The organism is Bacillus paranthracis, from assembly GCF_001883995.1.
GTDB lineage: Bacteria > Bacillota > Bacilli > Bacillales > Bacillaceae_G > Bacillus_A > Bacillus_A paranthracis.
This window is the reverse complement of the sequence record NZ_MACE01000086.1, coordinates 56,871-97,725: the sequence shown is the minus strand read 5'-3', so window position 1 is coordinate 97,725 and position 40,855 is coordinate 56,871. Positions and strand designations below refer to the sequence as shown.

42 protein-coding genes, 1 pseudogene, 1 riboswitch and 1 other annotated feature (1 of these 45 running past the window's edge) are annotated in these 40,855 nt (G+C 35.9%); of the genes and pseudogenes, 18 read left to right on the top strand and 25 right to left on the bottom strand.

Features of this window, described 5'->3' with window-relative positions; genetic code table 11:
- From BAQ46_RS29080 to BAQ46_RS29030, 11 genes are all read right to left on the bottom strand, one after another.
- Positions 1 to 735: hypothetical protein (locus BAQ46_RS29080; RefSeq protein WP_071743439.1), on the bottom strand; the 735-nt coding region annotated here is incomplete at its 3' end.
- Positions 736 to 938: 203 nt separating this feature from the next.
- On the bottom strand, positions 939 to 3,347 hold the full coding sequence (gene leuS / locus BAQ46_RS29075; RefSeq protein ID WP_000009457.1) for a leucine--tRNA ligase: 2,409 nt from the start codon (positions 3,345 to 3,347) through the stop codon (positions 939 to 941).
- A 65-nt stretch (positions 3,348 to 3,412) separates the two neighbouring features.
- Positions 3,413 to 3,632, bottom strand: a binding site (T-box leader).
- A 188-nt stretch (positions 3,633 to 3,820) separates the two neighbouring features.
- Positions 3,821 to 5,014 carry an MDR family MFS transporter gene (locus tag BAQ46_RS29070; RefSeq protein WP_001137564.1) on the bottom strand — a complete coding sequence of 398 codons (1,194 nt, stop codon included), beginning with the start codon at positions 5,012 to 5,014 and terminating at the stop codon, positions 3,821 to 3,823.
- A gap of 305 nt (positions 5,015 to 5,319) precedes the next feature.
- The gene (locus tag BAQ46_RS29065) at positions 5,320 to 6,543 is read right to left on the bottom strand and encodes a cation:proton antiporter (protein ID WP_000380205.1); all 1,224 of its coding nucleotides are present in this window, start codon (positions 6,541 to 6,543) and stop codon (positions 5,320 to 5,322) included.
- Positions 6,544 to 6,546: 3 nt separating this feature from the next.
- Positions 6,547 to 7,044: a cation:proton antiporter regulatory subunit gene (locus BAQ46_RS29060; RefSeq protein WP_001026041.1), complete on the bottom strand. Its 498-nt coding sequence runs from the start codon at positions 7,042 to 7,044 to the stop codon at positions 6,547 to 6,549.
- 33 nt (positions 7,045 to 7,077) lie between these two features.
- Complete coding sequence (locus tag BAQ46_RS29055) at positions 7,078 to 7,644, bottom strand: tyrosine-type recombinase/integrase (protein ID WP_000454218.1); 567 nt, start codon at positions 7,642 to 7,644, stop codon at positions 7,078 to 7,080.
- Between the two features lie 330 nt (positions 7,645 to 7,974).
- The gene (locus BAQ46_RS29050; protein ID WP_071743433.1) at positions 7,975 to 9,834 is read right to left on the bottom strand and encodes an FtsX-like permease family protein; all 1,860 of its coding nucleotides are present in this window, start codon (positions 9,832 to 9,834) and stop codon (positions 7,975 to 7,977) included.
- A gap of 18 nt (positions 9,835 to 9,852) precedes the next feature.
- Positions 9,853 to 10,614: an ABC transporter ATP-binding protein gene (locus tag BAQ46_RS29045; protein ID WP_000165846.1), complete on the bottom strand. Its 762-nt coding sequence runs from the start codon at positions 10,612 to 10,614 to the stop codon at positions 9,853 to 9,855.
- Between the two features lie 337 nt (positions 10,615 to 10,951).
- Complete coding sequence (locus BAQ46_RS29040; protein WP_071743431.1) at positions 10,952 to 11,974, bottom strand: DUF418 domain-containing protein; 1,023 nt, start codon at positions 11,972 to 11,974, stop codon at positions 10,952 to 10,954.
- A gap of 136 nt (positions 11,975 to 12,110) precedes the next feature.
- A complete protein-coding gene (locus BAQ46_RS29035) occupies positions 12,111 to 12,260 on the bottom strand; it encodes a hypothetical protein (RefSeq protein WP_001129345.1) in 150 nt (49 codons plus the stop codon).
- A gap of 15 nt (positions 12,261 to 12,275) precedes the next feature.
- Entirely contained in the window at positions 12,276 to 12,539 is a 264-nt protein-coding gene (locus tag BAQ46_RS29030; RefSeq protein WP_000840869.1) for a YtzC family protein, read from the bottom strand.
- Positions 12,540 to 12,650: 111 nt separating this feature from the next.
- Between BAQ46_RS29030 and mnmL the strand changes: the two genes are divergently transcribed.
- The 7 genes from mnmL (at position 12,651) to BAQ46_RS28995 (ending at position 18,545) form a co-directional block, all read left to right on the top strand.
- Positions 12,651 to 13,610, top strand: a complete 960-nt coding sequence (gene mnmL / locus BAQ46_RS29025; RefSeq protein WP_061536613.1) for a tRNA modification radical SAM protein MnmL/YtqA — start codon at positions 12,651 to 12,653, stop codon at positions 13,608 to 13,610.
- Positions 13,607 to 14,179, top strand: coding sequence for a tRNA 5-(aminomethyl)-2-thiouridylate-methyltransferase MnmM (mnmM, locus tag BAQ46_RS29020; RefSeq protein ID WP_000764489.1), 573 nt, complete (start codon positions 13,607 to 13,609; stop codon positions 14,177 to 14,179). The genes mnmL and mnmM overlap by 4 nt, the downstream gene beginning before the upstream one ends.
- A 198-nt stretch (positions 14,180 to 14,377) precedes the next feature.
- Positions 14,378 to 15,211: an ABC transporter ATP-binding protein gene (locus BAQ46_RS29015; RefSeq protein ID WP_000959708.1), complete on the top strand. Its 834-nt coding sequence runs from the start codon at positions 14,378 to 14,380 to the stop codon at positions 15,209 to 15,211.
- Positions 15,212 to 15,229: 18 nt separating this feature from the next.
- A complete protein-coding gene (locus BAQ46_RS29010) occupies positions 15,230 to 15,910 on the top strand; it encodes a hypothetical protein (RefSeq protein ID WP_044790851.1) in 681 nt (226 codons plus the stop codon).
- A gap of 24 nt (positions 15,911 to 15,934) precedes the next feature.
- Positions 15,935 to 16,609 (top strand): aspartate/glutamate racemase family protein, encoded by a 675-nt coding sequence (locus BAQ46_RS29005; RefSeq protein ID WP_071743429.1) that lies wholly within the window; start codon positions 15,935 to 15,937, stop codon positions 16,607 to 16,609.
- Complete coding sequence (locus BAQ46_RS29000) at positions 16,606 to 17,130, top strand: hypothetical protein (protein WP_071743428.1); 525 nt, start codon at positions 16,606 to 16,608, stop codon at positions 17,128 to 17,130. The genes BAQ46_RS29005 and BAQ46_RS29000 overlap by 4 nt, the downstream gene beginning before the upstream one ends.
- A gap of 113 nt (positions 17,131 to 17,243) precedes the next feature.
- Positions 17,244 to 18,545 carry a PepSY-associated TM helix domain-containing protein gene (locus BAQ46_RS28995; protein ID WP_071743426.1) on the top strand — a complete coding sequence of 434 codons (1,302 nt, stop codon included), beginning with the start codon at positions 17,244 to 17,246 and terminating at the stop codon, positions 18,543 to 18,545.
- A 36-nt stretch (positions 18,546 to 18,581) separates the two neighbouring features.
- Here BAQ46_RS28995 and BAQ46_RS28990 read toward each other — a convergent pair whose 3' ends face one another.
- The 3 genes from BAQ46_RS28990 to BAQ46_RS28980 are packed head-to-tail and all read right to left on the bottom strand — an operon-like array spanning position 18,582 to position 20,763.
- Positions 18,582 to 18,815, bottom strand: a complete 234-nt coding sequence (locus BAQ46_RS28990) for a hypothetical protein (RefSeq protein WP_001998481.1) — start codon at positions 18,813 to 18,815, stop codon at positions 18,582 to 18,584.
- A 42-nt stretch (positions 18,816 to 18,857) separates the two neighbouring features.
- Positions 18,858 to 19,922: a tetraprenyl-beta-curcumene synthase family protein gene (locus tag BAQ46_RS28985; protein ID WP_001102457.1), complete on the bottom strand. Its 1,065-nt coding sequence runs from the start codon at positions 19,920 to 19,922 to the stop codon at positions 18,858 to 18,860.
- Between the two features lie 37 nt (positions 19,923 to 19,959).
- Positions 19,960 to 20,763 (bottom strand): alpha/beta hydrolase, encoded by an 804-nt coding sequence (locus BAQ46_RS28980; protein WP_000267442.1) that lies wholly within the window; start codon positions 20,761 to 20,763, stop codon positions 19,960 to 19,962.
- A gap of 74 nt (positions 20,764 to 20,837) precedes the next feature.
- Here BAQ46_RS28980 and BAQ46_RS28975 point away from each other — a divergent pair, with 74 nt between their 5' ends.
- The 3 genes from BAQ46_RS28975 to BAQ46_RS28965 all read left to right on the top strand — a co-directional run bounded on the left by BAQ46_RS28975 (position 20,838) and on the right by BAQ46_RS28965 (position 23,182).
- The gene (locus tag BAQ46_RS28975) at positions 20,838 to 21,350 is read left to right on the top strand and encodes a gamma carbonic anhydrase (protein WP_000640211.1); all 513 of its coding nucleotides are present in this window, start codon (positions 20,838 to 20,840) and stop codon (positions 21,348 to 21,350) included.
- 143 nt (positions 21,351 to 21,493) lie between these two features.
- Positions 21,494 to 22,027, top strand: a complete 534-nt coding sequence (locus BAQ46_RS28970; RefSeq protein WP_000868600.1) for a phosphatase PAP2 family protein — start codon at positions 21,494 to 21,496, stop codon at positions 22,025 to 22,027.
- Positions 22,028 to 22,039: 12 nt separating this feature from the next.
- On the top strand, positions 22,040 to 23,182 hold the full coding sequence (locus BAQ46_RS28965) for a glycosyltransferase family 4 protein (protein WP_071743424.1): 1,143 nt from the start codon (positions 22,040 to 22,042) through the stop codon (positions 23,180 to 23,182).
- Between the two features lie 280 nt (positions 23,183 to 23,462).
- Here BAQ46_RS28965 and BAQ46_RS28960 read toward each other — a convergent pair whose 3' ends face one another.
- Together BAQ46_RS28960 and BAQ46_RS28955 are read right to left on the bottom strand one after the other, a co-directional pair.
- On the bottom strand, positions 23,463 to 24,065 hold the full coding sequence (locus tag BAQ46_RS28960; protein ID WP_071743423.1) for a molybdenum cofactor guanylyltransferase: 603 nt from the start codon (positions 24,063 to 24,065) through the stop codon (positions 23,463 to 23,465).
- On the bottom strand, positions 24,062 to 24,571 hold the full coding sequence (locus tag BAQ46_RS28955) for a MogA/MoaB family molybdenum cofactor biosynthesis protein (RefSeq protein WP_000117134.1): 510 nt from the start codon (positions 24,569 to 24,571) through the stop codon (positions 24,062 to 24,064). Before BAQ46_RS28955 ends, BAQ46_RS28960 begins: the two co-directional genes overlap by 4 nt.
- 239 nt (positions 24,572 to 24,810) lie before the next feature.
- Here BAQ46_RS28955 and BAQ46_RS28950 point away from each other — a divergent pair, with 239 nt between their 5' ends.
- From BAQ46_RS28950 to BAQ46_RS28940, 3 genes are read left to right on the top strand one after another with little or no spacing between them, the layout of a single operon-like run.
- Complete coding sequence (locus BAQ46_RS28950; protein ID WP_000424794.1) at positions 24,811 to 24,990, top strand: hypothetical protein; 180 nt, start codon at positions 24,811 to 24,813, stop codon at positions 24,988 to 24,990.
- A complete protein-coding gene (locus BAQ46_RS28945) occupies positions 24,990 to 25,172 on the top strand; it encodes a hypothetical protein (RefSeq protein ID WP_071743437.1) in 183 nt (60 codons plus the stop codon). The genes BAQ46_RS28950 and BAQ46_RS28945 overlap by 1 nt, the downstream gene beginning before the upstream one ends.
- A 23-nt stretch (positions 25,173 to 25,195) precedes the next feature.
- On the top strand, positions 25,196 to 25,720 hold the full coding sequence (locus tag BAQ46_RS28940) for a GNAT family N-acetyltransferase (RefSeq protein ID WP_000464127.1): 525 nt from the start codon (positions 25,196 to 25,198) through the stop codon (positions 25,718 to 25,720).
- Positions 25,721 to 25,762: 42 nt separating this feature from the next.
- Here BAQ46_RS28940 and metK read toward each other — a convergent pair whose 3' ends face one another.
- Positions 25,763 to 26,962 (bottom strand): methionine adenosyltransferase, encoded by a 1,200-nt coding sequence (gene metK, locus BAQ46_RS28935; RefSeq protein ID WP_000163125.1) that lies wholly within the window; start codon positions 26,960 to 26,962, stop codon positions 25,763 to 25,765.
- Positions 26,963 to 27,131: 169 nt separating this feature from the next.
- Positions 27,132 to 27,253, bottom strand: a riboswitch (SAM riboswitch).
- 228 nt (positions 27,254 to 27,481) lie between these two features.
- Between metK and pckA the strand changes: the two genes are divergently transcribed.
- Together pckA and BAQ46_RS28925 are read left to right on the top strand one after the other, a co-directional pair.
- The gene (gene pckA, locus BAQ46_RS28930; protein WP_000108804.1) at positions 27,482 to 29,068 is read left to right on the top strand and encodes a phosphoenolpyruvate carboxykinase (ATP); all 1,587 of its coding nucleotides are present in this window, start codon (positions 27,482 to 27,484) and stop codon (positions 29,066 to 29,068) included.
- 290 nt (positions 29,069 to 29,358) lie between these two features.
- Positions 29,359 to 29,556: a hypothetical protein gene (locus BAQ46_RS28925; RefSeq protein WP_000788116.1), complete on the top strand. Its 198-nt coding sequence runs from the start codon at positions 29,359 to 29,361 to the stop codon at positions 29,554 to 29,556.
- Between the two features lie 234 nt (positions 29,557 to 29,790).
- On the opposite strand, the gene BAQ46_RS28920 is transcribed toward BAQ46_RS28925, so the two are convergent.
- Positions 29,791 to 30,174, bottom strand: a complete 384-nt coding sequence (locus BAQ46_RS28920) for an ATP synthase subunit I (protein ID WP_071743421.1) — start codon at positions 30,172 to 30,174, stop codon at positions 29,791 to 29,793.
- A gap of 278 nt (positions 30,175 to 30,452) precedes the next feature.
- On the opposite strand from BAQ46_RS28920, the gene BAQ46_RS28915 reads away from it, so the two are divergent.
- Entirely contained in the window at positions 30,453 to 30,674 is a 222-nt protein-coding gene (locus BAQ46_RS28915; RefSeq protein ID WP_000639042.1) for a hypothetical protein, read from the top strand.
- A gap of 28 nt (positions 30,675 to 30,702) precedes the next feature.
- Here the strand turns inward: BAQ46_RS28915 and BAQ46_RS28910 are convergent, their stop codons facing one another.
- From BAQ46_RS28910 to BAQ46_RS28890, 4 genes are all read right to left on the bottom strand, one after another.
- A complete protein-coding gene (locus BAQ46_RS28910) occupies positions 30,703 to 31,608 on the bottom strand; it encodes a DMT family transporter (RefSeq protein ID WP_001255398.1) in 906 nt (301 codons plus the stop codon).
- Between the two features lie 298 nt (positions 31,609 to 31,906).
- Positions 31,907 to 32,230 (bottom strand): iron-sulfur cluster biosynthesis family protein, encoded by a 324-nt coding sequence (locus BAQ46_RS28900; RefSeq protein WP_000289565.1) that lies wholly within the window; start codon positions 32,228 to 32,230, stop codon positions 31,907 to 31,909.
- A gap of 214 nt (positions 32,231 to 32,444) precedes the next feature.
- The gene (locus BAQ46_RS28895) at positions 32,445 to 33,071 is read right to left on the bottom strand and encodes an HAD family hydrolase (RefSeq protein WP_000676034.1); all 627 of its coding nucleotides are present in this window, start codon (positions 33,069 to 33,071) and stop codon (positions 32,445 to 32,447) included.
- 14 nt (positions 33,072 to 33,085) lie between these two features.
- Positions 33,086 to 33,847 (bottom strand): DeoR/GlpR family DNA-binding transcription regulator, encoded by a 762-nt coding sequence (locus tag BAQ46_RS28890; RefSeq protein WP_071743435.1) that lies wholly within the window; start codon positions 33,845 to 33,847, stop codon positions 33,086 to 33,088.
- Positions 33,848 to 33,955: 108 nt separating this feature from the next.
- Here BAQ46_RS28890 and BAQ46_RS28885 point away from each other — a divergent pair, with 108 nt between their 5' ends.
- Positions 33,956 to 34,606: an HAD family hydrolase gene (locus BAQ46_RS28885; protein ID WP_000946538.1), complete on the top strand. Its 651-nt coding sequence runs from the start codon at positions 33,956 to 33,958 to the stop codon at positions 34,604 to 34,606.
- Positions 34,607 to 35,022: 416 nt separating this feature from the next.
- On the opposite strand, the gene BAQ46_RS28875 is transcribed toward BAQ46_RS28885, so the two are convergent.
- Together BAQ46_RS28875 and BAQ46_RS28870 are read right to left on the bottom strand one after the other, a co-directional pair.
- Entirely contained in the window at positions 35,023 to 36,243 is a 1,221-nt protein-coding gene (locus tag BAQ46_RS28875) for an ATP-binding protein (RefSeq protein WP_061132008.1), read from the bottom strand.
- Positions 36,240 to 37,493: an ATP-binding protein gene (locus tag BAQ46_RS28870; protein WP_061132007.1), complete on the bottom strand. Its 1,254-nt coding sequence runs from the start codon at positions 37,491 to 37,493 to the stop codon at positions 36,240 to 36,242. Before BAQ46_RS28870 ends, BAQ46_RS28875 begins: the two co-directional genes overlap by 4 nt.
- Positions 37,494 to 37,761: 268 nt before the next feature.
- Here BAQ46_RS28870 and BAQ46_RS28865 point away from each other — a divergent pair.
- A pseudogene (locus BAQ46_RS28865) lies at positions 37,762 to 38,552 on the top strand (alpha/beta fold hydrolase).
- 357 nt (positions 38,553 to 38,909) lie between these two features.
- Here the strand turns inward: BAQ46_RS28865 and BAQ46_RS28860 are convergent.
- Positions 38,910 to 40,855, bottom strand: the 3' portion of a protein-coding gene (locus tag BAQ46_RS28860; protein ID WP_071743419.1) for an LTA synthase family protein. The gene runs 124 nt beyond the window's last position; the window shows 1,946 of its 2,070 coding nt (coding positions 125–2,070); its start codon lies off the right edge, out of view — the gene reads right to left on this strand; the stop codon is at positions 38,910 to 38,912.

Sequence of the window (40,855 nt, the reverse complement as noted above, 5' to 3'; positions counted from 1 at the left end):
GTGGCCGTGATGGCCTTGATGGCCATGTTGACCTTGGTGGCCGTGGTGACCTTGATGGCCATGTTGACCTTGGTGACCGTGGTGACCTTGATGACCATGTTGACCTTGGTGGCCGTGGTGGCCATGGTGATCTTGATGAATTTGATAAAGAACAGCCTGCGGATGTATATGATGGTGTCCGTGGTGATGTACTTGTTGTTGATGATGTCCATGATGACCATGGTGACCTTGTTGTTGATGATGTCCATGATGACCATGGTGACCTTGGTGGTGATGGTGTCCATGATGGCCATGGTGACCTTGGTGGTGATGTCCATGATGGCCATGGTGACCTTGGTGGTGATGTCCATGATGGCCATGGTGACCTTGATGATGGTGTCCATGATGACCGTCGTGGTGGCCATGGTGACCATAAAAACCTTGTGGATAACCACCTACTCCGCCTGCCACAACACCTACTCCCGGTACCGGAAATCCTGTTTGTACTCCTCCAACGAAAGATGGGAATGTAGTTGGTACGCCCACTGGTACTCCTCCCGCTGCTCCGCCTACAAATGTTGGGATTCCTGTTTGTACGCCAGCTACTGATGTTGAAAAACCTCCAGGTGTTCCACCCATCCAGCTCGGAATTCCGCCATATCCTTGTTGTCCGCCTCCCATTAACATCATTTGTTCATAACTATCCGATCCACCTCCGAAAAAGCCATGTGGTGCATTATTGTCCATCCCTTTCATTCCTTTCACCTCTTCTACTCAATTTAGCCTACCTTTTTTATCATATTTCCTATAGGAAAATAGGTGTTTGTCTGTATTGGAATTCCGCTCTTTTATTTGTACGTAGTGGAATAATTGAAAGCTTAGACTAAGGTGATCCAGAAATTATTTTCTACACAAAAAAGCTCAGAGCATAAATACTCTGAGCTTTTATTTAGAATACATTAGTTTGCAACAACGTTAACAAGTTTTCCAGGAACTACAATTACTTTACGAACTGTTTTCCCTTCAATTTGGTCCTTAATTGCTTCAAGTGCAAGTTGTTCCATTTCTTCTTTTGATGCGTCTTTACTCATTGTTAGTTTTGCGCGAACTTTACCCATAACTTGAACAACGATTTCAACTTCATCTTCTACAAGTTTAGACTCATCAAATGTTGGCCAGCTTGCATATGTGATTGTTTCATTGTATCCAAGTTTGCTCCATAGCTCTTCCCCGATGTGAGGTGCAACTGGTGCAATCATTTTTACGAAACCTTCTACATATTCTTTCGGAAGCGTTTCAGCTTTGTATGCATCGTTGATGAATACCATCATTTGAGAAATCGCTGTGTTGAAGCGAAGCTCTGCATAGTCTTCTGTTACTTTCTTCACTGTTTGGTGGTAAGCTTTTTCAAGCTCTTTATTTGGTGCATCAGTAATTTTCTCACTTAATTCACCGTTATCTTGAACGAATAGGCGCCATACGCGGTCTAGGAAACGACGAGCTCCGTCAAGACCATTTTCAGACCAAGCGATTGAAGCATCTAATGGTCCCATGAACATTTCGTATAGACGAAGTGTATCTGCACCGTGGCTTGCTACGATATCATCAGGGTTTACAACGTTACCTTTTGATTTACTCATTTTCTCGTTGTTTTCACCTAGAATCATACCTTGGTTGAATAATTGTTGGAACGGCTCTTTCGTTGGAACTACACCGATATCGTATAATACTTTATGCCAGAAACGAGCATATAGTAAGTGAAGTACAGCGTGCTCTGCTCCGCCGATATAAATATCAACTGGAAGCCATTGTTTTACTTTTTCAGGATCTACAAGTGCTTCGCTATTGTTTGGATCGATGTAACGTAAGTAATACCAGCAGCTACCAGCCCATTGTGGCATTGTGTTCGTTTCACGACGACCTTTTTTACCAGTCTCAGGATCAACAACATTTACCCACTCGTCAATGTTAGCAAGTGGTGATTCACCTGTACCTGAAGGACGGATGTTGTCTGTTTTCGGAAGAACTAATGGTAATTCTTCTTCTTTTACAGCTGTCATTGTGCCATCTTCCCAGTGAATAACTGGAATTGGCTCACCCCAGTAACGTTGACGACTGAATAACCAGTCACGTAGACGGTATGTTACTTTTTGATTTCCTGCGCTCGTTACTTCAAGCCATTCAATCATTTTTGCGATTGCTTCTTCTTTATTTAAACCATCAAGGAATGCTGAGTTTACGTGTTCACCATCACCTGTGTATGCTTCTTTCGTAATGTCTCCGCCTTTTACAACTTCCTTCATTGGAAGATTGAACGTTGATGCGAATTCATAGTCACGCTCATCATGAGCTGGAACTGCCATTACAGCACCTGTTCCGTAAGTTGCAAGAACGTAATCAGCGATCCAGATTGGTAATTTCTCACCATTTACTGGGTTAACTGCGTAAGCACCAGTGAATACACCAGTTTTCTCTTTCGCAAGTTCTGTACGCTCTAAATCACTCTTCATTTTTACAGAATTAATGTAAGCTTCTACAGCTTCTTTTTGTTCAGCAGTTGTAATGTCAGCAACAAGTGCATGTTCTGGAGCAAGTACACAGTAGCTTGCACCAAATAATGTATCAGGACGCGTTGTGAAAACTGTGAACTTCTCGTCTGTACCATCGATGTTGAAGTGTACTTCGGCACCTTCAGAACGACCGATCCAGTTACGTTGCATATCTTTTAAGCTTTCTGGCCAATCAAGCTCATCTAGATCTTCTAATAGACGATCTCCGTAAGCTGTAATTTTTAACATCCACTGTCTCATCGGACGACGCTCAACTGGATGTCCACCGCGCTCACTCTTACCGTCAATGATTTCTTCGTTTGCAAGTACTGTACCAAGTGCTGGGCACCAGTTTACAGGTACTTCATCAACGTAAGCTAAGCCTTTTTCAAATAGTTTTAGGAAGATCCATTGTGTCCACTTGTAGTAGTTTGGATCTGTTGTATTTACTTCACGGTCCCAATCGTAAGAGAAACCTAATGATTTAATTTGGTTACGGAATGTATTAATATTATGCTCTGTAAATTCAGCTGGGCTGTTTCCAGTATCAAGTGCATATTGCTCTGCTGGAAGACCGAATGCATCCCATCCCATTGGATGAAGAACGTTATATCCTTGCATACGCTTCATACGAGATAAAATATCTGTTGCTGTATAACCTTCTGGATGTCCTACGTGTAAGCCTGCACCTGATGGATATGGGAACATATCTAGTGCATAAAATTTTGGTTTTTCTGTCTCATCTGGCGTACGGAATGTTTTATTCTCTTCCCAGTACCCTTGCCACTTCTTCTCAATTTCTTGATGATTAAAGCTCATGAGATACCCTCCTTGAAATTCTATTTATTTTCACCGCCCAAAATACAAAAAACCTCTCATCCCTAGAAAGGGACGAGAGGTTATAGATTCCCGCGGTACCACCCTAAATTAATGTACAAATATACATTCGCTTAGATCCGTAACGTGGATTAACGGCAATTGCTACTATTAGTTTCACAACTGCAACTCAAAGGCGAGTTCATAACGAAACGTGGATTGACTTGCACCGACCGTCAACTCTCTAAACCAGCTTCTATTACTACTACTCCTTCTCACTGTTATTACACATATGAGTTAATTTGAACTACCCTCCACTTCGTATCTCTAAAGAGCTTACTTAAAGCGGGGCTTCTCGGTTAATCGTTACTTTTAATAACTAACGAATTCGTCTTAAGACAGCCGAGCTATCTCCCTTGTTCTAAAGGTTGTTTTATTTAAATATATTCTAAAACATGTGAACATGTTCCGTCAAACTAAACTGCAATTTTTTCTTCAACTGTTTCTTCTACTTTTACTCGTTTATCATAAATACTCGTTGCGATAAGCGCTACTACAAGCATTACCATGATTGCTATAAACAATACTTCCATATTGTATAAATCCACAATTGCTCCGCCAACGACCGGCCCGAACATTTTCCCTACAGTCGCCGCACTATTTACAACACCTTGATAAAACCCTAACTTATCTTTTGGCGCAAGTATATTTGCAATCGTTGGAACTGCTGGCCATACGAATAACTCACCAATTGTTAATGTTACCATCGCAACGAGGAACATCGTAAATTGCTGCGCTTGACTTAATACAATGAATGACACTGCAAAAATAAGAATCCCAATCATAATTTGTTGTTTTAACGAACGCTTCATCCAGCGAATTAACATACTAACTAGTGGCTGTGCACAAACGATCATCGCTCCGTTTATCGTCCATAATAAACTATAGTGACGAAGACTAATATTTAACTCTTGCATATGTGTTGCAATTGCTCCTTGCCATTGTACGTATGTAACCCAGCATAAAGCATATGCTACACATACGATAAGAAGTGCTTTGAATCCAGGTGTAAGCGACCAACCTTTTTTCGTTTCCACTTCTTTTTGTACTCCTGGCTCTTTTTTGTCTTCCATACCACGGAATCCAATAAAAGCAATTAAGAAGAAAACAAAGTATAAAATAAAGTTTGCTAAGAAAATATAATCAAAACGATACGATGCAACTAATCCACCACACGCTGTTCCGATCGCAATACCAACGTTTTGTCCAACATACATCGCATTAAATGCTCGTCTTCCGCCCTCTGGCCAAACCGTACCAACCATCGCATACATCGATGGGAAGACCATTCCAGAACCAAAACCGATTAACGCTAGCCATACAACATATAATGGCCAACCGTGGAAGAACACAAGACCTAAAATCGATACGAGTGTAATGACAATCCCTACTAAAGTTGATTTATAACCGCCCCATTTATCAAATAAAACACCGCCGAGCAAGTTTCCGATTACACCAGTAAGCGAATTGATCATTAATACCATTCCGGCCACAGATAAAGATTTTCCTAGGTGATCATGCAAATAAATTGTATTAAAAGGCCATAAAAAAGAAGCACCTGTGACATTAATAATCATCCCAGCTACTAATAGCCATACTTTCCTTGGCATAGTCTCCCCTCCTATTCTATTTTTTCGTTCATCTATAACAGTAAAATTGTAGTCGTTTTTAAATAGGAAGGCAACTGATTAATAGTTGATGAAATTCAGATAATGGTTTGTCGGTAAATGAAATTATATTGATTGCTGTTTGAAAATATATCGGCGATTTTGGAAATATATCGACGATTATTAAGATATATCGACGATTCTCGAAATATATCAGCGATTATTAAAATATATCGACTTACCGACAAAAAACGACAACAGCAACACTATATAAAGAGGCTGCATGAAGTTCATGCAGCCTCTTTATACTATCCGACTTCCTTTTCTCGCTTTGCACGTTCTTTCGCACTCCATTTAAATACCTTATCTAGTAGAGAGTATATTCTCCCAGACTCTTTCGTTAATAACGGTCCTAACGATGCCAATATTAAAACATATAAAGCAGAGAACGGTTTAATCGCTGCCATTAAGCCACCCGCAATGCCGATATTAGCAACAATAATGGAGAACTCTCCACGCGATACAAGTGTTAAACCGATATTCGTAGAAGCCTTATGCGATAACCCGGCTTTACGTCCCGCCATCATTCCAGCTGTAAAATTACCGATGAGTGTAATGAGCACTGCTCCTAATGCCAACCACACTGCTCCTCCAAGGGAAAACGGATCTATGCTTAAACCGAAGCTGAAAAAGAATATGGCTCCAAAGAAATCACGGAATGGGACAACGAGTTTCTCAATTCGATCACTATGCTCTGTTTCAGAAAACACGAGTCCTAACAATAACGCTCCAATTGCCTCAGCGACATGAATCGTTTCTGAAAATCCTGCTACGAAGAATAAAATAGCGAATATTACGATAATAAAAATTTCATTTGAGGAAATATCTAATATTTTATTTAAAAACGGCGTAGCTTTTCTAGCGATTACAAAGAATAGTAGCATATACCCTACTGCGATTAACACCGATGTAAGTGCACCTACAAATGATGTTGCCCCACCGAGCACTAATCCTGAAACGACTGATAAATATACCGCTAAAAAGATATCATCAAACATAATGATTCCTAAAATCAGCTCCGTCTCTTTATTACCAGATCTTCTTAAATCAACAATGACTTTTGCAACAATTGCACTTGATGAAATTGTAATGATTCCAGCAATAATTAACGTCTCTAATAAGGGGAATCCCACCACATATCCATAAAGCAAACCTAATAAGAAATTAAGTGATATGTGAACAGTCCCCCCAAAAGCAATCGACTTTCCTGATTTAATTAATTTTTTTATTGAGAATTCTAAGCCTAAATAGAATAGGAGGAATATGACGCCAACACGGCCGAGGAAGGAAATAACTTCTCCGCTTTCAATAAACCTTAAATCGATAAGTCCTAGATCTGGGGCATGAGGCCCCACTAACATACCGAGTATAATGAGAAACGGAATAATCGAAAACTTTAACTTTGCAGCGAGGATAGCTGCAAAAGCTACTAATACTAACGCAGTTCCAACTTCAAAGATTAAAGTATCCATCGATTATGAATCACCTCCTGCTGAAAGCAATTCATTAATAATTCTTTTCACTTCATGTCTCGCGCCCGATAACACAAGCATATCGCCAGCTTCAATAATAGAGTCTGGTCCTGGATTAAAGAATTTCTTCATATTCTTTTTTAAAATAGCAATAATCGTTACGTTATATGTTTTTCTGACATGTAAGCTACCAATTGTTTTTTGTACGACTGGTGCGTTATTTTCCACCTTAAACCATTCAATTGATAGTCCTTCAAAAGCCATCTCAATTGTGTCTAAAGCTTGCGGTCTATATACCATTCCGCCTAATATAGCCGCAATTTGTCTCGCTTCAGAATCACGAAGAGAAATACTTGAAATACTTTCATCATGATCTGCATCAAAATGATACATTTCTCTTCGGCCATCATCGTGAATAACAATAACCAGCTTTTCATTACCTTTTGTAATTACTTCAAACTTACATCCAATGCCCGGTAATTCACTCTCTCGAATATTCATATTCCCGCCTCCTAAAGTTTTTAGTTACGGCTTTTACAAATCAACATCAATCTCGGTTTTAAATTCTTCATCTTTTGAGATTCCTAAATACTTGAGCGTCTCTGAAGGTGTCGCGTGATGAAAATGCTTTTGCAATAGTGCAATCGCTATCCCTCTTTTGTATGCATGAAATCCAAACGTTTTTCTCATTGAGTTTGTTCCGATTTTACCAACAATCCCAACCGCTTCAGCAGCATTATGAATGACACGATACGCTTGTTGACGTGTAATTGAATTTTTCGTTTTATTAGATTGAAATACGTAGTTTTCTCTTTTCACATCAATAGATTGTACGTACTCTAAAAGTGCTTCTTTTACTTTTGTATTTAAATAAATATCTTGTTTAAACTTTTCATCTTTCACAGGAAGAGAATAAAACTCTTTAACAGTTCCATCTTCATTTAATACCTCTTCAAATTTCATACTAAGTAGCTCAGTAATCTTTAATCCTGTGTTAATTCCAATAACAAATAAAAGATAATCTCGCTGTGAGTGCTCTTTTAAATACTTTTTCATCGCCTCAATTTGGCTTATATCTTTTAATGCCTCTACAACTTCCATACATGTATTCTCCTCATCTTATGAACGGTAATTTTCTCATCATGTTGTCCATTTTACCTTATCACGCTATGAGATTTCCATGTATTATCCATTATTTTTACAATATACTTTTAGGTTTGGAAATTTATAATTGTGCAAATACAGTAGGGGTAGGAATAATAGGGGGATACAAGTTCAGCCTCTTTCTACAGATCGGATTCCTCCTTTCCTTATCCAGCTGCTTCTACTTTTATATTATGTTACTTATTTGCATTATATTATATATTTCAGTAACATTAAAGTGTTTTTTTCTGAAAATAATAAAAACCGAGCAATTTCGCTCGGTTTTTATTAATCTTCTTTCGGAAGAACAATTCCTTTATACAATTGAACTGTAATGAAGTAATAAATCGCATAAATAACTACGAAAATTACGATTGGTACCCAAATACGGAAGTACGGATCGATTAAAATAAATCCGAAAATATTCATACCAACTAATACGTGAGCAATACCTACAATTGCTGGGAATAAGAAGACTAAGAATAACTCTTTATAAATGGATTTCGTTAATAATTCACGGCGCACCCCGATTTTACGAAGCATTTGATAACGTGTAATATCTTTTGATGCACCAGAAAGAATTTTGAACATTAAACAACTTGCCATCATTGCTAAGAAAGCAATTCCAAGGAAGAATCCCATAAACACTGTTCCGCTCGCAACGCCATAGAACATGTCGTAAGCTTGATATTTACTATCTAATCTTTCAGCTTTTACATTTTTATATTTATCTAGCTGCAACTCGTCAAGTTTTTTCCATTCTTTTTTATGTGCTTCAAAATCATCTGTTTTTCCAGTAAATACAATTCCTTCTTTACCATTTACAGTATCGTACATTTTTTGATCTACAATTTTAATTGCATGATCTTCATGTACGTAGAATGGCTCGATTGTTCTGAAAGCCTCGTCCCATTCTTGTGGAAGTTCTTTAGCACTCGCACCTTTTTCATTCATTTCTCTAGAAACTGCACCCACTGGTAGTTCCTCTGAAACTTTTTTCGTGTTCACTATATCCTTCATTGATTTGATATTTGACATATCTTTTACTAAAGGACGATTTTTCTCTAAATCTTCTTTTACATAGTAAACGTATTTATCATCGACTTTGTAACGATATTCGCTTTTCTCTTTAAATGTAATATCGTCTAAAATTTTCTTTTCTTCAGCAGTTGGATTATGAACTACTGAATCATATATTACGAAACCATCAACCATTTTTATAACGTTATTTTTAAACGCCATACCACCTGAAATGGCACCGGCTCCAAGCGCAACTAACATCGCTACTGTTGCAAGTACCTTTGTTAAGCTATTAATACGGAAGTTTAATTGTGCAAATGTAAAAGCGTTAAGCCCTTTTTCACTACGCTTTTTATTACTTTTTAACTTTTTAATAATAACAGGAAGAAGTGATCCAAATAACATGTAAGTACCAGCTGTTGTTGTCACTAATGCAATAAGGATTCCCATTTCTCTTAGTTTTTCCATGTAAATCATCGATGCATAGCCAATGCCTAATAAAATAACCGCTAGGAATGCAACTACACCTGTCATTTTTCCTTTTACCGCAACACGTTCTGTTTGTGCATCTGCATGTACAAGTTGCAGTACAGAAATACGTGATAACTTAATACTATTCATAATTGCTGATAATACAAATAGTGCTAAGAAGAAAATGCAAGTAACGGTCATTGATGGAAGGTAAAATGCTTTATAGCCTTCACCAGCAAACTCTAATTGTTTCATTAACAACTGTCCGATACCTTCTGCAAGTCCTACACCAACTGTAATACCGATCGCAAGAGACGCAGCGCCTAATACGATTGTTTCGATAAACATAAGTAATGTAACTTTATGCTTTTTTGCTCCTAACATCATATACATACCAAACTCTTTTTGACGAAGAGATAATAAGAAAGAGTTCGCATATAAAATATAGAAGAACGTTATAATAGCAAGTAAAAATGAACCTGCTTGGAATACAAATCCAATTGATTGAATAACTGAGTTGGATTCAATAAACGCCTTATTTAGTGCTAACGTTTGGAACATATAAAAAATTGAAATCGACATGACAAGACCAACAAGTAAGACGATATAATCTTTCAGCTTACTTTTTAGTCCTGACATGGAAAGTTTGAATAACATGCCTTAGAACCTCCTTTCTTACGCTTTTTGTGTGCCTAAGTCTGCTAGCACATCTAAAATCTCTTTATAAAACTCTTCACGTGTACCGCCTCGGTGAATTTCTTTATATAGCTCACCATCTTGAATGAATAAAATACGCTGACAGTAACTTGCACTGTAAGGATCATGTGTAACCATCATAATAGATACGCCTTGATCTTTATTTAAGTTTGTCATCGCATCAAGTAAACTCGTTGCATTTTTAGAATCAAGCGCCCCTGTTGGCTCGTCCCCTAAAATAATTGCAGGTTCATGCACTAATGCACGCGCCGCTGCTGAACGTTGCTTTTGTCCACCAGATACTTCAGATGGATACTTTTGAAGTATTGCCGAAATGCCTAACATATCTGCTACCTTTTCTACTTTTGGTCCAATATTTCGTGATGAGACACCTTGAAGAGATAATGGAAGTGCAATGTTTTCGTAAATAGATAAATTCTCTAATAAGTTAAAATCTTGGAAGATGAATCCTAACTTTTGTGAACGGAAATCTGAAAGCTCACCTTGCTTCATTTTTGTAATATCCGTTCCCGCAATTTCAACAACGCCGCCCGTTGCTTTATCTAGCGTTGAAATTACATTTAATAATGTCGTTTTACCAGAACCAGATGGTCCCATAATCCCAACAAACTCACCCTCTTGAATTGAGAATGATACACCTTTTAATGCGTGTGATTGATTCTCACCTTTTTTACCGTACACTTTTTGAACGTTTTTCACGTCTACAACTGGTTTCGTCATATATATCCTCCTACGCTTGTTTTTCCATTACCTATTTTGCGCCTTTTGGAGCTGAACTGCTATTTGTTAACATTACAATTACCTTACACTTTTGTAAGATAAAAAAGGTGTGTTTGTAAGCTTGGCTATTAATACTAGTGAAATAGTGAATCGGTAACTGAAATTATATCGGCGATTTTTCAAATATATCGACGATTCTCCTACTTTTATCAGCGATTTTTTTAATATATCGGCGATTCTCCCACTTTTATCAGCGATTTTCAAAATATATCGACTTATCGACAAAAGCTGACAATAAAATAAGCTGCTCCACAAAAGGAACAGCCCACTTCTCTCTTTATTTCTTTAAAGGTGTTACCGTCCAATACGTAATAACACGCCAAATCCATTCTAATGGACCCATTTTAAAGATTTTCATCCAAATCACACTAAACACAATTTGAATTGCATAAATTACAATACACACATATAACGTCTGCATGTAAGTTAAATTTCCCGCAAAGTTACATACACTTCCTGCGATTAAAATCATTGCAGTTTGTCCAATATAATTCGTTAAAGCCATACGACCATAATATTTCAGTGGCGCTAACAATGTTTGAACTAGTTTTAATTGAAGTAGTAAAATTAATGCTCCAACATAGAAAGCTGAAATAATTGGGCCAACTGTAACACCAATTTTTAAAAATTGGCTTGCAGCATCCATTGTTCCGTCCTCATTCATTAGTATCATATTTACAAATGGATCAGCAGGCACGTGCCCGTATTGATACCATACAGCTACGACACTTAAAACAAACATAACACCTGTAAAAATAGCGACTTTCTTTATATTTTGCGCAAGATTTTCAAATGCACGATATTGCCCTGCAGCAAGCCCTAATAAAATTAAGCCAAGTGGCAATAGTTCCTTAGCACCCATTACGCTAAAGGCAATTGTTAAAATAAGACCAATAACTAAGTTCACTTGTTTTTTCACTTTATAAAATGGTAAAGCGATCAACCCGCAAATTGCATATAACGTTAATGCTTCTCCAGATTGAAACATTTGATGAATCAAACCGAAAATAAATAGTGCAACTAAGCGGCGTAAAAATAAAACATATCCATTTTTGCCCTTTGCAATTGCTCTAGAGATAAAGATATAGAATCCCACTCCAAATAAGAATGAGAAGATTGAGAAGAAACGACCTTCTACAAATAAGTATAAAAACCTTTGATAACTAGCATCCACTGTATTAGGATCTGGGATTTTAATGTTAAGTAGTGCAAGAATATTTACTAAAATAATCCCCAGTAATGCGAAGCCACGAATGTAATCTAACTCATCAATTCGTTTGTTTGTCATATTGTTCCCCATAAAGCAACTCCTTGTATAAAATTTAATCCTCCCCTACTCTACTGGAAATGTATTCTTACAACTATCGACAAACCTTACAGTAATCTTACATTATTGTCATATAACAAAATAAAACCAGGTCATATTGCGACCTGGTCTACTCTGATTGTTTCGATCTTTGAGGTTGTCCTTTTTTACTGTTACGCTGTTTCACTTGAACAACTGGATCAAGCTCATTCGAAAACTCAGCGTTATGTCCATTTTGCGTTTTTTGCTCTGGGTTATTTTGATCTGAACGTTTCGCCATTACATTCACTCCTTATTAGTGCGGTGTAATAATCATTTGATGTTGCAATTGGCGAATTGCCATACGTGCTCTATTTAATTGCTCACGTTGCTCATCATTCGCATGTTGTTGCATCGTTTGTAAATCGTTATATGCTTGTTCTAATTGTAACTGCGCATCCGAATACTCCATCGTATTGTAATGCTCTTGTCTCATGCCTTGGTCTAATTGTTCTTTCGCATATTCCACCGCTTGTTCTGCTTGTGTAATATACGATTCAAGTGATTGACGCTCTGCCATAATTGTCCCTCCTTGCTTCAATTCCCCTTTAGTGTGTCCCTTCCATATGAACCTTATGAGTATGTTATAATGGATTTTGTTTCATTTTGACTCGGCTTAGGAGGGAAAGTAATGAAGGTTCAAAACCCTTTTCCATATACAAACGACAATAAACGTTATCATACATGGAATTACCATTTACGAAATGAATTTGGTGAAAAAATCTTTAAAGTTTCATTAGATGCTGGCTTCGATTGTCCGAACCGTGACGGTACAGTTGCTTATGGCGGTTGTACATTTTGCAGTGCTGCTGGATCTGGTGACTTCGCTGGCGATCGCCGCGATGATGTTATAACGCAATATCATGAAATGAAAGAAAAAATGCACTCAAAGTGGAAAGATGGAAAATGTATCGCTTATTTTCAGGCTTACACAAATACACATGCACCACTTGAAGTATTAAAAGAAAAATTCGAACCGCTTCTAGCTGAAAAAGACGTTGTCGGTCTTTCTATCGCAACTCGTCCAGATTGTTTACCAGACGATGTCGTTGCATATTTAGCGGACTTAAATAAACGCACATATCTTTGGGTTGAACTCGGACTACAAACTGTTCATGAACGAACTGCAAACCTTATTAACCGCGCTCACGATTATCCGTCTTATGTGGAAGGCGTAAATAAATTACGTAAGCATGGTATTCGAGTTTGCTCTCATATTATTAACGGCCTTCCACTTGAAGATTACGACATGATGATGGAAACAGCTCGTGAAGTAGCAAAGCTTGACGTACAAGGAATTAAAATCCACTTACTTCACTTACTAAAAGGAACGCCAATGGTGAAGCAATATGAAAAAGGACAACTCGAGTTCCTTTCTCTTGAGGATTACGTAAGTCTCGTTGTTGATCAACTTGAAATCATTCCAGAGGACGTAATTGTGCACCGCATCACAGGTGACGGTCCACCTGATTTAATGATTGGTCCAATGTGGAGCTTAAATAAATGGGAAGTATTAAATTCCATCGATGCAGAATTTGTACGCCGCGGAAGCTGGCAAGGAAAATATGCAAATGAGGAGAAACAAAAATGAAATTAGAACGTGTATTACCGTTTGCTCGCACTCTCTTGCAAACGGCAGTAAAAGAAGGCGATTACGCTGTAGATGCAACTTTAGGAAACGGGCATGACACATGCTTCCTAGCTGAAATCGTTGGCGATAACGGAAAAGTATTTGGATTTGATATTCAAAAAGAGGCAATTGAAAGCTCAACAACTCGTTTAAAAGAAAAAGAACTTTTCGAACGTACTGTTTTAGTTCACGATAGTCACGATACACTTCTATCCGTATTACCAGAAGATGCAAAAGGAAAAGTAACAGGCGCAATTTTCAACTTAGGTTACCTTCCAGGCGGAGACAAACATATCGTTACAAAACCGAACTCAACAATTTCAGCGATCGAACAATTACTAGAAGTAATGGCACCTGAAGGAATCATCGTCCTTGTTATTTACCACGGACATCCAGAAGGACAAGTGGAACGGGACGCTGTTCTCAAATTTGCCGAAGAATTAGACCAAAAACAAGCACACGTACTGCGCTACGGCTTCATTAACCAACAAAATAACCCGCCATTTATTGTAGCGATTGAGAAGCGATAAATATATCGACGATTTTTCAATTATATCTATCGTAACTTCGAATATATCAACGATTTTTTCGATATATCGACGATTCGACACACTATATCGACTTATCGACAAAACATAACAAAAAAAGACGTGCACTCACTGCACGTCTTTTTGTTATTCTCCTATATAATGGATATATACACTATTTAAAGAAAGAAGGATAGAACTTTGCTAGTAGAACTAAAGGGAATTCAAAAGAAGTATGGCAAATCACTTATACTAGACAACATTGATTTATCCATTCCAGAAGGAGAAGCACTCGCCATTATTGGCGGGAACGGGACTGGAAAAAGTACTCTACTCAAAATAATTGCAGGCTTTATTTCACATACGGCAGGGACAATTCAAAGGAAAGAACATATACAAATCGGCTATGTACCTGAACATTTTCCTGAAGGGATTCGTTTTACATTAGAGGATTATCTATTTCATCTCGGCCGCATTCACGGTTTATCAACAAAATATGTAAAAGATAAAATTCCGCTGCTTCTTGAAAGGTTTCATTTACTTCATGCAAGGCATTCCGTTATACGAAACTTTTCAAAAGGTATGAAACAAAAAACCGGTATTATGCAAGCGTTACTTACGGACGTACATTTATTAATTTTAGACGAACCGCTTTCTGGGCTCGATCCTAACTCTCAGCAAGAATTAGAACATATTTTACTCTCATTAAAACAACAAGGTATATCTATACTCTTCACATGTCACGAAAAACAGCTACTAGAAAACTTCGCTGATAGAATTGTGACGTTAGCAAATCATACAATCACAGAAAATATCTCTGCACAAAAAGGAGCAGAACAAGTCTATATTGAAGCAATTGTTCACGAAACATTTTCAGCGATAGAACTACAAAAACAATCCGGTTTTATACACGTTGCACACAATTCAAATCAAAACCTTATTCAATTACAAATTGAAAAAGAATATACAAACGAAATGCTTCAGTTTTTATTGCATAAAAAAGCATCTATCACACTGCTACAACCTAACTTTTAAATCGAAAGAAGGTTTATTATGTTTGCTCTTATTCGTTATCACTTTCTCGACTATACAAAATCGTATAAGTACGTCCCTCCTATTGCGATGTACTTCATGAGCTTACTTTTTGTATATGCATATAAACCGACTCCTATTGTACCGACATATTTAGAAACAGCTCTCGCGCTTTATTTATTATCTGCCTGGATTACGGTCACAATTTTTCATACGGAAGATCCTGTACAAGAACAAATTACGATTTCTCACACAAATAATATTTCCGCACTATATGTAGGGAAATATATTACAGCTCTTCTCATTTGTACTGTTTTATCTTTTATATCCGTAATCTACCCAATTATTTTGCAAATGTTTAATGAAAAAATGACAGTTTCTTTATTTTTAGTCGGATTTCTCGCTCATATGTCTTTCTCTATACTTGGAATTTCAATCGCATCTTTATTTACTAGAAATATGATTCCAAAAGCAAGCACCGCTTGGCTTAGTCTTACATTTATATTGCTTATAACGATTGCATCTATCCGGTTTAAAAAAGAGTTACTATGGTTTTTACCACCTGTCGAAAGCTTTCTAATGCTTGGACAATACAAATATAATATACTGACTCACACGCTATGGCTCACAGCTTGGGCTATCGTATATTCATTTTTATTATTTACCTTATTTCTTTTTATCGTTCGCAAAAAACGTTTTTAATTACATATTAAAGGAGACGAAATAATGATCGGAATACTAGCAGGAATGGGGCCAAAATCAACTGGACCATTCATCGATACAGTTGTAGCAAAGTGCCAAACAATATACGGAGCAAAGCATGATATGGACTTTCCTCATATGATGATTTACTCGTGCCCAACACCGTTTTATATGGATCGCCCTATTGATCACGAAGCGATGAAAAAAGCGATTATTGAAGGAGCACAAAAACTCGAGAGTACTGGCGCAAGCTTTATCGCTATGCCGTGCAATACAGCGCATCTTTATTTTGAAGAATTACAGCAATCTCTTTCTATTCCTATTTTGAATATAGTTGATGAAACGTTACAAGCGATTCCTGAAACTGCAAAAAGAGTCGCTCTTCTCGCAACAGAAGCAACTGTTCAAGCTGGTATTTACCAAGATGGGATTGCAAAGCGTAATATAGAGTACATTCATCATGAAAAATGGCAGGATATGATTAATCAAATTATTACTTATATTAAAAGTGGAAAAGTTGAAGAAGCTCGCGAATTGTGGAATGCGCTCGTTTTACAATTGAGAGAGGAAGTTGATACTGTAATTATTGCATGTACTGATTTGAATGTGGTGGCGATTGAGGATTTTGTTGATTCCTCTCAATGTCTTGCGAAAGCGGTTGTTAAGATGTATGTAGAAAATATAAGGGGGTCCCAATGAATATACCTTTTGAAATGGGATACACGTTTGATGAAAACCTTAGAGAAAAACCTTTATCCCTTGTTAAAATGAAGCAAGGGATTGTACTTTTGAAAGAGCATTTACATGAAGGACCGTTATATGGGAAAAACTGCGGATTAATCGGTGTTTATGAACGAATCACTGGCAACCTTTCTGACAGTAAGTATTACTTACAGAAGGCCATTGAATATTACACACAAACAGACAACATCCAAGGGCTCTTTATTAACAAACTTCGTCTCGCACATACATATCATTGGGAAAGAAATTTTTCTGCTGCAAATACAATCTTTGCCGAACTTCTACAAACACTGCCAGACTTACCCGCTTATGAAGATTTTTTCTACCAACATTACGGAAAAAGTAAATTAGATGAAGGTGACTTCCACACCGCCCTTACTTGTTTTCAAAAAGCGCTTCAAATTAGGCTACAAAAAGGAAATGCAGAGCTAATTCATTCAACTAAGCTTTGCATTGCGTATTGTATGTCTCACCCATAAAAATACTTAAAAACTTTTAACTTTCTTCACAATTCTTTCAAAGTAATCACACTTAATCTCGCTATATTAAATAAGTAGTTATTCATATAGGGAAGGTTAGGGGAACTAAGAGCATGAAAGTAAATCGTTCGCTTCATTACATTTTTTGGCGTTGGCATTTTTATGCTGGGCTTTTTATTACGCCGCTTCTTATTACGTTGTCACTGAGCGGAATTGGGTATTTATTTCGGGAAGAGGTTGAGGATTTCATCTATAAAGATTTATATTTTGGGAAGAGTGCTCAAACAGAATCTATTTCGATGGCTGATTCTATTTCCTTAACAGAGAAAAAATATCCACATTATAGTGTGGCGAAAATTAGTGAGTTTAATGGGGATTATAATACGAGACTTACGATTGCAAATGAGTATACTGGGCAACAAAAATATGTGTATTTAGATAGCAATAATCAAATTGTTGGGGATCAAAACGCAAGTGAAACGTTTGCCAATATTATGAGGGAATTACATAGTTCTCTTTTAGTTGGTGGCACTATCGTCAACTATACGGTAGAACTTGCGGCATGTTGGACAATCTTTTTAATTGTAACTGGGTTGTACATGAGTATACGCCGATTCAAAAACACACCGGCATCCAATAAGCGAGAGAAAGCAAAACGACGTCATTCTATTATCGGTATTATATTTACAATTCCTCTCGTTTTGTTAGTTGCATCTGGATTGCCATGGTCAGGATTTATGGGTAACCAAATTTATAAAATTGCATCGTCAAATGAATCACTCGGATATCCGAAATTGTATATGGCACCGCCTGAATCGAAGGTAAAAGAATTGCCGTGGGCAACTAGAAAAGAAGCACCTCCTGAATCGAATTCGAATGAGCCAAAAGCAATTTCTGTCGATGAATTGCGAAACGGAATTAAAATAAAGAAACCATATGTTATTTCACTACCAGCTGATCCAAAAGGTGTGTTTACTGTTTCGAAATCGAGCGGTTCTGGTATTACAGGTATGCATGTTGCACCAAATGAAGAAATAACAGCTTACTTTGATCAATATAGCGGAGAACTTATTTCCAAAACGGACTATCGTGATTATGGATTACTTGCGCAATGGTTCACTTACGGTATCCCGCTTCACGAAGGTCATTTATTCGGATGGCCCAATAAAATATTATGCTTACTAACGACATTATCTTTATTGCTCCTTATTTATTACGGAGTAAAAATGTGGCTAGCAAGAAAGCCGAAAGGAAAATTAGCAGCACCGCCAAAGCAAAGAGATAAGAAAAGCATAATCGTTTTCTTTATCATGATGGTTATACTAGGCGCTGTCATGCCTTTATTCGGACTATCTGTTTTAGCTATTTTTGTGATTGAACTTCTTATATATGTATTTTCAAAAATACACTCATAGTAAAAAAGCATTTGTACTCCCTTGTACAAATGCTTTTTATTTACTATTTTCTTTTTTTCTATCACTTATTAAAAAGACAATATCTACTATAATAATCAATACAATAATAACTTGAGCTACATAATCCATCGTTGTAGGACCACCGGCTTTATTCATCATCATATACATTCCAGTTACAAATGAAATGGAGAGTAGCACGAGTAATGTTATTTCAATATGGTTATACAGCTTTTGAAACAATTGCTTCATTTCTGTCACCACCTTTACCATATTATAACAAAAAAAACCACTCTACATGAGTGGTTTTCTTTATCACTGCGCCGTTTTCTTTCGGTACATCTTCCCGTTCCAATAGAAGAATCGTGAAGTGAGACCACCGTATTTTACAATGCGCCTTGCCATTTTGTGCATATTCTTTTGTGCTGATACTTTTTGGTCTGATAAATAAATACCAAGTAATCCTCGGCTTATGAGACGATGAAACTTCGCATGAGGCAAATCACCAATGCTCTTCTCTGCTTCTTCTACAAAATGTTTCATACGATCTAATATCACTTGCTCGTTTTCATAATAACTACAGAAATTCAAATCCCCGCCGATGCGGTCTTCTTCTTGATCAATGAAATAATCAAGTAAGATATGAAGTCCTTGTACGTAAGGAAAATATCCTTGTCTAATTTTCGCAATATCTTCATCATGTAATTCATCATGAAAGGCATATGCGACAAGACAGAAGATTCCAAGCGTAGAACCGGCACATGCTGAAAATTCAAACCAACTCATCTCCGGTAAGTTTTCTTTATGTGCTTCAAACCATGTTTGTAATCTTGGTTCTCTTTCTTCTAATTTCACATGTTTATGAATTTGCAGATCACAATAATAACAAGCAAGTTCATGAAGAATAGGAGCAATTTTGTCATAGTGCTTCGTTTTCTTTAAAACATCTTGGCATGTTTCAACAAGTTCATCTAAATAACCACCATCATCTTGATCATCACGATAGCGATAATAATTACCGCCACCTTCTACTTCAGGTGATAATGCCATTAACATAGATTCATGCAGTGCGGCAAAATCATTCGGATCAAGTGATGTACTGCGATCACATAAATTATCTAAGTAGTCACTAATCGTTTGATATGCGACGATAAAACGAATACATTCCTCACGGTGTTCATTTGCTAATAGTGCTAAAATGCCACCGCCTTCGCAATGAAACGTTTTATGCTCAATACTTGCGATTGCCTGACTATGAAGCTCATCATTCGGAATATGGTAGGCACGCTCTTTCCACATCGCTAGCTCATGGTGTACAACCGGAAACACATCACGGTATACTTTCGCCATGAGCGTTATGGGATTACTCGGTACGTTCACTTCTTCCTTCATCTCCTCTATTCAATGTACAAATAATTTACTTATTTGTTTCTATTATGTTATTGATGCGTATTTCAGTAAATGACTGAATATAATTCAAAATTTCATCACGCTCATACTCATTTAATAACTCATGATAACAATTCGGCCATTCTTTAAAAGCCTTATCACTTATTTTAACATTATTAAACCAAGTGCGGACACGTGTTTTATCTACAAGTTTATCCTCACATGCTTGCATTAGCAAGAGCGGAACATCTGGAAAATCATCTATTTTTTTATGAGCGATTTCAATAGACTTAATCAATTCACTATACCAACGTACTGATACTTTGCGCAAGAACAATGAATCGTTCTCCATCGCATCTCTCACCTCATGATTACGCGTTGACATTTCCACTGTAAGATTCGTTGCAAATTGTAACTTCGGAGCGATAATATTTAATATTTTTGAGGCAGCTTGAAGCGGTGCAGAAGGTCCAGCTAATACACCTAAACATGGCGAACTTAAAATAATGCCGTCTACATCTTCTCTCTTCGTCTCTTGCATCATACGAATGACGATAAGACCACCCATACTATGACCAAATAGAAAAATAGGTAATCGATACTTTCTTGCCTCTTTCACCCATAATTTAACTTCCTCTATGTATTCATCAAACGAATCAATATGTCCTCTATTTCTTGAAGTCGTTCCATGTGACGGAAGGTCCCCCATCACGACGTGATAGCCGATATGATTCCACATTTCCGCAACAGCTTCATAACGTCCGTGATATTCCATTGCGCCGTGCACAATAACGATGACAGCCTTTGCTTGCTCAGCTTCATAATTCCACATACGGCTCTCCTCCATTTCACTCTTTCTCATAATTTGATACACTGAAACTAGTCTCTAGGAAAGGAAGGCTTTACATGATATATCCTTACAAAGAAAAAAATCCGAAAATTGCGAGTAGTGCTTTTATCGCTGACTACGTAACCATTACTGGTGATGTGACAATTGGCGAGGAATCAAGTATTTGGTTTAATACAGTCATACGTGGTGATGTGTCACCGACAATTATTGGAGACCGAGTAAATGTACAAGACCAATGTACACTCCACCAAAGCCCGCAATATCCTCTTATTTTAGAAGATGACGTAACAATTGGGCATCAAGTGATTTTACATAGCTGCCATATTAAGAAAGATGCTTTAATTGGAATGGGATCTATTATATTAGATGGTGCTGAAATTGGCGAAGGAGCCTTTATCGGTGCTGGAAGCCTCGTTTCACAAGGAAAGAAAATCCCGCCGAATACATTAGCTTTCGGTCGTCCAGCGAAAGTCGTTCGTGAGTTAACAGAAGAAGACCGTAAAGACATGGAGCGAATTCGCACGCAATACGTTGAAAAAGGCCAATATTATAAATCACTACAAAAATGATTTTACAGCTGCCATAATACTGGCAGTTTTTTTATATAAAATCTAACTTTTTCTTTACAAAACATTATTACTCCCTCAACAAAATCTTATTAAAATAAAAGCTAATATCTCCATATATATGTAGATGAGGGAGGAGAATTTTCATGAAGGTCAGTGGATTATATAAAATAGAATGTTACATTTTCAGAGGAATTAACCGCTACTTTGATCAAAAAACGTTAAATCTCTTTTTCAGCAATATTACTCATATCGGTGGCGCGACTTTCTCTATCGCACTCACACTGTTCTTTTTAATTTTCGCAAGTGGAACTTTGCATCAAGCTGCAATTGCAACTGCTATTTCGCTAGCAATTAGCCATATTCCTGTGCAAATATTAAAAAGATGGTATCCACGAAAACGTCCTTATTTAACAATTCAGGATGCAAAATATCCAGTCCATCCATTACAAGACCACTCTTTCCCGTCTGGTCATACAACAGCCGTTTTCTCTGTCTTTATTCCATTTATTTGCTATAATCCAAGCTTACTTATTTTCCTATTACCGTTAGCATTATGCGTCGGTATTTCTCGCATTTATTTAGGGCTTCACTATCCATCTGATGTATTCGTCGGTATGTGCCTCGGCACTTGCTCTGGCATCATCTCTTTTTATCAATTCATCCCACTTTTCACATAAAGGAGTGATATGATGAGAGTCGCCATTTTTACCGATACTTTTACGCCACAAGTGAACGGGGTTGCGAAAACGTTAGAGCGGTTAACACGATATTTTCAGAAAGAAAATATCGCCTATTCTGTTTTCGCACCTCAGCATACAGCTGAAGATAATTTCGTAGCGAATGTGAACAAGATGAGAAGTATCCCGTTAACAATATTATATCCAGAATGTCGCTTTTCTTTTCCTACTCCGCGCATTAAGCGAGAACTTCTTTCCTTTAAACCTGACATAATTCACATTGCTACACCTTTCAACATGGGACTTTGTGGATTGTATTATGCGAAAAAGTTAAACATCCCAGTTGTCGGTTCTTATCATACTGATTTCGATGCTTATTTACGCTATTACAAAATCGAATTTCTCTCCAATATGCTTTGGAACTATTTAAAATGGTTTCATAGTCATATGCAAAAAAATTTTGTCCCTTCTCCTGAAACATTACATCAATTAAAACATAAAGGCTTTCAGGCCCTCTCTATTTGGGGACGGGGTGTAGATTGCACACTCTTTCATCCAGCTTACAATACAGAAGTATTCCGGAAAAAATATAATATTACAGCGAAGTATGTCCTTTCCTATGTTGGACGGATTGCTCCTGAAAAAGATATTGATATGTTGCAAAATCTTATCGTTAAATCAGCGCATACTCGAAACGATATTCATTGGCTTATAGCAGGAGACGGTCCTCTAGCAACAAGTCTTCGTGAAGCTGTTCCGAAAACAAATGTCACGTTTACTGGCTATTTACAAGGCGTGGATTTAGCTGAAGCATATGCTTGTTCTAACATGATGGTATTTCCATCAGCCACTGAAACATTCGGAAATGTTGTACTTGAATCGCTTGCATGCGGCACACCTGTCATCGGTGCAAATAGTGGCGGGGTTAAAAATATTATTACAAATGGAAAAACGGGAGTTCTTTGCCCGCCAAAAAATGAGGACGCATTTCTATCATCCATTTATTTTTTATTGCAAAATGAAGAAAAATTGGAGCAGATGGGAGTAGCAGCTTTATCTTATGCGAAATCAAAAAGCTGGGATGAGATCTTTCGTGGCTTGCTTAACGAATATGAGGAAGTACTTCAGCATAACGCATCAGAGTTACTTGCTTAAACAGAAAAACTCCCTTCAAAAAACGAAGGGAGTTTATTATACAATTGTAAAATTTACTTAAATAAATGATACACAAGGTGAAATATTATATTATTTCTATATTCATTATAACAAAAACAAACATAAACAAATAGACTTGTAATAAAAACCCATAAAAATTAATATATGGTTATACAGTATTTTAACTGTATAGTGATTTTAAGAATTCCCCTTAAAATCAACTTACTCACATACCTTTATACAGTAATTGTTCCCCAATTTCTGTATACAAAAAAACCTTTCATTCATTTGAAAGGTCTTTTTGAGCCTGCACATATTCTTCTTTCGTATTCACATTTATAAACCACTCTGCATGCGCTTGTACATCTTCACCAGCAATATATTTCACATTACATTGTGATAAAAGCTGACCCATACTTCTTTTTTCTTCTTGAAGCAAAGTATAAATCTTTTCTTTCACGCGGTTATGGTACGCTGCAAGTAGCGGTTGTTTCCTTCCATTAATAATAGGTACAACTGCATCATACTCATTGCTTGTTTGCTCCAGTAAAATGGTAAACCACTCATGCGAAACATTTGGCGCATCACATGGCATAATAGCATACCAATCTGCTTCTATATATTCCATACCTGATACAATTCCAGCAAGTGGCCCGTTCCCTTTATAGTGCGGAATATCTTCTATAACAGGAACTTGTACGAGTTTCTCTACTCGCTCTTTTATATCAGAATGACTAATGACTACAACTTCTTGGAGCGTACTTGTCATCACTTTCAAAATATGCTCAATAAAAGTACTATCTTGCCAGCTCGCTAACGCTTTTGGTTCACCGAATCGACTCGACATACCTCCTGCCAATACAATTCCAGCATACTTACTCATTGGCGATGCAACTCAAATGTAATATGACCTAATTCTGGTAAAATTAATTTATTCATCGCAAGGCGAACTGCTCCGCTAGATCCTGGCATCGAGAAGACTACTTTGCGCCCAATTGTGCCGCCGATCGCTCTACTTAACATTGCGCTGCTTCCGATATCTTCTAAATAACTAATCATGCGGAACAACTCACCAAATCCGACAATTTCTTTATGTAATAACGCTGATACTGCTTCAATTGTGACATCGCGTTTCGTAATACCAGTTCCGCCATTTGTTAATACAACATCAACATCTTCCCTATGATAACCAGCTAACACAGCTTGCTGAATACTTTCTTTATCATCTTTCACAATTTCATAAGAAGTCACTGTATGGCCTGCTTCTTTTAACAATTCATGTAATAGTTGCCCGCTCTTATCTGTCTCTTCTGTACGTGTATCGGAAATCGTTACAATCTTGCAGCGCACTTCTTTTGGCGCTTGTTTTTTATGTTCGGTTACGCTCATTTTTTCATCTTTCCTTTCTTAAAGACTTTTCTTCATTTTATCATACATATCTTTACACAATTATGTATGAAGCCAACAATGCGCCATGATACAATATAAGTATAAAAAACCACAAAAAGGAAAGTGCACTTTCTTATACTCCTTAGACTACACACCTTTAGCTACTCTTTATATTTTCTACATACATAGAATTCAATTTTAAAACTTGTACTAAAAAATAAATTGGAGGTCTATCTATTATGGAACTATACAAAAAATTAACAACAACATTCATCCTCTTATTTATCGCTTCCATCACTGTCGGCTTTTCTCTAAAAGGCGCAATTCCATACGCTACATTAGTAAGTATTATATGCGCAACGCTATTTTTACTAAGCGGTGCATTTTGCGCGGGCAAAGCACGTCAAATGAAAGGTTGATTTCACATGTTTCAAAAAAGCCAACTGTTTGTAAATCATGCCAAAAAGAAATACAAACATATGAAAAAGCATGGATTCATATGCCGCTTCCGGCAAATGGCATGACGAATATGAAAAAGTATATTGAGCTAGAAGGAGAGATTTATTGTAGCTCTTTTGTTGAAATAATGAACAAAAAATAGTAAATACAAAAGGGGGACTTACATTGTTTGAATCAAACCGTATCCAGTTACGAAAGTTTTCCGAAGATGATATTCTAACATATTATAAATGGCATAATGATATGGACGTTATGAGTTCAACTACTCTCACTCTTGATAAATATTCCCTTCAAGACACAGAAAAACTTTGCCAGCAATTTATTCATTCTCCGAACTCTAAGAGCTATATCATTGAAGAAAAAGCTACGCATCTTTCAATTGGTATTACTTCTTTAATTCATATTGATTCGTATAATCGAAACGCTGAATGTATTATTGATATTGGTAACAAGGGTTACTGGGGGCAAGGTTATGGGAAGGAAGCTTTCATCTTATTATTGGATTATGCATTTTTAGAATTAAATTTACATCGCCTTTCTTTACGAGTATTTTCTTTTAACGATAGAGCAATTAAATTATATAAATCGCTCGGTTTTCAACATGAAGGAACTTGTAAAGAAGCTATATTCCGCAATGGCACTTGGCATGATATTGAATTCTTCGCTTTATTCCAACGTAATTATATATAAAAAAAAGCTTTGCGCTCACCGCGCAAAGCTTTTTTTCATATATTATAGACCAGCTTGCTCTTTTAAAGCTGCAGCTTTGTCTGTACGTTCCCATGATAGATCTACATCAGTACGTCCGAAGTGGCCGTAAGCTGCTGTTTGTTTGTAAATTGGGCGACGTAAGTCTAGCATTTTAATAATACCAGCTGGGCGAAGATCGAAGTTGTTACGAACTAGTTCTACTAATACGTCTTCAGATACTTTACCAGTGCCGAATGTATCAACTGAAATTGATACTGGTTGTGCTACACCGATTGCGTATGCAAGTTGTACTTCTGCTTTCTCAGCAAGACCAGCTGCTACGATGTTTTTCGCAACATAACGAGCTGCATATGCTGCAGAACGGTCAACTTTTGTTGCATCTTTACCAGAGAATGCACCGCCACCGTGGCGAGCGTATCCACCGTAAGTATCAACGATGATTTTACGTCCTGTTAAACCAGCATCACCTTGTGGTCCACCAATTACGAAGCGGCCAGTTGGGTTAATGAAGAATTTTGTTTCTCCATCGATTAATTCTGCTGGTACTACAGCTTTAATTACGTGCTCTTTTAAGTCGCGATCGATTTCTTCCCATGTAACATCTGGGTGATGTTGTGTAGAAATTACGATAGTATCAACACGTACTGGTTTACCATTTTCATCATACTCAACTGTAACTTGCGTTTTTCCATCCGGACGTAGGTATGATAATGTATCATTTTTACGTACTTCAGTTAAACGGCGAGCTAATTTGTGAGCAAGCGAGATTGGAAGTGGCATTAACTCTTGTGTTTCATTACATGCGAAACCAAACATTAAACCTTGGTCTCCTGCACCAATTGCCTCAATCTCAGCGTCAGTCATTTGACCTTCGCGTGCTTCTAGCGCTTGGTCAACACCCATAGCGATGTCAGCAGATTGCTCATCGATAGATGTTAAAACTGCACAAGTTTCTGCATCGAATCCGTATTTTGCGCGTGTGTAACCAATGCCTTGAATTGTTTCACGAACGATTTTTGGAATATCTACGTAAGTAGAAGTCGTAATTTCCCCCGCTACCAATACTAAACCAGTTGTTACAGTTGTTTCACAAGCTACACGTGCATTTGCGTCTTTTGATAAGATCGCATCTAAAATTGAATCAGAAATTTGGTCACAAATTTTATCTGGATGTCCTTCAGTTACAGACTCAGATGTGAACAGATGACGTTTTTTTGTCATGTGGTAAACCTCCCTACAGTAATTGTATATATTGTACGGAACTCATCCTTAATTTGCCACAGATTGCGACATACATTTATTCTCCCACACAAGCATACAGAAAAACCTTTCCTACATAATAGAGAGGAAAGGTTTAATTTGCTACTTGCATACTGCTTTTTGCCCTTCGCTCTTATCGTTCGAGACCTGTAGCCTCGCACAGGTTTTAGCACCTATTCACTTGTGTTTACCAATACAAGTGAGGTTGCTGGGCTTCATCGGGCCTGTCCCTCCGCCAGCTCGGGATAAGAGAGTATCCGTCCCAACCTATACTAAAGAAATGATATTCATTTGTCAATTAATATTCACATTTTCGTGAAAGTTTTTCTCAATGCGCCTAAAATGAAATATTAATAAGGAAATAATGTATTCACACAAACAAAAAGAAATAAATAGTATACATTATTTATATAATTGTGTTATACTCTTGTTGGGGATTACGAGAAATATTTCATTAAATGAAAAGGATGGTATATAAATATGAGTACTGTGAATGTCCAAATTGGTTTACACGAATTATTGAACGGAAGCAATGCACAGATTCAACTAAGTGTTCCGCAATTAGTGGAAAAAGTATTAATGCGAAATGAAGGGAAATTAACTTCGACTGGTGCCGTTTCTGCTTCAACTGGAAAATATACAGGACGTTCTCCTAAAGATAAATTTATTGTGAAAGAAGCATCGGTTGCTGACAAAATTGCTTGGGGAGCAGTGAACCAACCGATTTCTGAAGAACATTTTAATAAATTATATACGAAAGTTTTAGAATACTTAAAAGAGAAAGAAGAGTTATTCGTCTTCAAAGGATTTGCAGGCGCTGACCGCAATTACCGCCTACCAATTCAAGTTATTAATGAATATGCATGGCACAATTTATTTGTACATCAACTATTCATTCGTCCAACTGAAGAAGAATTAACAACTCATGAATCAGAGTTCACAATTGTTTCTGCACCGAATTTCAAAGCTGATCCAGCTGTTGACGGTACAAACTCTGAAGCATTCATTATGGTTTCATTCGAAAAACGTATCGTACTAATTGGTGGTACAGAATACGCTGGAGAAATGAAAAAATCAATCTTCTCTATTATGAACTTCTTATTACCTGAACAAGATATCCTTTCTATGCATTGCTCTGCAAACGTAGGTGAAGAAGGCGATGTAGCATTATTCTTCGGTTTATCTGGAACAGGTAAAACAACATTATCTGCTGATCCAAACCGTAAATTAATCGGTGATGATGAGCACGGTTGGTCTGATAACGGTGTATTCAATATTGAAGGCGGTTGCTACGCGAAATGTGTAAACCTTTCTCACGAGAAAGAACCACAAATTTTCGATGCAATCACATTTGGATCTGTTTTAGAAAACGTTATCATTAATGACCAAACGCGTATCGCAGACTATAACGATACTACTTTAACAGAAAATACTCGTGCTGCATACCCTATGCATGCGATTGACAATATCGTACTGCCAAGTGTTGCAGGACACCCAAATACAATTATCTTCTTAACTGCTGATGCATCTGGCGTATTGCCTCCAATCAGTAAGTTATCAAAAGAACAAGCTATGTATCACTTCTTAAGTGGTTACACTAGTAAACTAGCAGGAACAGAGCGCGGTGTTACATCTCCGCAAGCAACATTCTCAACTTGCTTCGGTTCACCATTCTTACCACTTGATGCATCTCGCTATGCTGAAATGCTTGGTGAAAAAATTGAGAAACACGATGCGAAAGTATTCTTAGTAAACACTGGCTGGACTGGTGGCGAATACGGCGTTGGTAAACGTATGAACTTAGGTTACACTCGTGCAATGATTCAAGCAGCATTAAGCGGTGAACTTGCGAAAACTGAAACAGCTAAACATGACATCTTCGGTCTTGAAGTTCCACTTCACGTACCAGGTGTACCTGACGAAGTGTTAATGCCTGAACAAACTTGGGCTGATAAAGCTGCTTATAAAGCAAAAGCAATCGAACTTGCAAATGAATTCAAAGCTAACTTCAAAAAGTTCGACAGCGTATCTGAAGACATTATTAACTTAGGCGGCCCAATCGCTTAAGCGCAAACTTTCTGTTGGAATAACCCTTTACTCATATGAATAAGTGTCGTGTAACCGTAAAGTTTCGCGTACTCACCGACAAAACCCAATGCGGCTTAACGGTTACACACACTTACATAAAAAAGAAGCTTACGTTTTTTACGTAAGCTTCTTTCTATATCTTATATAAAGTAAAACGTTACTCTCTTCATCTGTGACTTCGTTTGTTAATTTACAGAATTTTCACTTTATATTTACTTATTTTTAGTTTTTCATGATATAATTTACATATATAGGAAGGGGTGAAACCTATGAAAAATTTTTCTCGTACAGGAAAAATTTTATTCAGTTATGGAGCGATTCAAATGTTTTGGGGACTTGTAATGCTTAACGTTAATTTATTTGAGCATACAAGTGAAACGATAAAATATATTATTCTAATTACCGGAATAGTTTTTTGTATTATATCCAACTTTTTTAAAGAACATAAAAGTCATACTAATACGTAATTTCATGTTAACTTATCGGAAGCAAAAACCTGTATTTTATGCAATGTTTCGCTTCCTGTTGTACTATTCATCGCTGGATTCCTTATTCTAGGGTAAATTCATTTTTACACATACAACTTACGGATTCGAACATATAAATTACATCCCTCTAGTTTCACAACGTATGGAGCTAAAAAAGGATTTAAACGCTTCTATCCCTCGCTAGATCCTCTATTCCATCTAAAAAGAGGCTTTTTATCTTTTTGTTAGTTCCTTTTCATCTTTCATACTATAATAACCTAAGTTCACAACGATTAAAAAATAACCGCCCATAATCCCTACTGCAAATGCCCACATTACCATATGGTGCTCAATTTCGTACATAATAATAGCGCCTAAAATAGCAGCGGCAAAACGATTAAACATACCGAGCGTCGGCGCTTTCGTTTTCTTTACGATACTATCCCCAAGCTTCTCAATTCGTCTCCCTAAAAGCCAAACGCAATACATACTTACGATAAGTCCAATTCCTGCACCTAAAAAATGTGCTGAAAACGGCGTTACCATCCAGCCTAGTAAAAGAATACCTAGTATACAATACGATTGAATTTTAAACGACCTTAATGACATACTAATCATGATGTTCTCCTCTTCCGTAATTTTTATCTATCCAACAATAAATTTTTTCAAGTCTATACTACTTACATTTATTTCACTCAAATTAAAAACAACATAAACGGTATGTTTATGTTGTTTAAATATTTTTAGAAAATAATATTATACAAGATTTCAAAGATCATCCCCCCATAATTTGTGACGTTTTTTCAAACATTTTTCGTCCATTTATGAAAAAATTGATATCAATCTATGAACATACGGATATGATGTAATAAGTACACAAATAAAGGGGGCGTCTAATGATTTATTTTTTAATGGCTCTCATTCACCTCATTATCCCTGCACTTATTGGACTTTCATTATATTGGTACACGAAAAACCATAGTATTTTCTACGCTGTCCTCGGTGTCCTTCTTCCGGGTATTATTCTTATTACACTCTTCCGTATTCCATTTTTAAACTTAATTCCACTTATTACTGCGATCTTATTTCTCATCTTCTTACCAAAAATAAAAAAATAGGAAAGCAGATCATAGGTGATCTGTTTTCCTATTTTGATATAGGTTCCCCCGCAGTAGAATGCACTTTTACTTTCTCCGATTTCACAAACCATAAACCGAAGAAAATAATAATTCCACCGATTATTTGTTGAAACGATACGTATTCATTTGCCCATACAGCTGCAAATAAAACAGCTACAAGTGGCGTTATATACATATATACCATCGTATGTGATGCTCCAATTTTTTGAACACCAACATACCACATTACTAAACCAAATACTGTTACAAAGAAAATAGAATATAGTAAAGCGAATAGTGTTATTCCATGTGTAATATGAAATGGCATTATAAATACGTATGGTCCACTTAAAAGCAAGAGTGGAATCGCGCCAACTAGTGCTGACCATGCGGTAACACGTAGCGCTGAATATTTTTTAATTAATGGACCAGCTAAAACAGGATAAAGCCCCCAACATATTGATGTAATGAGTCCAATCCCATTCCCGTAAAAAGAACTAGCCAGTGAATGCCCTGCTACTAAAACTAAGGCTGCACCACAAAAGGCAATAATCGAACCGATAAGCTTTCGAGAAGAAAACTTTTCTTGTTTTAAGATAATCGCAAATACAGTTGTAAAAATAGGTGAAATAGAAATAAGTAAAGAGGCATTTGTAGCGGATGTATATTTAACAGTTTCCATAAATAACGTTTGATACAGTACAATACCTACAACGCTAACGATGATTAATCTAGGTATATCTTTTCTCTCCATATAAACCGACTTTTCAATAAAAAATGTAAGGAGTAACATAAGCGGTGCCGCCGATATCATCCGAAGTGCAGTAAACTCAATTGCTGTAAATTCTAAAAGTCCATATTTCGCAATCGTAAAATTAATCCCCCAAATAATAACGACTGCTAAAATTAATAACTCAATTCCCCATCTTCTCATGCGTATCCCCTCCGCAAATAAAATTATACAGAAAATTCAATCATATGTACATTTCATTATGTGAAAAAATCTTTTTATTGTATGAAACGTTTTGGGGTATGAAATTATATCAGCGATTTTCTGAATATATCAGCGCTACTCTGATTATATCGGCGATTTTCAAAATATATCGGCGCTACTCGAATTATATCAGCGATTTTTTAAATATATCGACTTATCAACAAAAAACGACAAGAATAGCGACTTATACAATAAAAAAGGTGGTTCCAAAATACGTTTTGGAACCACCTTTTCTTTACTACACTCGAACGTGTAACTTCATATTTGGATTATAAAATTGGCTCGGGCTCTTCAGCTGAAACGTCCCTCCACCTTCATGCCAATCAACTGTTAATTTATCATCCATAAATACAAGCTTTGTGCGATCTGCGATAAAATTCATTGTGCTAGATTCGATATCCACATCGCGCTCATCTTTTTCTGCTACAGCTACTAAATCGATAATTCCGCTCATTACACAACCGCAACCTTCATTATCGTAAAATAACTTTATATATTTCGCTTCATTTGGAATCGTATCCATAATTTTTTTATATGCTGCTTCTGTTACAGTAACGTACATACTCTAATCTTCATCCTCTCTTCTCGTATCCTTCATATATTGTACCACCATTTTTCTTTAAAAATATATACAGAAAATTACGAACAATATACAATGTATGTAGTAAGTGAAAGAAACATTGATGTATAATTGGTTTAAAGAAAATTTTGAAGTGGATGTTACTTTGATTCCACAGGAAAAATGGTGGTTATAAATTTTTAAAGAGATAGCTAAATTAGCTATCTCTTTTTACTAAACTTAAAATTTCATGAGGCGTTTGAAAAATATAATCAGCCTCTTCGAATCCTTTCCTTGTCTTTGCTCCCCACAAGGCTAAACCAAATTTTGCTCCCGCTTGTTTTGCGCATTGTAAGTCATATACTGAGTCACCTATGTATATCGCTTCTTGTGCCTCTATATTCAATCTTTTTAGACATGTCACAAGTGGCTCTGGATGTGGTTTATGTTTCATTGTATCTTCCACACAAATAGAGTGTTCAAAATATGAATGTAATCCAAATGGCTGGAAATCATCGATAAACTCTTGACGTGTTTTTGAAGTCACAATACCAGTTCGAATCTTATATGAAGATACTATTTCAATCACTTCCGCAATTCCTTTAAATACTGTAATTTCATTCTTAAAATCTGCCATATTACGTATCCATTTCTCATGAACTGCTTTCATATTTTCCACACCAATTTCTTGTAACGTAGCCATACCAGGAATACCTAATGCAAAATGTAGCTTTTCTAATGAATAATTCATCCCTTCATCTCGCAACGTTCTCTGTAATGAATATAAAACTGCTTTTTCCGTATCTAACATCGTTCCGTCAATATCAAATATAATCCCCTTCATTTTTACGTCCCCCTTTACTTCACTCCAACGATTAGCTCAATTCCATATTCTTTCACTACTCTTTCTAAATCGCCAGGTATAGCATCATTCGTAATAATTGTATCTATCGATTCTAATGACAGCGCCTTAAAGTTTTGACGTTGATTCATTTTTGTCTCATCAGCAAGTAAAAACACTTCATTTGTTTGTTTAACAATTTGACGCTTAAAATGAATATCTTCCTCATACGCATAATAGACACCATCTTCTGTAAGACCGGGTGATCCAATAAAAACCTTATCAAAATGATAATCTTTTAGTTTCTCCATTGCAGAAAAACCCGTCATATAACGTGAGTGTTTATTTAATTCTCCACCTAAAATATGAATATTTACATTCTCCATATCCATTAAATGATTTACTGTATCAATTGAATTTGTAACAACCGTTATGTTACTTGCTGTCAAAAATGAAGCCATACAGTTAACAGTTGTTGAAACATCAAGATAAACCACTTCATTATCTTCTACAAAAGAAGCAGCTCGCTTTCCAATAGATATCTTATATTCAATTTCTTTTTCCTCACGATTTACATAATCCGATATTTTATGGTGGAAAGATGATAAAGCTACACCACCATGGGTTCGCACTATTGTTGTTTCATTTGTTAACTTTACAATATCTCTTCTTGCTGTATCTCTGGAGACTTGAAATAGCTCACACATTATCTTCAAACTCATCGTCCTATGTTCATTCAAATACTCCATTATTTTTATTAAACGTTCCTCTTGATTCATACTCTCACCCATTTTTATTTACTTTTAAGTACTTTTAAGTTATTTTAAGTATATCACAACATAAATCCTTAAATAAACCTTAAAATAACTTAAAACAGGAGTGAGAAAATGCTACGTACAATTATTTTTGATTTTGATGGCACACTAGCTGATACTTTACCTTTATGTTATTACTCGTTTCAAAACGTTTTTTGGCAATTTGATAATAAAGAAATTACTGAAGCAGAGATTCTTTCTATGTTTGGCCCAAGTGAAATTGGTATTATTCATGAGAACTTACTCTCTGAAGAAAAAGAAGTAGCAGTTGAAAGATACTATGAATGTTATGAAGAAAAGCATCATGATTACGTAGAGCGAAATCATGAAATAGTAGACCTTTTAATACATTTAAAAAAACAAGGGTTTCAGTTAGCTATCGTAACTGGAAAAGCAAGAAGAAGCCTGGACATTTCTCTAAAAGCATTAGGATTAGTTTCTTTCTTCGACTGTATAGTAGCTGGAGATGATGTAATGAAGCCAAAACCTGATCCTGAAGGTATTCTTCTTGTATTAAATACATTACATGTAAATGCAAACGAAGCAATTTTTATTGGGGATAGTGATGCTGACATACTTGCTGGAAAACAGGCAGATGTACGAACGATTGGCGTACAATGGTTACCAAACTATCAATCTGCTACATTTACTGTACAACCAGATTATTTTATTAAGAAAACAGATGATTTTCTCATCTCATTAAATACTACATTTTCAAAATAAGTAGTCTACTACTGACAAAATTACTGGATCGGGGTAACTTCAAGTATTTAATCCTACTTCAGCTGTAGGTCCAGCTACTGTAACTTGGAGTAGCATTACAACCGGAAACCTCGTTTCGAGAGGAGATGCTATATCCCTTTATATTAATCCTGGAATTACTACCAGTGCTGTATATTCTGTTTTTCTAATCACAAATATTTAGTTCTCTCCTAAAAATAATTTATTCAACAGAAAAAGCCTCAATAATTTAGGTCAACAACTAACAAACTCACTCTATATTACCACCATAAAAATACCCATATCTTAGATTCGTAATTATACATAATGCACCAATAGTGTAAACACTTCCGGATTTTTATTCACAAAAAAGGGAAATCACTCTCAAATAAATGATTTCCCTTTTTAAAATATATTTTTTATTGTATCGGCAACATAACCTTCACCGTCGTTCCAACCCCAACTTCACTTTCAAAACTCATTTTACCGTTGTGGTCTTTAATAATTTTTTCTGTAACTACTAAGCCTAAACCTGTTCCCGTTTCTTTCGTTGTGTAAAAGGCTTCATTTAGCTTCGGGATTTTGTCTTTTGGAATGCCGCAACCTTCATCCTTAACTTGAACAATGATTGCATCTTCTACAGTCACTTTAATCGTAATCGTTCCGCCAACTGACATTGCTTCAATCGCATTTTTAATTAAATTAAAAAATACTTGTTTTAATCGTTTTTCATCGCATGTAATCGATGGTATGTCTTTACTATAAATACCTTGTATGTGCACACCTTGATTTAAAGCAGGCTTCCCCATAACTCGAATAACATAAGCGATAATTTCTTCTATATTATGAACTTCTGATTCTATTGATTTAGATTTCTCAAATCCACTAAGTTCTGTAGCGATTGTATGAATTCGTTCTACTTCTTGTTTCATAATATCACTATATATTTTATCCTCTGGATATTTAATCGCTTGCTTATTCACAAATTTATCTAAATTGGCTAAAGGTCTTTTAATTTTGGAACCAATAACTGTAGCCATTTTCCCAACAGTTGCTAACTTTTCTGTTTGTTGTATTTCTTTATTCATCATCTCAAGCGTACGAACGTAAGATTGGAACCTTACAAACATAATCCAACATATGATAGTAAATACGCTATATAATGCCATCGGGATTAAAACGAGTGATGAGTGAATCATGATTCCTATAAGAGCATATTTTCCAACAAGTATGCTCGGAACTAACCAAAAATATCTTTTATTCACAAAAAGTGGGGCAAATAAAATAAAAAATCCTTCTACTATATTCCCACCATCAAACTCAGCATCACTACCGTAGTAAATCATAATATTATGGATAAAATCTAATAGATTATATCCAATTAGAATAATATACTTTACTGCAAATGGATTTTTCCATTTCATAAAGTATATTCCAATGCAAAATAAAACCACCATCAGAAAATAAAGCCATAAACCTAAACCATCTTCAAATTGTCCTACTCCTTCTTGCTCTCCTCCTATTAAAGGTACAATAAATTCGTAGGCAAGATCGTATACAAAAAATATAATGAAAAATAAACTTAAATATATTTTCAGCGCCTTCATTTCTTCATTTTTAAATATATCGTCTTTATTCATATGGTAACTCCTAGCTTTTCTCCCACTTGTACTTCATTATTTCCACACTTTTTTGGAAGAATAATATCTATTCTCGTTCCCTTATCTCTTTCACTTGAAATATGTAACGTACCAAGGTGTTCGTTGACAATTCGATCTGCTACCGTAAGTCCCAAACCAATTTTATCCTGTTTTGTTGTATAAAAAGCTTCTGTAACACGAGCCACATTCTCTTTCTTAATACCGTAACCATTATCGATTACACTTAGCATTACATAATCTTGTCCTTTATTTTCTAACCGTAACTCTAATGTGCCACCTTGCTCCATTGCCTCCAGAGCATTTTTTATGACATATAGAAAAACTCCTCGCATTTTCCGCTCATCACATTCAATTTCTATCATCTTTTCTTCGATATTAGAAATAAGCTGGATACTAGATTCATTCATTTTTTCTCGAAGAATTGCTACTGCTTGTAATACAATTTCACCTATATTATGTTTTTTATAAATAGAAGGTTTACATGTAGCAACTTCCATCAATTCACTTATCATATTATTCATATTTTCTATTTCAAAAATCATCTGTTTATAAATAGGGTCCTCTTCATGCTTCTCTCGTTGTAATTGCGTAAACCCTTTCAATGAAGCAAGTGGATTTTTAATTTCATGTCCCACTGTCGCTGCCATCTTTCCGATTACTGCTAATTTTTGTGATTCACTAGCAATCTTAATACTTTCCTTTACCGCTGAAAGGTATTGTATAAATCGATTTAAAATGATGTATGCTGCTATTAATACGAGTGTATACATAATGAGGAACATAAATCCTTTTACTTCTTTTAATACAAATAAGTAAATTACATATTTCCCTACAATAGTTGAAAGTACAAACACAAAATATTTTTTATTTAAAAATATAGGTACAAAGAAGATAAGAATAATTTCTACTATATTTCCCCCATCAAATGCCGCCTCATTATAAAGCATATACGAAAATATGTTAGCAATTTCTATTCCTATGTATGCAAATACACATGCATATTTCACAAAATTCACTTTCTCTTTTTTTATTAAATATACATTTACACCGAGTATTGCAGTTCCGCAAATAACTTGCCATAGTATGCTATGTCCCTTATCCGTTAGTGATTTATTTTCTAATACGATTGCATAGAAAATTTGGTATGAAACAACAATGACGTATAGCACCCACAAAAAGATTTTGGCATTCCTTTCTTCTTCTTTATATGATAGAAAACTTTCCTTCACTTCAACACCCCTTCAACATAATATCTCTAAGAATACCATTTATTATAATAAATGATTTCCTTATACAAACAAAGATAAATCGAACATTTGAGGAAAATCATCCCAAAATCGTGATATTTTCAGACGATATGCAATCATAAAAATTATAAACAATAATACGTATATTATGTGGGAGAGATTTTATATAAGTGGTAAAAAATGAAGGAAAGCTTAGTGTCTTAATAGAACAAAATCATACGCTCCTCGCGTATGAATAGGAGGCTCATTCATGTTTGTTACCGTTGAAAAAGATGTGCATATTTTTGTGCAAGACGTTAATCCCGGTCCCGGTAGTAAAACCGTGTTCTTCGTCCATGGCTGGCCTTTAAATCATTAAATGTACCAATATCAGCTCAACGTGTTACCACAACACGGTTTCCGCTGCATCGCTATGGATATACGCGGAAATGGACAATCTGATAAACCATGGACTGGTTACACATACAATCGTTTAGCAGACGATATCGCCATCGTTTTAGAAGCACTTCAAGTCGAAAATGCTACATTAATTGGTTTCTCAGTAGGTGGTGCTCTTTCTATTCGGTACATGTCTCGCTATAATGGTCATCGTATTTCTAAACTTGTATTAGTCGATGCCGTTTCCCCCTCTTTCGTTAAAAATCAAGAATCTCCCTATGGTGTCCCAAAAGAACAAGCAGACACTCTCATTAATCAAATGTATGCCAATATGCCTAAATTTTTAAATGATGTATCTTTATCATTTTTTAATAGAAACTTAGGATCTGCTACGCTAGAATGGTTTTCTTATCTCGGTATGCAGTCTGCTTCTTATGCTCTCATCAAAATATTGCAAGCAGCCGCAAATGAAGATGTAACGAAAGACTTAAGTAAAATTAACGTGCCAACAAAAATATTCCACGGTATTCATGATCAACTTATCCCATACAAAAGCGTATTAAAAATTCTCAGTTACATCCTCTCACAAATAGTGGTCACGGCTCTCCAATTGATCAAGCGGATGAATTAAACGAAGAACTTATAAAGTTTTTGCATTCATAAAAAACTATGCCAAATGTATCGATAGGAACGTAGTTTTTAAAAAGGTTAAAATTCACACATTTCTCACAAATCATTCGATAAAACGGTTACATTTTCATTTATACTAAATGTACAGGTAATACTCCCTAAACCCAGCTTGTCTGGTTACCCCGTTAAATACTATAAAAAAGAACTTGTATCGTTATACAAGTTCTTTTTGTTTCTTTTATCCCGCTTTAACGGGCAGTAAGACCCCCACCTCAAAATTCAGCAAAGCAAAGAAGTTAGGTGGGGGTCGGGCTGCCCATAAAAGTCCGATTGGTGAAGGCTAATAATCAGTGGGGGATGAAGAAAACCCCCACTGATTAAAGTTTCACTTTATTTAAAGAGGATATCTTTACTATATTGATTTCCAACAAGTAAATCATACTGAAGCATTTTATATTGCTCTAACATTTCTTTTTGTTTCTTTGTTAAATCATTGATTACTTCTCCATTTTTATCAACTTTTAATTCATCTCTAAGCACCGGTATTTCCTTGTAAAATCCCGATAAAAATTGATAAAATAAAGATTTATTTAATCCTGCATAATCAAAAATAAGATTAGAAAAATAAATTGGACTTACTACACCTAAATTATCATTTGGCATATCAAAGTTTGCGTACATTAATAGCGGCGTTTGGGCCATCGCTAAACGTTCGCTCGGTGTTTTTTCATTCGTTATATACCCATTCTCTTTATAAAAAGATTTATTTGTTCCTAATGATGGAAGATGATCTCCAAAGAATACTAATAATGTAGGTCTATCTAAATTATCTAGTTGCTCTATTAAATATTGAAGGGCCTCATCTGAACGTCTTAACCCTTCTGTATACGTTTCTAATTCTCCCTTTGATTCTTCATTTTCTAGCCCGCTAATTTCTATTAGGTTTTCACCAAATCGGCCCTCTGTAAATGGAAAATGATTTTGCATCGTAACTGCATGAATAAATGTAGGTTGTTTTTGTTTCTCTAACTCAGCAATTATCTCTTTACTCATCGCTAAATCACTAATATAATCTCCATCAACATCTACATTTTCCATCGTATCAGCTGCATTAAATTTATCAAATCCTAACACCTTATATACATCATCACGTTTAAAGAATGTGCGACCAAATGAATGAATTGCACTTGTGTAATACCCTTCTTTTTTCAACGCCGTAGGGATTGATGGAATTTCTTTCTTATTTGTAATAACCTGCTGATATGGTATAGAACCTGGCTTTAACAAACTCATTGAATAACTCGTTAATGCCTCAAATTCAACGTTCGCCGTATTTCCCCCAAATGTAGGAGAAATAGTTTGTCCACCAGGAAAGTTTTCTATATAATGATGTAAATTTGGTACAGGATCTTCACTAAAAGAAAGGTTAGTTGCTTTCGTCGGATCCCAAAACGATTCACTCATTACAAAAATAATATTCGGTTTCTCTTTTTTCTTTTGGCTCCCTATATTTCCACTATATTGTTTTTTTATATCGTTTGCTATTTGAAGCATATTTTCTTTAGAATAATTTTTTGGTTTTTCCATAACTGTTGTATCTAAATTGCTAATAAACCCAAGTACAAAACCATTTGAAGCATAGTTCTCATTTTGATCCCACAAAACAAAATCTACACCTGATTTTTGAAATACTTTATTCATAAATGTGTTCGCAAAATTACCGTACGCATATAGAACAAAAATAGAACCTACTACTAATAAGGCTCTTATTCCTAGATGAGTCTTTACATTTTGAATATACCTTCTCATATATATCCCTGCTACAATACAAGCCATGATACTTAAGATAATGACAAAAATATAACTCCAGCTAAAATAGTCCATCACCATCGGTATAACAGATTGCATATGCATAATTTGTGTGAAATCAGAAGGATACAGCGGATCACCTCTAAAAATAAGCTTTAAATAATTCACAATACCTAAAATGACTAACGTACAGCTCGTTAAAATCATACTTAGAAAAACCTTGCCTATTAAATTATAAACAAGAATGTATATTGCATAAATTACTACAAAACTTAATATAAACTGCATGTTATACAAGTAAATCCAATTCATTGCCTCTATGAAACTCATATTAACTTGCATGACAATATAAAATAACGCTACTGTATGAGCTAGTAAAAATAATACAAAATGCACTCGTAGGGATGCCCTAAGTGTAGACATCTCTTTTTTATTAAAATGTGAAATATAAAATGTTATGCCCCATATGAAAATCATCATAACAATTAAAACAAGATTTTGATTTAAATGAGCTTTCATTATGTCTA

Coding starts and splice junctions, on each gene's coding strand:
- BAQ46_RS29060 (WP_001026041.1), bottom strand. CDS start 7,044: ATGAATATTCGAGAGAGTGAATTACCGGGCATTGGATGTAAGTTTGAA.
- leuS (WP_000009457.1), bottom strand. CDS start 3,347: ATGAGCTTTAATCATCAAGAAATTGAGAAGAAGTGGCAAGGGTACTGG.
- BAQ46_RS28975 (WP_000640211.1), top strand. CDS start 20,838: ATGATATATCCTTACAAAGAAAAAAATCCGAAAATTGCGAGTAGTGCT.
- BAQ46_RS28955 (WP_000117134.1), bottom strand. CDS start 24,571: ATGAGCGTAACCGAACATAAAAAACAAGCGCCAAAAGAAGTGCGCTGC.
- BAQ46_RS28915 (WP_000639042.1), top strand. CDS start 30,453: ATGATTTATTTTTTAATGGCTCTCATTCACCTCATTATCCCTGCACTT.
- BAQ46_RS29030 (WP_000840869.1), bottom strand. CDS start 12,539: ATGGCAGAGCGTCAATCACTTGAATCGTATATTACACAAGCAGAACAA.
- BAQ46_RS28925 (WP_000788116.1), top strand. CDS start 29,359: ATGAAAAATTTTTCTCGTACAGGAAAAATTTTATTCAGTTATGGAGCG.
- BAQ46_RS28900 (WP_000289565.1), bottom strand. CDS start 32,230: ATGTACGTTACTGTAACAGAAGCAGCATATAAAAAAATTATGGATACG.
- mnmL (WP_061536613.1), top strand. CDS start 12,651: ATGAAGGTTCAAAACCCTTTTCCATATACAAACGACAATAAACGTTAT.
- BAQ46_RS29065 (WP_000380205.1), bottom strand. CDS start 6,543: ATGGATACTTTAATCTTTGAAGTTGGAACTGCGTTAGTATTAGTAGCT.
- BAQ46_RS29000 (WP_071743428.1), top strand. CDS start 16,606: ATGAATATACCTTTTGAAATGGGATACACGTTTGATGAAAACCTTAGA.
- BAQ46_RS28890 (WP_071743435.1), bottom strand. CDS start 33,847: ATGAATCAAGAGGAACGTTTAATAAAAATAATGGAGTATTTGAATGAA.
- mnmM (WP_000764489.1), top strand. CDS start 13,607: ATGAAATTAGAACGTGTATTACCGTTTGCTCGCACTCTCTTGCAAACG.
- BAQ46_RS29040 (WP_071743431.1), bottom strand. CDS start 11,974: ATGGGGAACAATATGACAAACAAACGAATTGATGAGTTAGATTACATT.
- BAQ46_RS29035 (WP_001129345.1), bottom strand. CDS start 12,260: ATGGCGAAACGTTCAGATCAAAATAACCCAGAGCAAAAAACGCAAAAT.
- BAQ46_RS28960 (WP_071743423.1), bottom strand. CDS start 24,065: ATGAGTAAGTATGCTGGAATTGTATTGGCAGGAGGTATGTCGAGTCGA.
- metK (WP_000163125.1), bottom strand. CDS start 26,962: ATGACAAAAAAACGTCATCTGTTCACATCTGAGTCTGTAACTGAAGGA.
- BAQ46_RS28910 (WP_001255398.1), bottom strand. CDS start 31,608: ATGAGAAGATGGGGAATTGAGTTATTAATTTTAGCAGTCGTTATTATT.
- BAQ46_RS28950 (WP_000424794.1), top strand. CDS start 24,811: ATGGAACTATACAAAAAATTAACAACAACATTCATCCTCTTATTTATC.
- BAQ46_RS29005 (WP_071743429.1), top strand. CDS start 15,935: ATGATCGGAATACTAGCAGGAATGGGGCCAAAATCAACTGGACCATTC.
- BAQ46_RS28980 (WP_000267442.1), bottom strand. CDS start 20,763: ATGTGGAATTATGAAGCTGAGCAAGCAAAGGCTGTCATCGTTATTGTG.
- BAQ46_RS28970 (WP_000868600.1), top strand. CDS start 21,494: ATGAAGGTCAGTGGATTATATAAAATAGAATGTTACATTTTCAGAGGA.
- pckA (WP_000108804.1), top strand. CDS start 27,482: ATGAGTACTGTGAATGTCCAAATTGGTTTACACGAATTATTGAACGGA.
- BAQ46_RS29070 (WP_001137564.1), bottom strand. CDS start 5,014: ATGCCAAGGAAAGTATGGCTATTAGTAGCTGGGATGATTATTAATGTC.
- BAQ46_RS29010 (WP_044790851.1), top strand. CDS start 15,230: ATGTTTGCTCTTATTCGTTATCACTTTCTCGACTATACAAAATCGTAT.
- BAQ46_RS28965 (WP_071743424.1), top strand. CDS start 22,040: ATGAGAGTCGCCATTTTTACCGATACTTTTACGCCACAAGTGAACGGG.
- BAQ46_RS29045 (WP_000165846.1), bottom strand. CDS start 10,614: ATGACGAAACCAGTTGTAGACGTGAAAAACGTTCAAAAAGTGTACGGT.
- BAQ46_RS28875 (WP_061132008.1), bottom strand. CDS start 36,243: ATGAATAAAGACGATATATTTAAAAATGAAGAAATGAAGGCGCTGAAA.
- BAQ46_RS29055 (WP_000454218.1), bottom strand. CDS start 7,644: ATGGAAGTTGTAGAGGCATTAAAAGATATAAGCCAAATTGAGGCGATG.
- BAQ46_RS28885 (WP_000946538.1), top strand. CDS start 33,956: ATGCTACGTACAATTATTTTTGATTTTGATGGCACACTAGCTGATACT.
- BAQ46_RS29050 (WP_071743433.1), bottom strand. CDS start 9,834: ATGTTATTCAAACTTTCCATGTCAGGACTAAAAAGTAAGCTGAAAGAT.
- BAQ46_RS28920 (WP_071743421.1), bottom strand. CDS start 30,174: ATGATTAGTATGTCATTAAGGTCGTTTAAAATTCAATCGTATTGTATA.
- BAQ46_RS28895 (WP_000676034.1), bottom strand. CDS start 33,071: ATGAAGGGGATTATATTTGATATTGACGGAACGATGTTAGATACGGAA.
- BAQ46_RS28995 (WP_071743426.1), top strand. CDS start 17,244: ATGAAAGTAAATCGTTCGCTTCATTACATTTTTTGGCGTTGGCATTTT.
- BAQ46_RS28990 (WP_001998481.1), bottom strand. CDS start 18,815: ATGGTAAAGGTGGTGACAGAAATGAAGCAATTGTTTCAAAAGCTGTAT.